This is a genomic window from Amycolatopsis rifamycinica (genome assembly GCF_000695625.1).
In the GTDB taxonomy this organism is placed as follows: domain Bacteria; phylum Actinomycetota; class Actinomycetes; order Mycobacteriales; family Pseudonocardiaceae; genus Amycolatopsis; species Amycolatopsis rifamycinica.
Window position 1 is genome coordinate 1 of record NZ_JMQI01000057.1, and the last position, 56,516, is coordinate 56,516.

The following is a 56,516-nucleotide window of genomic DNA, read 5'->3' on the forward strand; positions in this document are numbered from 1 at the left end:
CCCGCCGATCTGCATCGGCGGGAGCGGCGAGAAGCGCACCCTGCGCACGGCGGCGAAGTACGCCCAGCACTGGAACTTCGTCGGCGGGACGCCCGCGGAGTTCGCCCGCAAGCGGGACGTCCTGCACCGGCACTGCGCGGACGTCGGCCGCGACCCGGCCGAGATCACGCTGTCCTCGCACGTGCGGCTCGACCCGGACCTCGACTACGCGAAGGTCGCCGCCGAAGCCGAGGCGCTCGGCGAAGCCGGCGTGGACCTGGCCATCGTGTACCTGCCGCCGCCGCACACCCCGGCCGTGCTGGAGCCGCTGGCGAAGGCGCTCGAGCCGCTGCGCTGAAACCGCGGCGTCAGGCCGGCGCACCCAGCGCGGCGACGGCCGCGGCGATGCCCGCCCGGTCGTAGCCGCCGGTCGGCAGGGTGGCGCTGTGCGCGTGGCGGACCACCCCCTCGGCGTCGACGAGGACGCTGCCGGACCGCTGCAGCGCGCCGAAGACGGCCCGGCCGAGCCCGACCAGCTCGTGCGGGGAGCCGCGGCGGCCGGTGAGGACCGGGAACGGGACCTCGTCCTTCGCCCGCCACGCGGCCGCCGTCGCGCGGTCCTCGGGGACGGCGATCAGCACCCGCACGCCGGCGGCCGCGAAGGCGGTGTCCCCGGCGAGGGCGCGGACGTGCCGTCGGCAGACCGGGCACGTCGTCGACCGCATGAAGTACAGCAGGACGGCGTGGCCCCGGTGGTCGGCGAGGCGGACGGTCCGCCCGTCGGTGTCTTCCAGTTCCAGTGGCGGGGCGGGCGAGCCGGCTTCGAGCACGGGGCACTTCCTTTCAGAGGGTGGGGGAGCCGTGCAACCGGGCCCGGACCGCGGTCCGGGCCCGGTGCAGGTGGGACTTCATCGCCGCGGTGCTCAGCCCGAGCGTGGCGGCGACCGTCCGGCCCGGCTGCCCGAGGACGTCGCGCATGACGAGCACGCGGCGCTGGACGTCGGGCAGGGCCCGGATGGCTTCGGCGACGCGCTCGGCTTCGAGCCGCCTGAGCACCTCGTCTTCGGCTGAAGCGGCGAAGCCGGGGTCGGCGGCGTCCTCGAGGAGACGCCGGGCGCGGCGCAGGCACTCGTGCCGGACGATCCGGAACATCCACGAGGCCAGTGCCGCCGAGGCCCGCAGGGTCCCGATCTTGCGGTAGAGGACGAGCAGGGCCTCCTGCGCCGCGTCCTCGGCGTCCTGCGGCGACGCGCAGAGGTGGTCGGCGAAGCGCCGCACGTGCGGGTGGGCTCCGTGCACGACCGCGGTGATCGACTCGAGGTCGCCACCCTGCGCCGCTTCGACGAGCTGCTCGCTGACCCAACCCATCGCTTCCCTTCCGGTCGAGGTGATCACCCCCATAAGAGGCGCCGGCTCCCCGAAAGGATTCACCGGCGGCGCAAGCCGCCGAACAGGGGATGACCGGGGCGCGGATCCCGTCGCTCAGCGTGTGCGGGCCCGGGCCGCTCCGGGGCCGCCACCCGCTCGCGGCGAGGTTCGCCGGCGTGCGCCGCCGCCCGGGCCCGTCGCGTCGTGGCCTTTCCCGCCGCGCGCCTGGGAACGCCGAACATCGAAATCGCCGGGTTCGTGATCAATGGACATGGTTACGTATTTCTGTTACGGCCCGAAATTTGTTTCACTCGATCGTGTGACGCTGAAATTCGGGCTCCGGCGCTGGTTGGGCGAAAGTAATGACGACGGTAAGGTCGTGCCGCGAAGAGCAACCCGAATGGTTGATTCTTCCGCCACTCGCCTCCCGCAATTCCGGAGCAGAAAGAAAGAGTCTTGGACTTCGAAGCACTGGCCGGCGAGCTGCGGAGCCTGCGGGAAACGGTCGCCGGGGTGACCGACACGGTGCTGGCCGCGGTCGACGGCATCCCCATCATCGCCGACGCCGCCGACGACATCGATCCGGCGAAGATCGCCGCGCTCGCCCCGGCCGATCTCGGGATCGCCCGGCAGGCCGCCGAAATCACCGGCAGGGGAACGCTCCACCAGACCGTGGTGTTCGGCAGCGAAGGGTACATGGCCGTCTACGCCATCGGACGGCTCGCGCTGATGGTCGTGCTGGGGGACAAGGGCCTGAACGTCGGGCGCCTGTTGTTCGAATCCCGGCCCGTCATCGAGCGGATCGGCTCGATCCTGGCCGCGTAGCCGACCGGCCGGCCACCCGTTCACCGAGAGGAAGCAGCACCATGATGAACATCGACACGGCACTCAAGGAAGCCATGGCCATCAGCGGCGCCGTCGGCGTCGCGCTGGTCGACTACGAAAGCGGCATGTCGCTCGGCACCAGCGGCGGTGGCGACTGGCTCGACCTGGAGGTCGCGGCGGCCGGGAACACCGAGGTCGTCCGGTCGAAACTGCGGGTCATGTCCTCGCTGGCGCTCAACGATTCCATCGAGGACATCCTGATCACGCTGCACCGCCAGTACCACCTGATCCGGCTGATGAATTCGGTCGGTTCCCGGAATTCGCTGTTCCTGTACCTGGTGCTGGACCGCGACCGGGCGAACCTGGCGCTGGCCCGGCACTACCTCAAACGCATCGAAACGGATCTGCAGGTGTAGCCGGGGATGACCGGAGGCGGCTCCCGCGCCGCACTCGTGATCGGCTCGGCGTTCGTGCACGACATCGGATCCCTGTTCCCCGTGACGATGAACCTCGCCGGAGACCAGCTGGCGTTCACGTTCGTGTCGTCCTGTCCGTCGCCCGACGCCGTCGAGGAGTGGGTCCGGCGGCGGTCGGGCACCGTCGTGGCCGGCCGGGTGCCGCGCTTCTTCGTCGACGCCAACGGGCGGCGCATCCGCGTCGAACTCGCCGGATCGGGGATCCGGGCCCTGGTCGTGCTCGCCGACGAGGTCACCGCCGCGCCGGCGTCCGTCCCGCGGCTCGGCCGCTGGCAGGACCAGATGCCCTGCCGCGTGCGGGGCGCGATGGACGAACTCGCGCGGATGCTGTCGCGCTGCCACCACCACGCGGGCGGCGCCGCACCGCTGATCGACCTGGAACTGGCCTACCGGCCCGACCGCGAGTACGAGACCCGGCTGGCCGGCGCGCACGAACGGGTGCGGGCGTACATCGCGCCGGTCCGCCCGGTGCTGGCGATGCGCTGGCGCGCGGCGACGGCGGCGCAGCGCAGGGCGTTCCTGTCGGAGATCCCGGACGGCGGCCCGGCCCGCGGCTGGCTCCGGCGGCGCCGGACCACGCGGATCATGGGAATGGAGGTGGAGGTGTCCCCGTGACCGGGGGCCGGAACGCGGTGTACCGCCGTCGGCCGGGCCGGCGCGCGGTCGGCGCGGACCAGCCGATCCGGTGACCGTGTCCGGCCGGGCGTCCTGCGAGACTGCTCCGGTACGGACGTCGACGGCCACCATCGGATCGAGGGAACCCGCATGAAGATCGCCCGGTTGTCCGGAGCCTTCCTGCTCGCGCTCTCCGGCGTGTTGCTGCTCGCCGGGCCCGCGTCGGCCCACACCGAGCTGAAGTCGAGTTCGCCCGCCGAAGGCGCGAGCCTCGCCGCCCCGCCGCGCGAGATCCAGCTCACCTTCGAGGAGCCGGTCACCCTGCAGCCGGACCCGATCTCGGTCACCGGCCCGGACGGGGCGAAGTGGACCGTGGGAACGCCGTCGGTCGTCGACGCGGTGATCACGGCCCCGGTGACCCCGTCCGGCCCGGCGGGTGCCTACACGCTGACGTACAAGGTGGTGTCGGACGACGGCGACAAGGTGACGGCCGCGGTGCACTTCACCCTCACCGCACCCGTCGCGGCCAGTTCTGCCGCGCCGGCTTCACCGGCCGATGCCGCGTCCGCGACGCCTACGCCGACGCCGGAACCGGCGGGCGGAATCGGCAGCAGCGTTCCGGCCTGGGTGTGGGTCGTCGCCGCCGTCGCGGTCGTGGTGGCCGCGGCCGCCGTCGCGCTGCGGCTGCTGCGGCGCAGGCCGTAGCGGCCGCGGCGGGTCACGACCAGCCGGCGCAGTCGCGGACTTCGAAACCACGGCCGGGGAAGACCCGTGTCGTGAAGAACTCGTGGACCGTGGGATCTTCGTCGGCGCAGCCGTCCGCCAGCACCGAAACGCGGTAACCGCGGTCGGCGGCGTCGTAGGCCGTGGCGGCGACCATCGCGCTCGTGGCCACCCCGGCGATCGTCACCTTGGCGACACCGCGGGCCCGGAGCACGAGGTCGAGGTCGGTGCCCGCGAAGGCGCTCGCCCGGCGCTTCCGCACGATCACGTCCTCGGGCAGCACCGGCAGGTCCGGCTCGATGCCGGGCGAGCCCTCGTGGAAGACCTCGCCCGCTTCGAAGAAGGCGGCGAACAGGGCGTCGTCCGGGGGCAGGTCCGCGCGGTTGACCCGGAACGCCGTCTGGACGTGCACGACGAGCGCACCCGCCGCCCGCACGCGCGGCAGCAGCGCGGTCACCGGGGCCAGCACCCGGCGGGTGAACGCGAACCGGCCGGTGATGCCCCGCTGCAGGTCACCGACGATCAGTGCTTCGCTCATGCCCCCAGTTTGCCGAAGAACTCCCGGACGTCCCGCACCAGCAGATCGGGTGCCTCCATCGCCGCGAAGTGGCCGCCGCGGTCGAACTCGGACCAGTGGACGATCGTGTGCTCGCGGTCGAGCGCGCCGCGGATCGAGACGTCCAGCGGGAACACCGCGACCCCGGTCGGCACCGGGGACCGCTCGCTCGCGCCCCACGCGCCGGCGTGCGCGGTCTCGTAGTAGCAGTTGGCCGCCGAACCGCCGGTGCCGGTCAGCCAGTAGAGCATCACGTTGGTGAGCAGCAGGTCCCGGTCCACCGCGTCCTCCGGCAGCTCGGCCGCCGGGTCGGTCCACTCCTTGAACTTCTCCACGATCCAGGCCAGCTGCGCCACCGGCGAATCGTGCAGCCCGTGCGCCAGCGTCTGCGGCCGGGTCGTCTGCATCGCCACGTACCCGGACTGCTCGGTCCGCAGGTGTTCGAAGTGCCGCAGCCGCGCCTGCTCGGCCTCGGTCAGCTCGGCGCCCTCGTCCGGCCCGCCGAACGCGGCGAGCCCGTTGGCGTGCACGCCGACGACCTGGTCCGGGTTGAGCCGGCCGAGTCCCGGGCCGACGACCGCGCCGGTGTCGCCGCCCTGAGCGCCGTAGCGGTCGTAGCCGAGCCGGTGCATCAGCTCGGCGAACGCCCGGGTGATCCGGCCGGTGTCCCAGCCCGCCTCGCGGGTCGGCCCGGAGAAGGCGGTGCCGGGGATCGAAGGGATCACCAGGTGGAACGCCCGCGCGGGGCCGGCGCCGTGGGCACGCGGATCGGTCAGCGGGCCGATGACGTTCAGGAACTCCACGATCGACCCGGGCCAGCCGTGGATCAGGATCAGCGGCAGGGCGGCCGGCTCGGGGGAGCGGACGTGCAGGAAGTGGATGTCCTGGCCGTCGATCTCGGTGACGAACTGCGGGAACTCGTTCAGCTTCCGCTCGTGGGCGCGCCAGTCGTAGCCGTCGCGCCAGTACCCGGCCAGCTCCTCGAGGTAGCTCACCGGCACCCCGCGGCTCCAGCCCACCCCGGGCAGGTCCGCCCCCCAGCGGGTGCGCGCGAGCCGGTCGCGCAGGTCGTCCAGGCCGGCCTGCGGGACGTCGATGGTGAAGGGCCGGATTTCTTCGTTGTTCTGCATGTTCCCCACCGTAGGAACCGGTTAGGCCAGATTCGGTCCTAGCCGACGGGCAGACTGAACCGCATGCGGGAAACCTCGGCACGGCTGCTGCGTCTGCTCTCGCTCCTGCAGACCCGCCGCGACTGGTCCGGGGCGGAACTGGCCGAGCGCCTCGACGTCACCCCGCGGACGGTGCGCCGCGACATTGAGCGGCTGCGCGCGCTCGGCTACCCGGTGCTGGCCACCGCGGGCATCGCCGGCTACCGGCTGGGCGCCGGCGCGGACCTGCCGCCGCTGCTGCTCGACGACGACGAGGCCGTCGCCGTCGCGATGGGGCTGCGCACGGCGGCCGGCGGCTCGATCACCGGCATCGAGGAGACGTCGGTGCGCGCGCTGGCCAAGCTCGAGCAGGTGCTGCCGTCGCGGCTGCGGCACCGGATCAACGCCCTGCGGTCGGCGACGGTGCCGCTGGCCAACACCGGCCCCACCGCCGACCCGGACACCCTCACCGCCATCGCCGCCGCCGTCCGCGACTCCGTGCGGCTGCGCTTCGGCTACCGGGCCCACGACGGGACCGAAAGCTTCCGCACCACCGAGCCGCACCGGCTGGTGCACACCGGACGGCGCTGGTACCTCGTCGGCTGGGACGTCGACCGCGCGGACTGGCGCACCTACCGCGTCGACCGCCTCGATCCCCGCACGCCCACCGGGCCGCGGTTCACCCCGCGCACCCCGCCGGACCCCGACCTCGGCGGCTACACCTCACGGGCGATCTCGACGTCGGCCTACCGCTACCAGGGCCGGTTCACCCTGTACGTCAGCGCCGAGACCGCGGCCGAGCGCATCGCCCCCACGACCGCGGCGCTGGAGTCGATCGACGAGCACAGCTGCACTCTGCGCGCCGGCGCCGACTCGCTCGACGAGCTGGCGATCTACGTGGCAGGCAAGGGGTTCGGCTTCCGCGTGCACGAGCCGCCGGAGCTCGTCGACCACGTCCGGACGCTGGCGGCCCGGCTGGGCGGGGCGGTGGACTGAGGGACACCGATTCCTCCGGGGGCCGAGCGGAGTCCATGTCTTCGGAAGCGGCGCGGACGCCGGTCACCGGAGGCAAGGAGAACAGAGTGCGCACCAGGACTTCACCCACGCCGGTGGCCCCGGACGCGGGGCCGGCCCGGCGAAGATGGGTGCTGGTCACCACGTCGGTCGCGTCGATGATGGTCGTCCTCGACGCGCTGGTCGTGGCGACGGCGCTGACGGCGATCAGAAGCGACCTCGGCGCGTCGGTCGCCGAGCTCGAATGGACGGTCAACGCCTACGGCCTCAGCTTCGCCGTCCTGCTCATGACGGCGGCGGCGGCCGGTGACCGCTGGGGACGGCGCCGGGTCTTCGCGGCCGGGGTGACCCTGTTCGCGGCGGCGTCGCTGATCTGCGCGATCGCGCCCGGCGTCGAGGTCCTGATCGCCGGGCGGGTGCTGCAGGGCGCCGGGGCCGCGTTCGTCATGCCGCTCGCGCTCGCCCTGCTCGGGGCCGCCTTCCCGGCGGAGCTGCGGGCGAAGGCCCTCGGTGTCTTCGCGAGCGTCAGCGGCCTGGCGGTGGCTCTCGGGCCGCTGCTCGGCGGCGCGGTCGTCGAAGGCATCTCGTGGCCGTGGATCTTCTGGATCAACGTCCCGATCGGGGTGGCGCTGGCGTACTTCGCGCTGACCCGGATCGAGGAGAGCCACGGCCCGGACCCGGCGCTGGACGTCCCGGGCCTGGTGCTGGCCGGTGCCGGCTCGTTCGGGGTGGTGTGGGGCCTGGTCCAGGGCAACTCGGCCGGCTGGACCAGCCTCGCGGTGCTCGGGCCGATCGTGGCCGGCCTGGTGGCGCTCGGCGCGTTCGTGGCCTGGCAGCGGCGAGCCGCCCACCCGATGCTGCCCCTGCACCTGTTCCGCTCCCGCCGGTTCGCCGCCGGCAACGCGGTGATCTTCTTCCACTGGGCTTCCGCGCTGGGGGCGGTGTTCTTCATGGCGCAGTTCCTGCAGGAAGGGCTGGGCTTCGGGCCGCTGGCCGCGGGGCTCGGGCTGGCGCCGTGGGGCCTGACGACGATGGTCGTCCCGCAGCTGGCCGGCCGGCTGGTGGGCCGGTTCGGCGAACGGCCGTTCATCGTGCTGGGACTGGGGTCGCACGCCCTCGCCATGCTCTGGATCGCGCTGGTCGCCGAGCCGGCGACCGGCTACTGGGTGATCGCCGTGCCGCTCGTGCTGTCCGGCACGGGGATCGCGATGTGCCTGCCCGCGGCGCAGAGCGCGGTGCTGACGTCGGTCGCGCCGCAGTTCATCGGCAAGGCCTCCGGCGCCTTCAGCTCGATGCGGCAGCTCGGCGGCGCGTTCGGCGTCGCGATCCTGGTGGCCGGCTTCTCGCTGGCCGGCAGCTACGCGTCGAGCACGGCGTTCTCCGCCGGGTTCCGGGCCGCCGCCGTGGTCAGCGCCGTCCTCGCCGCGGTGGGGGCGCTGGCCGGTTCTCTCATTCCCCGCCGTGTGGTGAAGGAGTCCGGTGATGTCTGAGGCGAAGGCCCGTTCGCTGCGCGAGCTGCACCAGGGGAAGCTGCTGGTGCTGCCGAACGCGTGGGACGAGGCGAGCGCGGAACTCGTGGTCGAGGCGGGGTTCCCGGTCGTGGCGACGTCGAGTGCCGCGGTCGCGGACGCGCTCGGCCACGAGGACGGCGAACGGGCGCCGTGGCGGGAGATGTTCGCGGTGGTGGCGCGGATCGCCCGCGCGGTGCCGGTGCCCGTGACGGTGGACGCGGAGGCGGGCTACGGCCTGGCGCCGGACCGGCTCGTGGCCGAGCTGCTGGCCACCGGGGCCGTGGGCTGCAACATCGAGGACACCGACCACCGGGCCGGGGGACTGGTGCCCGCGGCGGCCCACGCGGACCGGCTGGCCGCGATCCGCGCGGCCGCCGACGCGGCTGGGGTCCCGGTGGCGCTCAACGCGCGGATCGACACTTTCCTGCCGCACAGCGGGTTTTCGGGGGCGGAGCGGACGGACGAGGCGATCCGGCGTGGCCGGCTCTACCGCGACGCCGGCGCGGACTGCGTGTACCCGATCGGGATTTCGAGCGCGGCCGACCTCGGGAAGGTGATCACCGGCGTGGGCGGGCCGGTCAACGGGAACACGGGCCCCGAGCTGGACTTGGACACCCTGGCGTCGCTGGGGGTCGCCAGGGTGTCCTTCGGACCGCGGTTCTACCGCGCGGGGCCGGCGGCGATGCGGGACGGGCTCGAGGAACTGCGCCGTGCGGCGGGGATGGGGGGACCGGGTGCCCGGGCAGCCGGCCGATGAGGTGCTGCTCGCCGCCGCGCTGGACCACGCCGTCGCGTCGGCGGCCGAGGTCGGTCTCGCCGACCTCGGCCGCCCCTCGGCCTGCGACGGCTGGACCGTCGCCGACGCGCTCGCCCACCTCACGCGATCCCTCCAGTGCGTGGCCACTTCACTGGTCTCCGGCGCCGTTCCGCCCGACGCGCCGCCGCGGGACGGGCCGGCCACCGCCCGGTCCCTCCGGCGCGACCTCGGCCGGGCCGCGGCCGCGCTCACGGCCGCGGCCCGGGATCTCCGCGGCCGGCGCGCGGTCGCCGTCGACGGGCTGCCGCTGCCGTGTCACCAGCTGATGGTCGTGGGCGCCATCGAAGCCGCCGTGCACGGCTGGGACGCCAACCCGGCCCGGCCGATCCCCGGCGAGCTCGCCACCCGGTTGCTCGCCGAGCTGCCGTCGGTGCTCGACCGCGGCACCCGCCGGGGCGTGTTCGCCGACCCCGTCGTCCTGCCGCCGGGCCACCCGCCCGGCGTCCGCCTGCTCGCCGCCCTCGGGAGGGATGATCGACGATGTCCATGACGAACGAGGAGAGTGTGGTGTCTTCCGAGGAGCGGCTGCGCGACGAGTTCGGCTCGCTGCGCCCGGCGCTGGTCGCGCACTGTTACCGGATGACCGGGTCCTACCAGGACGCCGAAGACGTCGTCCAGGAGACCTACCTCAAGGCCGCCCGGGGTGTGGACGCCTTCGAAGGGCGGTCCTCCCTCAAGACGTGGCTCTACCGGATCGCCACCAACACCTGCCTCACCGAGCTGAACCACCGCAGCCGGCGCGTGCTGCCGTCCGGGCTCGGGGCGCCGTCGGACGATCCCGGCGCGCACGCCTTCGCCGACGAATCGGTCGCGTGGCTCGGGCCGCTGCCCGACGCCGTGCTCGGCGACCCGGGGGAGGTCGTCGTGCGGCGCGAGTCGGTCCGGCTCGCACTGGTCGCCGCGCTGCAGCACCTGCCGGCGCGGCAGCGGGCCGCGTTCCTGCTCCGCGAAGTCCTTTCGTGGTCGGCCGCCGAGATCGCCGACGTCCTCGGCCTCAGCGTGCCCGCCGTGAAGAGCCTCCTGCAGCGGGCCCGCGTCCGCCTCGACGAACTGGACCTGGACGGCTCGCCAGAGCCGCTCGGCCCGGAGGACGAGCGCGCGCTGCTCGACCGCTACATCGCGGCGTTCGAAGCCGAGGACACCGCGGCGCTGCGGGCCGTCATCCAGGACGACTTCAGCCTCGAAGCCGTGCCGCACCCGACGTGGTTCCGCGGCGTGGCCGTGTGCCTGCCGTTCATGGAACGCACGTTCGCCGTCCGGGGCGGCGCCGTGCGGCTGCTGCCCACCCGGGCCAACGGCCAGCCCGCCGCGGCCAGCTACCACGCCGGCGCCGACGGCGTCCCGCGGGCCGACGGGCTGTGGGTGTTCACGGTGACCGACGGCCGCTTCTCCCGGGCGGTGAAGTTCCACGACGTGGGGCTGGTGACGGCGGCCGGGCTGCCGGACCGGCTTTAGCGGGGTGCGTCGCGTCGCTTGCGTCCCCGGACGCGGCGGACCACGAACAGGCCGGCGGCGACGGCGATCGCGGCGAACACGACGTACTGGAAGAGCGACGCGTACCGCTCGACGACCGGCCAGTGCTCGCCGAGCAGGTAGCCGGCGACGACGAACCCGGTGTTCCAGACCAGGCTCCCGGCCGTGGTGTAGAGCAGGAACCGCCCGAACGGCATGCGTTCGACGCCGGCGGGCAGCGAGACGAGGCTGCGGAAGACGGGGATCATGCGCCCGAAGAAGACGGCCTTCCCGCCGTGCCGGCCGAACCACGCGGCGGTCCGGTCGAAATCGGCGGTCTTGACGAGCGGGACCCGGCCCACCAGCCGCCGCGCGCGGTCGTGCCCGAGCCACCGGCCGAGCAGGAAGACGACGACGGCACCGGCGACGGAGCCGAGGGTGGTCCAGAACAGGGCGCCCCCGAGGCTGAAGGCACCCCGCCCGGCGGCGAACCCGGCGAGCGGGAGGACGAGTTCGCTGGGCAGGGGAGGGAAGAGGTTGTCGAGCCCGACGACGAGGGCGGCCCCGGGGCCGCCGAGGGATTCCATGAGCCCCACGGCCCACCCGGCCACCCCGCTCAGCTCCTCGCCGGCGGCGGTGGGGGTGGTGGCTGTGGTCATGGGGGCTCCTGGGGTGGGGTGTCGCGTGCGGCGGGGTCGCCGGGGTGGCGGGCGGTGCCGGCGCGGCTTTGGGCGGGGGTGGCGGGCAGGGGTGGCTTGCCGGGGAGTTCGCGGGTGCTCGTGAGGCCGGCCCTTGCCCGCCGAGCCCGGCCGTGCCGCGAGCCCGGCCGGGCCATGGCTTACCCGGCGCCGGGCCGGGACTCACCCGGCATGGCCGGGCGGAGGCGCTCCCGGGCGGGCGCGGGAGCGGTCCCGGCGGGAACTCACCGGAATAGCCGGAGCCGGGGCCCACCCGATGGCCAGGCGAGGCTTGCCCGGCCGGGCCGGGCTCATCCGGCGCAGGCCTTGGTCAGCGTCGCCACCTGGTCCGCCTTCTTCTGGACCCACTCCGCCGGCCGCTTCACCAGGTCGTCGGGTGTTGTCTCGCGCAGGGTCGTCGCCAGGCCGTTGATCGCGTCGGCTGCCGTGGTGTTCGCCGCGCGGGAGGCCAGGCCGGTCAGCTCGTCCGCGGCCGCGTGGGCTCGGTCGGCCGCCGCCTGGGGGTTGGTCAGGTCCGGGTTGGCCGTGGCTATGCGGACCGCGTCCGCGCAGACCGCGGCCGTCGAGGCCGCGTTGCTCACCTGGCCCGCCGTCTCGGCTGCCGCGCCGCAGCCGGTCAGGGTCAGCAGGAGGCCTCCGGCGAGGACCGTGTTGATCAAGCGCATGTCATTCCTTCCGAGCGAGGGCTGTGGTGCGGGTCCGGAGCAGGCTGGCGGTGACCGCCGTCGCGAGGATCGCGGCGACCACGCCCAGCGACAGCGCCGTGGGGATCTTCCAGACGTCCAGCAGCAGCATCTTCACGCCGACCCAGACCAGGACCAGCGCCAAGCCGATCTTCAAGTACACGAACCGGTGCATCACGTCGGCGAGCAGGAAGTACATCGCCCGCAGGCCGAGGACCGCGAAGGCGTTCGACGTGAACACCAGGAACGGTTCCTGGGTGACCGCGAAGATCGCCGGGATCGAGTCGACCGCGAAAACGATGTCCGTGACCTCGATCAGCACCAGGACCGCCAGCAACGGCGTCGCCACCCAGCGGCCCGCCCGCCGGACCAGGAACTTGCCGCCGTGGTCGCCGTCGGTGGACGGGACGACCTTGCGGAACGCCCGCAGCACGACGTTCTGCTCGTAGTCGACCGTCTCGTCCTTGTGCAGCGCCATCCGGACGCCGGTGATGACCAGGAACGCGCCGAACACGTAGAGGATCCAGGCGAAGCTCGCGATCAGCACCGAGCCCGCGGCGATGAACACCGCCCGGAACACCAGGGCACCGACGACGCCGTAGAACAGGATGCGGTGCTGGTACTCGCGGGGGACCGCGAAGTAGCCGAAGATGATCGCGAACACGAAGACGTTGTCGACCGCCAGCGACTTCTCGATGACGTAGCCGGCGAAGTACTGGCCCGCGAACTCCGCGCCCCAGACCCACCAGACCACGGCGCCGAAGGCGAGGCCGAGCACCACCCACGCGCCGGACCACGCCAGCGCCGACCGGACGCCGACGACGGGCGACTTGCGGTGGGCGGCCAGGTCGATCGCGAGCATGGCCAGGATCACGCCGAGCACGGCGGCCCAGGCCCAGAAGGGGACGGTCACGACACACTCCTCCGGTTCGGTGACGAACCGGAGGTCTCCCCGGTCACCTGACGGTGACGCCGGCACCGGGCTGCTCAGGGGCAGCCGGATTGACGATGCCGGACCGGGCGGGTACTCCCCTCCGCTACGACCAGAATGACGAACTCCACTTCGTCTGTCAAGTTCGGACGTCTACTGTGGCCGGTATGGCTTCGTGGACGTTCCTCAGCAACCACGCGCACGTCCTGCTGTGCGTGGCCGCGGATCCCGACCGGACGCTGCACGACATCGCCGAGCGGGTGGGGATCACCGAACGCGGCGTGCAGCTCATCCTTGCCGACCTGATCGCGGAGGGCTACGTCGAGCGCGAGCGCGTCGGCCGCCGCAACCACTACAAGATCCACCCGGAAGGCCGGTTGCGCCACCCGCTGGAGGCGCACCACCGGGTGGCGGACCTGGTCACGGCGCTCGGCGTGGAACCCGCGACCCCGGCGTGACCCACCGCCCGGACCTCAGGACGCCGCCGACACCAGCCAGACCGCGGAATCGCCCGCGACCCGAGCGGACCCGTCGCTGCCGAGCACGACCTCGCCCCAGGCGCCCGGCGCCGGGAACGGCGTGCTCCCCGTGTTGACCACGCACACCAGCCGGCCACGCCGGAAGGCGAGCACCGCGTCGTCCCCGGTTTCGAGCCACTCCACCGGGCCCGGCTCGCCGAGGCGCAGCTCCCGCCGCGCCCGGACGGCGCGGCGGTACAGTCGCAGGGTCGAGGTCTCGTCCTTCTCCTGCACGTCGACCGCGTACCGGGCGAACCAGTCCGGCTGCGGCAGCCACGGCACCCCCGCGCCGAACCCGAACGCCGGCGCGTCCGCGGCCCACGGCAGCGGGACCCGGCAGCCGTCGCGGCCCTTCTCGAGGCCTCCCGTGCGGTGGAACACCGGGTCCTCGCGGGCCTCGTCGGGCAGGTCCTGGACCTCCGGCAAGCCGAGTTCTTCGCCCTGGTAAAGGAAGACCGAGCCGGGGAGGGCCAGCAGCAGGAGCAGCGCCGCGCGGGCCCGCCGCTCGCCGAGCCGGGTGTCGACTACGCCGCGGGGGCGCATCAGGGCCGCGAACGCGTCGTTGCTGGCCGGGGCGGGGTCGGGGCGGACGATGCCGTAGCGCGTCACCGCCCGGTGGACGTCGTGGTTGGCCAGCGTCCACGCCGCCGGGGCGCCGTGGACCGCCGTGCGGGCCGTGGCGCGCTCGATGGCCCCGCGCAGCGCCCGCGCCTCCCACGGCTGGACGAGCAGGTCGAACGAGAACGCCTGGTGCAGCTCGTCCGGGCGCAGGTAGCGGTCGAGGTCGGCCGGGTCCGGCACCCAGACCTCGCCGACCAGCAGCAGGTCGCGGTCCGGGCCGTAGCCGTCGGCGAGCGCGTGCCACCGCCGGAAGATGTCGTGCACCTCCGGCTGGTTCCAGCTGTGGGCGTTGTAGCCGCCGTCGGCCGGGTCCCAGTCGCGCAGCGCCGCGTCCTTGATCAGGCCGTGGCAGACGTCGATGCGGAAGCCGTCCACCCCGCGGTCGAACCAGAACCGCAGGACGTCGTCGAAGTACGCGAGGACTTCCGGGTTGCGCCAGTCGAAGTCCGGCTGCTCGCGGGTGAACAGGTGCAGGTACCACTGCCCGGGCGTGCCGTCGGCTTCGGTGACCCGGGTCCAGGCCGGGCCGCCGAAGACCGACTGCCAGTTGTTGGGCGGCTCGTCGCCCCGGCCGTCGCGGAAGACGAACCGCGCGCGCTCGGGGGAGCCGGGGCCGGCGGCCAGTGCGGCGGTGAACCAGGGGTGGCGCTCCGAGCAGTGGTTGGGCACCAGGTCCATCAGGATCCGCAGGCCGCGGGCGTGTGCCTCGGCGACGAGCCGGTCGAACGTCTCGAGGCTGCCGTAGTCGGGGTTGACGCCGTGGTAGTCGGCGATGTCGTAGCCGTGGTCCGCCTGCGGCGAGGGGTAGCAGGGGTTGAGCCAGATCGCGTCGGCGCCGAGCCCGGCGATGTGCCCGAGCCGCCGGATCACCCCGCCGAGGTCACCGACGCCGTCGCCGTCGCTGTCGGCGAACGAACGGACGTAGAGCTGGTACACGACTGCGTCGTCCCAGAACGAGCGCGGGCGGAAGGTGGTCGGCGGCACCCGGCGATCTTCGCATGCGAGCCCGGCGCGGGTGGTTGACTGGGGCCATGTCGGTGGATACGCACGGGGTCGAGGTGTTCGAGGCGGCCAGGGCGCGGCTGGAGGCCATCGCCTACCGGCTGCTGGGGTCGGCGAGCGATGCCGAGGACGCGGTGCAGGACACGTTCCTGCGCTGGCAGTCCGCCGACCGGGAGCACGTCGGGACACCCGAGGCGTGGCTGACGAAGGTGCTCACCAACCTCTGCCTCAACCGGCTCACCTCGGCGCGGGCCCGGCGGGAGACCTACGTCGGCCAGTGGCTGCCCGAGCCGGTCTTCGCCGGGGACCGGATGCTCGGGCCGTCCGACACGGTCGAGCAGCGGGAATCGGTCTCGATCGCGATGCTCACGCTGATGGAACGGCTGACGGCCAAGGAACGCGTCGTCTACGTGCTGCGCGAGGCGTTCGGGTACGCGCACGCCGAGATCGCCGAGGTGCTCGACCTCACCGAGTCCCACTGCCAGCAGATCCACCGCCGGGCCAAGCAGCACCTGGCCGCCGACCGGCGCCGTGTCGAGGTCGACGCGGCCGCGGCCCGCAAGATCGTCGAGGAGTTCCTCGCCGCGGCGCTCAGCGGCCGGACCGACTCGCTGGTGAAGATGCTGGCCGATGACGCCGTCAGCATCGGCGACGGCGGCGGCGCGGTCTTCTCGGTGCCGCGGCCGGTCACCGGGGCGCTGCGGGTGGCGAGGTTCCTGCGCACGCTGTTCACGCCCAGCGAAGCCAAGTGGGAGATGGTCGGCGGCCGTCCCGACCTGCACGCCGCGGTCACCAACGGGATGCCCGCGCTGGTCATGGTGGTCGGCGAGCGGGTCGCCGGCGTGGTCACGCTGGACGTGACGGCCGACGGCATCGCGGCCGTCCACGCCCAGGCGAACCCCGCCAAGCTCGAGCGCGCGACGCGCCGGTGGGGCACCGCCGAGCACGGGGAGCCGCTCGCCGGGAACTGGTGACCACGGTCACACCCGGCTCCTGTCAGGTTTCGCGCCGCTGTCCGGTTCAGGGAGCACACACCGACCGGACAGGAGCAGAACCATGAAGCACCGCATCGTCGTCCTCGGGGCCGGATACGCCGGAGCCAACGCCGCCGGCCGGCTCGCGAAGCGGCTGCACCCCGCCGACACCGAGATCACCCTCGTCAACGCCGACCCCGAGTTCGTCGAGCGCGTCCGCATGCACCAGCTGGCGACCGGCCAGGACCTCAAGCCCCGCCCGCTGGCCGACGTCTTCGCGGGCACCGGGGTGCGGGTGCGGATCGCGCGGGTCACCGCCGTCGACGCCGAACGCAAGCGCGTCGCCCTCGCCGACGGCGGCGAAATCGCCTACGACACGCTCGTCTACGCCCTCGGCAGCACGGCCGCCGCCGTTCCGGAGCACGCCCACAGCATCGCGGGCCGGGAATCCGCGCGGCGGCTGCGCGAGCGGCTGGCCGGTCTCGCCGCGGGCGGGTCCGTGCTCGTCGTCGGTGGTGGCCTCACCGGCATCGAAGCCGCCACGGAGATCGCGGAAGCCCGGCCGGACCTCGAGATCGCCCTCGCCGCCCGCGGCGGCCTCGGCGACTGGCTGAGCGAGAAGGCCCGCGACCACCTGCGGAAGGCGTTCGACCGGCTCGGCATCACCGTGCACGAAAACACCGCGGTCACGGACGTCGAGCCGGCCACCGCGGTCACCGCGGACGGCCGCACGATCCCGGCCCAGGTGACTGTCTGGACGGCCGGGTTCGCGGTCCACCCCCTCGCCGCGGCCACGACCCTGGAGGTCGCCGAGACGGGCCAGATCGTCGTCGACGACACGATGCGGTCGGTCTCGCACCCGGACGTCTACGCCGTCGGGGACGCCGCGTACGCCCGGGGCGCGAACGGCACGCCGCTGCGGATGTCCTGCGCTTCGGGGATCCCGACGGCACAGCTGGCGGCCGACGTCATCGCCGCCCGCCTGACCGGGCGCCCGGTGCCCGGGAACAAGATCGGCTACTCGGTCCAGTGCGTGAGCCTCGGCCGCCACGACGCGGTCATCCAGCCCGTGACCCCGGACGACCAGGTCAAGCCCTCCGCGGTGACCGGGCGGACGGCCGCCCGGATCAAGGAGCTGATCTGCCGGTCCGCGGCCTGGAGCGTCGCCCACCCGACGATGCTGGTGCCGTCTCGCCGCCGGCACACCGTCCCGGCCGGGGAACCGGTGGCGACGGCCGCCTGAGCTCGCGGAGGAGCCGCGCCGCGGCGGCCGGCCGGCGGTGCGGCTCCTCCGCCCGCGCGATCCCGGGTCAGCCGCCCGCGGGCAGGCCGGTCAGCGCCTCGGTCAAGCTCAGCGGGCGCATCGTCAGGGTGTACCCGTACGTCGTGTCCGCCGCCACCTGGCTCTTCTCCCGCACCGGGTTCGGGGTGTCGCCCACGCCGGTGGCCGCGTGGTCGGCGTGCAGCGTGAACCAGCCCGGGTTGCGCCGCAGCTGGAACGGGTAGGCCGCCCGGTCCAGGTCGTCGTACGGCGTGACGCTGACGTCCGTTGCCCCGCTCACCAGCAGCCCCGACCGGCGGCCGTCGGTCAGCAACGCCCAGCGCGTGTCGGTGTGGTTGCCGTGGTCCTGCGGGCGGTGGTAGTCCGTGTACTGCTCGTCCACAGTGGACCTGTTGACCGCGATCGGCGTGCCGTCCCTGCGGTCGACGTAGCTCTCGGCGGTCCGGCCGTACCAGCTGAACCGCGTGAAGCTGTCCGGGACGCCCAGTGACAGCCCGATGCGCGGCAGGTAGTTCAGCGTGCGCAGCGCGCCCTGCGGCGTCACCTCGTGGCCCAGGCGCAGCACGCCCGCCGAGTCCACCGTGTACGTCATCGTCTGGTCGAACCAGGCGCCCGTCACGTCCGGTGCGGCCACCCGGCTGTCGACCACGACGCTGACGCTGCCGCCCGCGCGCTCGACCCGCACGCCGGCGACCGTCGTCCGCAGGCGGTCGAGGCCGAGCTTGCGCCAGTCCTCGCCCTCGGCCCGGCCCCAGGCGAACGTCTCGTTGCTGATCGGGGCGCGCCACGCGTCGAGCTTCGGCCCGCTCGCCAGCAGTTCCCGGCCCCACGACTTCATCGACGACAGCGTCCCGCTGCGCTTGTCCACCTCGTAGCCGACCGGGCCGGCCTGGACGGCGACCGCGTTCCCGGTCTCCCGCGCCGTCACCCGGCCCCAGCCGGGCGGGGCCTGGTCGAGGCCGGGCACCCGCGTGCCGCCGAGCGGGAACTGGTCGTGCGCCAGGACGTGACCCGCGGGCAGCAGCGGCCGCGGGGCCTTGACGACCGCCTCGACGGTGAGGAAGGTTTCGCGGTCGCCGGCGGTGACCGGCAGGGGAATCCGGCCGGTGGTCCCCGCCGCGACGCGCAGGGGCTGCTCGCCGCTCTTGACCGTCTTCGAGCCTTCGGTGACGCGCCACCGGAGACCGACGTCGGAGGTGTCGCTGAACTGGCGTTCGTTGGTCACCGACAGCACGCCGCCGGCGTAGGCGAACCGCAGCGGCTGGTGCGCCCACGCCAGCTGCGCGGTTTCCGGCTGGGGCCTGCGGTCCGAGCCGATCAGACCGTCCACTCCGGACAGACTGGAGCCGTAGGACAGGTACGTGCCCCGCTCGGTCACGCTGTCGAAGTCGAGGGCCAGCAGCGCGCCCGGCGCCGGCTCCGGTCCCGCGAGCTCGGCCGCGGTGAGCGCGCGGTCGTGGATCCGGACGTCGTCCACCACCCCCCGGGCCAGCCAGCCGATGTTCGAGGGGTCGTTCCACGACGTCTCGAAGTCGCGCCCGATGTTCACCTCGGCGGAGGAGGAGTCGATCGGGCCGCTGAACGCCTTCTGCCCGATTTCGCGGCCGTCGAGGTACAGCCGCAGCGCGGTGCCGTCGTAGGTGCCGCTGACGCGGTGCCAGTTGCCGTAGAAGTCCGCCGGCACCGGGGCCTGGACGGCGATCCACGTGCCGCTGTGGATGAAGAACTCCAGCGTCGTCTCGTTCTTCAGCTTCAGCGTGTACTGGTGGTCGCCCTTGGCGATGATCGGGAACTGGCCGGTCCACTTGCCCGGCTTGACCCAGGCGTCCAGGGTCAGCGCGGTGCCGGTGAGGTCCAGCCGGCGGTCGCGGTAGACCTCGGCGAAGTCGTCCAAACCGGACAGTTCCAGTGCCTTCCCGCGGTGGCCGTCGACGAGCTTCGCCGCGCCGGAAAGGTGGGTGGAGATGCCGTGCCCGGAGACGTCGGGGACGAGGCGGACCGGCTGCCGGATGTTCTGCTCGGCCCAGTCCCAGACGAACCCGCCCTGCGTTTGCGGGTGCGCGCGGATGATGTCCCAGAACTCGCGGAAGTTGCCGAGGCTGTTGCCCATCGCGTGCGCGTACTCGCCGAAGATCAGCGGTTTCGTGGTGTTCTTCGCCTGCTCGGCGAACTTCTCCGGCGACGGGTACCGCGGGCCCCAGACGTCGGCGAAGGGCGCGTCGCCGTCGGGGTTGTTGGACTGGTGGTAGATCGGGCGGGTCGGGTCGTTGGCCCGCAGCCAGTCCGCCATCGCGTGGTGGTGGGCGCCGAGGCCGGCTTCGTTGCCGGTGTCCCACAGGAAGACGCTGGGGTGGTTCTTGTCGCGTTCCACCATGCCGATCAGCCGGTCGAGGAACGCGTCCCGCCACTCGGGCTGGTTCGCCTGGCACCAGTTCGCGCAGTTTTCGTGGTTGTGCGTCTCGATGTCGACCTCGTCGTCGATCCAGAGGCCGTGCTCGTCCGCCAGCCGGTAGAAGTACGGGTCGGACGGGTAGTGCGACGTGCGGACGGCGTTGACGTTGAGCTGCTCCATCAGCGCCACATCGCGTTCCTGCGCCCGGCGCGGCACGTGCCGGCCGTGGTCCGGGTCGGTCTCGGCGCGGTTGACGCCCTTGAAGAGCACGCGCTTGCCGTTGACCAGCAGCTGCCGGTCGCGGATCTCGATCTCGCGGAAGCCGGTGGTTTCGCGGGTGATGTGGGTGGTCCGGCCGTCCGGGCCGGCGAGGGTCAGCACGGTCGTGTAGAGGTTCGGCGTCTCGTCGGTCCACTTGGCCGGGTTCCGCACTCCCACGGTGAGGGTGACCGCGGCGCCGGCGTCCCCGACCTCGACGTCCCGGGCGGTGGCGCCGACCTCCTTGCCGTCCGCGTCGCGGAGGCTGAGCCCGACGGTGTGCTTCCCCGTGGTGCCGCCCGGTCCGCGGGCGATCTCGACGGCGGCGGAGAGGACGGCGTCGGTGTACGCCGCGTCGAGATCGGTCCGCAGCGTGACGTCCTGGACGTGGGTGGCGGGCGTGGAGGTGAGCGTCACCGACCGGAAGATGCCCGCGTACCGCCACTGGTCGTAGTCCTCGAGGTAGGCGCCCGCGCTCCAGCGGTGCACCTGGACGGCGAGCCGGTTGGGGCCGGGCCGCAGGGCGGCGGAGACGTCGAACTCCGCCGGGGTGTAGCCGCCCTGGTCGTAGCCGATGTACTGGCCGTTGACCCACACGAAGTACGCCGACGTCACGCCGTCGAAGCGCAGGGCCGTGCGCCGCTGCGCCCAGCCGGCGGGCAGGTCGAAGTCGCGGGTGTAGGCGGCGGTGGGGTTGACGTCCCGGGGGACCCTGGGCGGGGCGTCCGGCTGGATCTCGGTGGCGATGTTGCGGAAGACGGGGTGGTCGAGGCCGTCGGTCTGCCAGGTGTGCGGCACGGAGACCTCGCGCCAGGCGGACGTGTCGTACCCGTCGGCGTGGAAGCCGGCGGGCACCTGGGCGGGGTTGTCCGCCATGGCGATCCGCCACTTCCCGTCGAGCGTCTTCGTGAACGGCGTCTGTTCCCGCCCCCGGACGGCGGACTCGACGTCGGCGTGCGGAGCGAGGAACGCGTGCGGCGGCTCCTGGCCTTCACCGACCTTCCGCGGGTCTTCGAGGTAGGAGTAGACGTCGGCCGGCGGTGCGGCCGCCGCGTGGCCGGGGCCGGCGGGCACCAGGGTGCCCGCGAGAGCCAACAGAACCACACCCAGAGTGCGCAGCCGCACGGCAGGAACCTCCATGTTCCGACAAGGTTCGGACAGAACCCAACAAAATGGAACAGGATGGGGCGGGACGCGGTCAATAGGACATTCGGTGCGGAACCGGGCTCTCAGGACGCGGCCGCGGGCAGGGCGGCTTCCGCGGTGACACCGTCGGGCCACGTCAAGGTGACGCGGTGACCGCCGTGGCCGTCCTCGGCGATCGCCAGGGACGGATCGGGTTCGTCCGGGCCACCGCGGTCCAGGACCACGATCGCGGCGAGCACCGCTCCCGGCGGCCCTTCGGTGGCGACGTACGGGATCGCGGTCCACTCGCCCAAGGGGGAAGTGCCGGTTTCGACGGCCACGTCCGCCGTGGTGAAGCCGCGCAGCGGACGCACCCGCGACCGCAGCTGCGGTGTCCGCGCGGCGGCCACCCCCGGCTCGGTCACCGGTCGGGTCGCGTGCGAGACCGGCCAGCCGCTCAGCCGCACCGGCCCGGCGGGAGCGCCGTCGAGCCGCGCGAGCCGGACCTCGACGCCCCACCGCACCACGGACGCCACCGTCAGCACCGGCCCCGGCACCACCGGCCCGCTGCGGCCCGAGCCGTGGTCGGGGGAGTCGTCCCCGGCCGTGTCGACCCAGCGGACCCGGCCCTGGGACGCCGCCGCCAGCACGCCGCCCGGCAGTTCGGTCGCGTAGCACGTCGAGAACCCCGCCCGGTGGCTCGCCCGGCCCCCGGCGTCCAGCACGACCACCGTGTTGTCCGGGACGAAACCCCGCGGCGGCACCGTCGCCGTCGAATAGCCGAGGCGGGCGTAGAGCGGCGCGTCGGCGCGCGGGTCGCCCGGGCGCGCGTGGTCCGTGCCGTGGTTGACCACCAGCGCGATCCCGTCGCGGCGCCGTCCCGAAACCAGCCAGCCGGGCGCGGTGACGACGCGGGCGACGTCGCCGGTCTCGATCGGCAGCGGCTCCTCGACGTCCGTCCACACGGGATGGTGCGCCGGCAGGGCCAGCCCCAGCAGGCCTTTGGCCGCCCAGTACGGCGAGCCGGGCCCGGAGTACGCCTGGCGCATCGCCGGCCAGGCGTGGTGCCAGCCCAGGCTGAGCAGATCGCCGGGCGCGCCGAAGTGCCGGACCATCCCACCCGCCACCCGGCGCGTCAGACCGGGGGACAGGTGCGAAGTCCCGGTCAGCGCGCCGGCCCAGAACGGCGCCGCGGCGGCGAAGCGGTAGACCAGGCTGCGGCCCTGCAGCAGCGGCGAGCCGTCGCTGCCCACCAGCCGCACGGCGTCGTCGAGGTACTCCCGCAGGTCCGCGCCCCACCGGTGCCGCAGCGAACCGGGGCACAGCGTGCCGGTGACGTCGAACAAGTGCGTCCACAGCAGGGGGTACAGGTGCAGCGCCCATCCCGTGTAGTGGTCGTAGGCGCGCTCGTCGCCGTCGCTGAGCCAGCCGCCGGGCCGCCGCAGCGACGCGTGCACGGCGAGGTCCTCCTCGATGTCCGCCGCCGACCACGGGCCGCCCGCCTCGCGCAGGAACGACTCCACGACGATCCGGAACCACACCCAGTTGATCGGCGGGTACGGCTGCCCGATCACCGTCGCGAGCCAGGCGACGACCCGCTCGCGGACGACGTCGTCCAGGCGGTCCCACAGCCACGGCCGGGTCAGCTGCAGCACCAGCGCGATCGACGCGGCCTCCACTTTGGCCTGGCCCAGCTCGTCGGGCCGCGGCCACGCCTCGGGGCTGGCCGGATCGGTGCCGGCGGCCAGCCCGCGCGCGTAGTGCTCGAGGACCCCGCCCGGGTCCGCGCCGCCCTCCCCGGCGACGCGGAACCCGGCGATCAGGAACGTCCGGGCGAACCCCTCCAGCCCGTCCGAGACGCGGCCGTTGCGGCTGGCCGGGCCGGGCAGGTCGATCCGGGCGCCCGCCGGGGAGCGGTGGCGGCCGGCCGCCGCGAGCAGCCGGTCCGCCAGCGCCGCGTAGTGCTCGCGGGTCCAGCCGGTGTACGGCGACAGCCGGCGGTCTTCGACGGCCGTCATGCCTGCACCGCCAGGGAATGCCGGGTCACCGGGGCCCGGGGCGGCAGGCCGGCGGCGTAGCGCTCGAGCTCCCCGAGCGCCTCGGCGCTCATCCGGCGGGTCTCCGAGCCCAGCGAGCCCGCGATGTGCGGGGTGAGCACCACGTTCGGCAGGTCGTAGAGCGGGGAGCCGGCGGGCAGCGGCTCCGGCTCGGTGACGTCGAGGACGGCGTGCAGGCCGTCGGCGACGCAGGCGTGTTCGAGGGCCGCGGTGTCGACGAGCGCCCCCCGCGCGGTGTTGACCAGCACCGCGCCGGACGGCAGGGCGGCCAGTTCGGCGGCGCCGATCATGTGCCGCGTCTCGGGCAGCGAAGGCGCGTGCAGGCTCAGCACGTCCGCCCGCGGCAGCGCGTCCGCCAGGGACGCGGGCTCGGCGCCGGCCGCCCGGATCTCGCCCGCGTCGGCCACCGGGTCGACGACGAGCACCCGGGCCAGGTCCAGCAGCCGCAGCAGCGCGGCGACCCGGCGCCCGACCCGGGAAAACCCGACGAGCACCACCGTGCGGTCCCGGCCGGACAGCTCGCCCCGCTGGTCGCGGTAGCCCCAGTCGTCCCGGAACTTCCGGGCGTCGGCGGCCAGGAACGGCACCTTCTTGAACGCCCACAGGATCGCGCCAAGGGTGTACTGGGCGACCGGCTCGGCGTTGGCGTCGGCGGCCGTGGTGACCAGCAGGCCGCGGTCGAACACCGCCGCGCCGACGTGGTCGCGGACGCTGCCGGCCGCGTGCAGCACCGCCCGCAGGCGCGGCGCGGCCCGCAGGACGGCGTCGTCGAGCGGGGGACAGCCCCACGAGGTGATCAGCACCTCCACCTCGGCCAGCCGCGCGCGCACCGGCGCCGAGGCGAGTTCGTCGGCGCACAGCGGCTCGCCCAGCCGCGCGGTGGCGCGCAGCCGGGCCAGTTCCGCTTCGCCGAACTGCAGGGCCGCCGTGTCCCGCGCCATCACCAGCAGGGTCTCCGGGCGGCGCGTCACTTGACGCTGCCCGCGGCCAGCCCGGACCGCCATTGCCGGTGCAGCAGGACGAACGCCACCACCAGCGGCAGCACGGCCAGCAGGGAGCCGGTGATGACGAGCGGGTTGTACTGCGGGAACTGGGTCACGCGCGTGCTCCACTGGTACAGGCCGAGGCTCATCGGGAACAGCTTGGGATCGGTCAGCATCACCAGCGGCAGGAAGAAGTTGTTCCAGATCCCCACAAACTGGAACAGGAAGATCGTCACCAGGCCCGGCCGCATCATCGGCAGCCCGATGGTGAAGAACGTCCGCAGTTCGCCGGCGCCGTCGGTGCGGGCGGCTTCGAGCACCTCGCCCGGCACCGCGGCCTCGGCGTAGACGCGGGCGAGGTAGACGCCGAAGGGGTTGGTGAGCAAGGGGATGAACACCGCCCAGAACGTGCCGACGACCTCCAGCTGCGCCGCCAGCAGGTACAGCGGCAGGGCCAGCGCGGTGGTCGGCACGAGGACCCCGGTCAGCGTCACCGCGAACAGCGCGCGGCGGCCCGGGAAGTCGAGCTTCGCGATCGCGTACCCGCAGGCGGCGCAGATCAGCGAGCCGAGCACCGCGCCGAGGCCGGCGTAGAGCAGCGAATTGCGGACCCAGGCGAGGAAGACGCCGTTCTCCTGCGTGAACAACGCGCTGAGGTTCGCGCCCAAGGTGAACTGCCCGAATTCGAAAGCGCCGGTCGTGGAGAAGTCGCCGACGGACTTGGTGGCCGAGGTGACCAGCCAGACCAGCGGGAGGACCGCGTACAGCGCGGCCAGCACCAGCAGGACGTGCACGACCGTGCGGGACGTCCACCGCGAACCTGCGGGGGAGAGGGTCACCGGGACCTCCGGGCGGACAGGCGCATGACCAGCGCCGAGAGCAGGGCGGAAACCAGCGCGAGCAGTACCGACGCGGCGGCGGCGCGGCCGTAGTCGTTGGCGATGAAGGCGGCTTCGTACACATAAAGGCTCGGGGACCAGGTGCTCGTCACCGAACCGGTGAACCCGCGCAGCACCAGGGGTTCGGTGAACAGCTGCAGGGACCCGATGACGGTGAACACGAGGGCGACGAACGCGGTCGGGCGGATCATCGGGACCTTGACCGACCAGGCCGTCCGGAACCCGCCGGCGCCGTCGGCCCGCGCGGCCTCGAGGACGTCGCGCGGGACGGCCTGCAGCGCCGTGTAGAAGATGATCATGTTGTAGCCGACCCACTGCCAGGTCGCGATGGTGACGATCGACGGCAGGATGCCGGTCTTGCCCAGCGGGTCGAACGGCAGGAGCGCGGTCAGCCCGGAGCCCGGGCTGTAGAGGTAGGCCCAGATGAGCCCGGTGATCACGGTCGGCACCGCGTAGGGCAGGAAGACCGCCAGTGACCACACCCGCTTGAGCCGCACGACGGCGGAATCGACGAGCAGGGCCAGCAGCAGCGCCAGGCCGAGCATGATCGGGATGTGGACCAGGACGAACAGCGCCACATTGCCGAGGCTCGCGTGGAAGGCGCTGTCGGTGAGCACGTCGACGTAGTTGCCGAGGGCGACGAAGGCCGGGGTCGGGCCGGAAAAACCCAAGCCGGACAGGCGATCGGTGAACAGGCTGAGGTAGAGCGCGTACCCGATCGGGACGAGCACGGTGGCGGTCAGCAGGATCGCGAACGGCGCGGCCAGCACGAGGCCGGCGCGGCCGCGGCCACGGCGGTCGCGCGCCGGGGCGCCGGGACGGGCCGGCGCCGCGCTCGCGGCCCGCTCGGGGGTGAGGACGGTCATCAGGCTTTCCCTTCCAGCACGGTCAATCCCCGTTCGCGCAGGGCGGCGACGGCGTCGGACTGCGTCCGGCGGACGGCGGTGGCCAGGGTCGTGCCGCCCGTCTTCACCCCGCTCATGCGGTCGACGACGGTGGAGAAGATCCGCAGGGCGTTGGGGCCCCACGTCCAGTCCGGGACGCGCCGGGCGGCTTCGTCGAGCACGTCGTAGACCGGGGCGCCGAGGAAGTAGCCGCCCTGGTAGGCCTTCCGGGCGACGTCCCGGCTCGGCAGGTAGCCGGGGAACGGCGTCGTGAACGTGGTGCCGATCTTCGCGACGGCCGGGTCGGTGCTCAGCCAGCGCAGGAACGTCACGGCCGCGTCCGCCACCTCGCTTTCGGCCGAGACGGCGAACGCGCTGCCGCCCTGCACGCCGTTGGCGGGGACGCCGTCCCAGGTCGGCATGGTGGTGACCGCCCACCGGTTCCTGTCCCGCGGGATGGACTTCGCCAGCGAGCCGACGCTCCAGGACGCGCCGAGCAGGCCCCACAGCCGGCCGGTGTGCATGGCGCCGATCCACTCCTGGTCGCCGGTCGGCGCCGTGGCGACCAGGCCGTCGCGGATCATGCCCTGCCAGTAGTCCGCGGTGCGCAGGGTGCCTTCGCCGCTGATGTCCACCCGCCACGAGCCGCCGTCGATCCGCCACCACGGATCGCCCGCCTGCCAGCACATCCCGGCGAAGAACGAGCCGTCGTTGAGCGGGAACGTCGTCACGCGCGCCGCCGGGTCGGCCTTCTTCACCGCCCGCGCGGCGGTCCGGAACTCGTCCCACGTGCGCGGCACCGCGATGCCGTGCCGGTCGAAGAGGTCCTTGCGGTAGTAGAAGACCATCGGGGCGACGTCCATCGGGACCGCCCACGTGCGGCCGCCGGGCCGCACGCCCTGCCAGGCCGCGGGGGAGTAGCCGTGTTCCAGGTCCGCGACGTCGCCGGTGAGGTCCCGCAGCCCGCCCGTGGTGAGCAGCTGCGGCAGGCCCTGGTACTCCGCGTGCAGGATGTCGGGGGCGTTGTGGGCGCGCAGCGCGTTGGTCTGCTGGGCGTAACCGCCCTTGAGCCCGCTCGCGATCACGTTGAGCTCCACCGCAATGCCCGGGTGCGCGGCGTTGAACCCGGCGACGTACTTGTCCATGCCGGTGAGCCACGACCAGACGCGCACGCGGGTGGCACCGGACGCCGTGGTCGACGACGCGCAGCCGCCGAGCAGCCCGCCGGCGGCGAGCCCGGCCGTGGCCGAGAGGAACCTCCGGCGGTTCAGCCCCGCCGATTCCCGAAGCGTCATTGCTCCTCCGTCGAAGTGATGGCTGTCACTGTCGGGGTGTGCCATAGTGCGAGTCAACAATTCAGGTCAAAAGCGATCACAACCGATCAGGATCGAAGGGGACCCTGGTGTTGCGTGCGCTCTTCGACGACCTTCCCGTGCGCAGGCCCGCGTTGGAGTGGCTCGACCTGCCGGCCGTCGCGACCGGTGCCGACGCGCGGGACCTGCCCGTGCCGGCCCCGCTGGTCCGCTTCCCGCACCGGATCCACCTGGGCGGCGACGCCTACGTCAACGCCAGGGACGCGCCGGCCCGGCTGTCACCGGCCCAGCCGTGGCACGTCCTGCACCGGTGGGGGAAGCGCCTCGGCGACGCCGACGTCCGGGCGCACGCGGTGAGCCGGGCGCGCGCGGGCGGGCGGACGGCGCCGGCGGCGGAACCCGAGCCGACCTGGCCGGCCCGGGAGGAATGGCTGCCGCGGGTGCCGGTGCTCGTCGCCCGGGAACGCGCCGGTTCCTCCCGCGGGCTGACGATGGCGGTCAAGGCCGGGCACAACGGGGAGCGGCACAACCACCTCGACGTCGGGTCCTACTGGGTGGCGGTCGACGTCGTGGCCCACGCGGGCCAGCCGACCTACACCGCGAGCAGCTTCGGGCCGGACCGCTACCGGGCCTGGCCGTTGCGCGGCGAGTGGCACAACGTCCCCGAGCCGGGCGTCACGCAGGAACCGGGCGCGGCCTCCCGCGCGCGAGACGTCCGGTTCGAGCCCACCGCGGCTGGGGCCGCGCTGTCCGCGGACCTCGCCGGGGCGTACCCGGGCGTGCCGCGCTGGATCCGTTCGGTGCGGCTGGAGCGGGTCCGGTGATGCTCGCCTCCGAGCGGCACCAGCTGATCCTGTCGCTGGTGCGCGAACACGGCGCGGTCCGGCTGACCGAGCTGGTCGAGCGGCTGGGCGTCACCGCGGTCACCGTGCGCCGGGACGTCACCGAGCTGGCCGACCGCGGCCTGCTGACCCGCGTGCACGGCGGTGTCACGCTGACCCGGCCCCGCGGCGGCCACCCCGAGCCCGGGCGCGCCGCGTCGGTGTTCGGCCCGGCCGCCCCCGGTGCGCTGGTCGGCATGGTCGCCCCGTCGGTGGAGTACTACTGGCCCACGGTCGTCCAAGGTGCACAGTCCACAGTGGCCACCGCGGGCGGGCGGCTCGTGTTGCGCGCGTCCAGCTACGACGCGGCCGAGGACCGCCGCCAGATCACGAAGCTCCTCGAACGCGGTGTGCAGACGCTGCTGGTCGCGCCGGCCACCAGCGGCCGCGGCGCGCTGGACCTGCTGCGCTGGCTGGGCTCGCTGAGCGTCCCGGTCGTTCTCGTCGAGCGCGTGCCGCCCCCGGAGCTGCCCACCCTCGCCCTGGACGCGGCCACGACGGCCCACGCGCTCGGCGCGGGACTCGCCGTCCGGCACCTGGTGTCCCTCGGCCACCGCGGGGTCGGGCTCGTCGCGTCGCGGTCCAGCCCGCACAGCCCGGCCGTGCGCACCGGCTGGCGCGAGACGATCGCCTCCCTGGGCCTGGACGCGGCCACGGCGCTGGACCTCGACGTCCCGGCCTACGGCTCCGCGGGCTGGGCACGCGAGTACGACGCCCTGCTGGAGCGCTGCCGCCGGGCGGGCGTCCGTGCCCTGCTCGTGCACGCCGACCGGGAGGCGATCGGCCTGATCGAACGGGCCAGGGACGGCGGCATCGCGGTGCCCGGTGAGCTCGCGGTGGTTTCCTACGACGACGAGGTCGCGGCGGCGTCCGACCCGCCGCTGACCGCGGTGTGCCCGCAGAAGCACCGGCTCGGCGCGGTGGCCGCCGAGCTCGCGCTGGCCCGGCTCGCCGACACGACCGAGCGGCCCGTGCACCGGCTGCAGCTGTGGCCGACGCTCGTGGTGCGCGAATCCTGCGGGAGCGCGGCGGAAACCGCGCCGCGGTGAACCCGCCGGCGGTTCTTCCGGCTGGGCTTCCTTCGGCTGCGGACGGAACGCCGATCCGCGTCGAACGGGGCAGCCGGGTGGCAGCCGTCCGACGGGCGACGTCACCCGTGCCGGACGGCGGGGGCGGCCGCGGTGCTCTCGCCGGTGACGAACGCGGGGACCACGGTGCCGGGTTCGGCGGCAGGCCCGCCGTCGAGCTGGCGCACCGCGCGCCGGACCGACAGCACCCCCAGCTCGGCCGCCGGGAGCACCACCGCCGTGGGCCGGATGCGCTGCCGGGCCGCCACGGTGTCCGAGCAGACCGCGACGACGGAGACGTCGCCGGGTACCTGCCGCCCGCGCTGCCGGAGGGTGCCCATGACCAAGGGCAGGGCGGCTTCGTCGTGCACGACCAGCGCCGTCGGGCCGCCGTCGGCGAGCAGCTCGTCCAGGCAGCGGGCGACGTCTCCGGCCGTCGGCGCGGACAGCGGGGCCCGGGGTTCCGCCGCCCGGGCCTCCGGGGGAAGGGGGCGGGAAATCGCTTTCACGCCGCGTTCGCCGGCGGCGGCGTGGAAGCTCTCCACGAAGCCCCGCAGCGACCGGAGCCGGGGGCCGGGCGGCGTGGCCGGCGGCCCGAGGTGGGCGACCGACCGGTGCCCCAGGTCGGCGAGGTGGGTGAGGCAGGCCCGGCCGGCCGGCGCGAAGTCGACCGTCACCGACGCCAGCCCGTGGTGTTCCCCCGGCGCGCCGACCAGCACGGCGGGACGGCCGGAGGCGAGCAGGACGGGCACGCGCGGGTCGTCGTCGCCGGCGTCCAGCACGATCACCGCGTCGGCCAGCGCGGCCGACGTCACCCGGTGCAGGCCCGAGGTGCCCTCGTCGTCGGTGACCAGGAGCAGGTCGAACCCGAGTTCGCGGGCCGCGCCCGCGGCCGCGGAGAAGAACTCCATCTCCATGCCCAGCTGCCGGTCGCCCAGCGGTGGCACCGCCACCGCGAGGACACCGGCGCGGGGCGACGGCGAGCCGCCGCGGCGCCGGTAGCCGAGGGCGCGGATGGTTTCCTCGACCCGGCGCCGGGTGGCCGGGGAGATCGTCCGCTTCCCGGTGATCACGTAGGACACGGTGCTCGCCGAGACGCCGGCCGCGTTCGCCACGTCGGTGATCGTCACCGCGCCGCGGCCGCCGCCGGCCGGCCCGTCCGCCACGTCGCGGAAGTTCGTCATTTGGTGAGGACTTTCTCGAGACCCATTGTCCGATCCGTTGTCCGGCCGGAAGTTAGCGCTAACACGAAGGGGTGGGTGCCGACCTTAATGCCGGTCAACGCGGCCGGTCAAGACACCATCGTCGGGTGATCGAAAACGCCTCGAGGGCCGATTCATTGCCCGGGACGGCAGTCGGTCACCGGCATCCCGCGGTGGCCGCCGCGGGACAGGGCGACGAAGCCGAAGGTGGTCGATTCGCCCGGCTTCAGCACCGCATTCCACTCGGCGTTCGCGACGGCCGAGGAGGCACCGGTCCGCACCAGCCTGCCGTTCCAGAGGTCGTCGATGCTCGTCCCGGCCGGGGTCGGCCAGCTGACCGTCCACCCGGTGACCTCGGCTCGCCCGCTGTTGCGGACGGTCACCAGCCCCTGGAAACCCCCGTTCCACGACTTCACCACCTGGTAGCGCGCGGCGCAGCCGGGCGGCCCCGCCGACGGCGACGCCGGCGGGGTCGTGGCCGCGGTGGCGGACGGCGCCGACGCGAGCTGGGCCGCCGCGCTCGCGGGCTCCCGGCCGGGCGGGATCGACGCCGCCGCGGTCACGACGGCGGCCGCCGCCAGCACCAGCGCCGTCCCGGCGAAGGCCGCCCGGGAGCGGCGACGGCGGGCCGGTGCGGGCGCGCTGTCCACCGGGGCCGCCACCGGGACCACGCCAGGGGCGGTGGCGCGGGTCAGCAGCCGGGCCGCCCCGGCCATCGGGGGGCGCCCGGAAGGGTCGCGGTGGAGCAGCCGGAGGACGGCGTCGGTGACCGGCCCGCTGGTGGCGGGCGGGGTGATCGCACCGGCGCCGACGCGCTTGAGCAGGGCCAGCTGGTTCTCGTCGGTGCCGAACGGCGGCCGCCCTTCGAGCGCGGTGTAGAGCGTCGCGCCGAGCGAGTAGACGTCGGCGGGGAAGCCGGGTTCGGCGCCGTCCGCGACCTCCGGGGCGAGGTAGGCCGGCGTGCCGACGACCAGCCCGCGGCCGGTGGCGGTGCCTTCCCCGCGCGCGTGGGCCACCCCGAAGTCGGTGATCTTCGCCGAGCCGTCGGGGGTGACCAGGACGTTGTTCGGGCTGATGTCGCGGTGCACCACGCCTTCCGCGTGCGCCGCGGCCAGCGCCGAGGCGAGCTGGACACCCAGTTCGGCCACGTACGCCGGCGCCAGCGGCCCCTGCTCCTCGATCAAGGCGGTCAGCGTGCGCGCCGGCAGGTACTCCATCGTGATGTAGGCGGCGGTGCCCTGCTCGACGACGTCGTACACGACGACCGCGTGCGGGTGGCGCAACCGGGCGGTGACCCGGGCCTCCCGCAGCGTCCGCTCGCGCGTGCGTTCCGCGGCCGCCGGATCGGCGGGGGAGTCCGGGAACAGCTGCTTGATCGCGACGAGGCGGTCGAGCCGCTCGTCCTTCGCCCGCCACACGGCTCCCATCGCGCCGTGACCCGCCCGGCCGAGCACGCGGTACCGGCCGGCGATCACTGCCCCTTCGCGCACGGGCACGCTCCCCTCTGTCGCTTCCGTCGACAGGGGACACGGGCGGTTCCGGCGCGCAGTTCGGCTCGTCGGCCGCATTCACTCACCTGGGTGGGGCAGGAAAAGGCGTTCGATGAATTCGTTCCGGATACCGGAAACGAAACCGGCCGCTACGGAAGAATCGGCGATCCGGTTGTGTCGGAACGATAACGAATCAGTTGGTCCGGCAGCTGAGGACCGGAACGGCGGGGCCGCCTGCCGTGATGTCCTGGTTCAACCCGAAGGAAGCCGAGCCGTCCGGCTCGACCAGGGCGTTCCAGCCCGCGTCGGAGACGGTGACCGACGAGCCGGTCTGGCTCAGGGTGCCGTTCCACAGGTCCCGGATGCCGGCCCCGCCGGGCTGCACCCACGTCACCGTCCACCCGGTCAGCCGCGTCGGCCGGTCGTTGTGCACGGTGACCTGCGCCTGGGCGCCGCCCGGCCAGGCGTTCGTCACCTCGTAGCGCGCGGTGCAGCCGCCCGGCGCGGGCGGGGTGGTGCGCTCCGCCGGCTCGTCGGAGGCGCGGGCCGGCGCGGGGGCGGTGGTGGTGCTGTGGACGGTGTGGTCGGCGGTGATCGTCGTCGGCGGCTGTCCGACGGTCACCGCGGTGGTCCCGGGCCGGTCGGCGAGGGCGAGACCGGCCGCCACGCTCACCGACGCCAGGCCAGCGACGGCCGCGGTCACGGCGGCGCGGCGGAGCCGGGACCGGCGGGGCGCGGTGGCCGCGACCGGCTTGCCGACGGCCGCGAGCAGTTCCACCGCCTCCTGCATCGACGGGCGGGCGGCCGGATCCCGTTCGAGCATCCGCATCAGCACGGCGGTCAGCGGGCCGCCGTGCGGCGGCGGGGTCAGCTGGTTCTCGGTGATCCGCCGGAGCAGCGTGATCGGGTCGTCGCTGGTCCCGAACGGCGGCGTGCCCTCCAGGGCGGTGTAGAGGGTGGCGCCGAGCGAATAGACGTCGGACGGCAGGCCGGCCTCGCCACCCCGGGCGACCTCCGGGGCCAGGTACGGGAGCGTGCCGACGACGACGCCTTCGTCGGCGGCGGGGTGCTCGCCGAGCGACCGGGACACGCCGAAGTCGGTGATCCGGGCGGTGCCGTCGCCGGTGACGAGCACGTTGTTGGGCGTGACGTCCCGGTGCAGGATCCAGTCGCTGTGCGCGGCGGCCAGCGCCGCGCCGATCTGCCGCCCGAGCCGCAGCACGTCGCACCGGGGCAACGGCCCGCGTTCGACCAGGACGTCGGTCAGCGAACGGGCGGCCACGTACTCCATGACCAGGTACATCGAGCCGGCGTCCTCGAACACGTCGTAAACCGCGACGGCGTGCGGGTGCCGCAGCCGCGAAGCCAGCCGCGCCTCGCGGATCGCCCGCTCGCAGACGTCGCCGCCCTTGCCCGGCTCGTGCAGGAACTGCTTGACGGCCACCACCCGGTCCAGCCGCTCGTCCCTGGCCCGCCACACCAGGCTCATCGCGCCGCGGCCGAGGTGCCCCAAGAGCCGGTACCGCCCGTTGACGAGCTGTTCCTCGAAAGCCACCCATACCCCTGCGTCGGTCGGCCAAACGATGCACTTTTAGCAGAGAACCGGCCTTCGTGGGGCTTCGGCGCCGAGTGGATCGGGAACCGTTATCCGGCTCGGCGGAGACGCATTCCGGGAATTCGCCGCGTTCGACGGTTTCGGTGGTGGAGCGGAAGTCGCGGCCGGAGAGGCGTACGGTGTGGGCATCGCGGTTCAACCGGCAGCCGCCCGCCGGCTCCCCCTGCGCGTTCCGTCCCGTGGGTGGACCGGGAGGCGGGGCCGCCTCCCGGCCGTCCCTCGCTTCGAGGAGGCTGTGTGCTCGACCAGATCGCCGCTCCGCAGTTTCGCGTCGACGTCCCGTCCGCGATGACCCTGTCGGTGACCGCGACGGCGGAGGCGACGACCGTCGCCATCCGCGGCGAAATAGACCTGCCGGTGCTGAGCAGGCTCCGGACCCGGCTGGGCGAGGAGATCGACCTCGCCCCGCGGGCCCTGGTGCTGGAGCTGTCCGGGGTGTCGTTCTGCGGCGCGGGCGGGATCACGGAACTGCTGGTGGCGGCCTCGGAGGCGCACGTGAGCGGGGTGCCGTTCGCGATCGCGGCGGCGGGCCGGGCGGTGCGGCGGCCGATCCGGGTGCTCGGCTTGGAGCAGCTGCTCCCGGTCCACCGGAGCGCCGAGGCGGCGTTGGACTGGCTGTCCGTGCTCCCCCGGTTGCGGGGGAGCGAACGAGGCTGACCACGGGGTGTCCATAGTGGACTGAACGTGGCTCGGCCGGCTTCAGTGCGACGGCGACGGCGTCGCTGTTCGCAGTCACGCGGTGGACCGGGCCTACCTCGCCGGTTCCGCACCGCCGGCGGCGGCTCCGAGCTGTTCGCCGACCACCACCCGGCCGGCCCGGTCCCGCTCGGCGGCTCGCTCGGCCGGACGTGCGGTTCCGCGGTCAGGACCGTCCCGCGCGCTGCCGCTGCGGTACGACGACGTACTTGGGGTCCTTTGTGGACTCCACGCCCGCCTCGAAGACGCCGAACCGCTGCAGCGCGCTCCCGGCGAACAGGGCCGCCCCGGCCGCCACGGAGACCGGGCGGCTGCGGTGCCCGACCAGCGTCCCGAGCAGGCCCGCCGCCGTCAGGCGCTCCGACCAGCGCCGCAGCCGGTGCGCCTTGCCGGTCGTGTACGCCTCCGCCGTGAGGCCGAGCCGCTTCTCCAGCACCTTGGAGGCCGCCAGCTCCATCGCCGCGCCGAAGGCCGCCAGTGCCCGGGCCGGGCCCGCCTCCTCGACCGGGACCAGCGCCATCGCGAAGCCACCCGAACTCGCCGCCGCCGAGCCGGTGAACACGAACGGCAGCTGGGCGTGGGCCGCGTGCCAGGCGGGGACCGCCGTCTGCGACAGCAGCACCGCCGTGTACGACGCGACGGCCGGCGCCACGACCGCCGACGACAGGCCCGCGGGCCGCGCCGCGGCGCGCAGCAGCCGCCCGGGCAGCGAGCGGCGCAGGCCGGCGGGCAGCACCTCGGCGGCCGCGGCCAGGCCCATCCCCGGCCCGAACGCGCTGAGGACCCAGGTGCCCACGCTCATCGGCGACGTCGGTTTCGCGACCCGCAGCATGTGGTGGAACCGCGCCGGCCGTCCGAGGTCGGCGACCAGCAGGTAGACGCTGGCCAGCAGGGCGGCCAGCGACCCGGTCCGGCCCACCCGCCGCAGCACCGGCCGCCCGGTCAGATCCGCCCCGGCGGCCAGCAGCGACGTACCCGCGGCGAGCCCGCCGGTGAAGAGGTAGGCGGGAACCTTCCACTCCCACACCGGCGGCTTGAGCACCGGCCGCCCGTAGTACGACCGGAACTCGGCGGGGGGCACCATCAGTTCTTCGCGCGCGCCGCCACGTTTGCGCCGGCCGAACACCCGCGCGCCCTTGTCGGCGGTTCCGGTGTCGCGGTGGTGGTCGCGGCGACCGCCGAGCACCCGCGCGCTCTTGTCGGCGGTTTCGGTGTCGCTGTGGTGGTCACGGTCGCCGCCGCGGCGGCCGAACACCCCCGCACCCTTGTCGGCGGCCCCGGCGTCGCTGCGCGGTTCACGGGCGGTCACCGGCGCCTCCTCCCGAACGACGCCACCGCGGCGGCGAGCAGCGCCGATGCCGCCATCCCGGCGTACTTCCACATCGCGGGCAGCTCGCGGGTCGGCACCACCGGATCCGGCGGCAGCCCGTAGACCTCGGGTTCGTCCAGCAGCAGGAAGAACGCGCCGTTGCCGCCGACGCCGTCGGCCGGGTCGTGGCCGTAGAGCCGGGCTTCGGGCACTCCGCGCTCGTGTAGCTGCTCGACCCGGCGGGCCGCCCGTTCGCGCAGCTCGTCGAGCTCGCCGAACTGGATCGAGTCGGTCGGGCAGGCCTTCGCGCACGCCGGTTCGAGGCCGTCGCGGAGGCGGTCGTAGCAGAGGGTGCACTTCTGCGCCCGTCCGTCGCCCGGGCGGCGGTCGATGACGCCGTACGGGCAGCCCGAAACGCAGTAGCCGCAGCCGTTGCAGATGTCCTGCTGCACCACCACCGTGCCGAACTCGGTGCGGAACAGCGCGCCGGTCGGGCAGACGTCGAGGCAGCCCGCGTGGGTGCAGTGCTTGCACACGTCCGACGCCATCAGCCAGCGGAAGTCCGTCCGGCCCTCGGTGCCGGTCCGCGCGCCGGGCAGGTCGAACGAGGGCATGCCGAGGTCTTCCGGCGCACGGGGCAGGCCGGAGGTGCCCAGCTCGCCGCCGCCGCGGGGTGCCTCACGCAGCTCGTCGGCGACGAACGCCGTCGTCACGTCGATCGCGGACGGGCCGGTCGGCAGCCCGTCGAGGCCCGGCGACTGGGCGCCGAGCGGGCGTTGCTGCTCGATGAAGGCCACGTGCCGCCACGAGTTCGCGCCGAGCGCGCCGGTGTTGTCGAACGACATCCCGAGCAGGTCGAGGCCGTCTTCGGGGACGTTGTTCCACTCCTTGCAGGCGACTTCGCACGCCTTGCAGCCGATGCACACCGACGTGTCGGTGAAGAACCCGACGCGCGGCGGGTGCCCGGTGTGCCCGGCCTCGCCCGCGACGTCCGGCAGCGGCCCGGACAACCGGTTCTCCGTCGTCATGATCCGTCCTCCGTGGCGTGGCCGGGTTCGACGTGCTCGGTGTCGTGCACGGTGGCCACCCGGGTACCCGTTTCCGGCGTGATGCCCGCCCGCGTGCGGTACTCCGCGAGCAACGCGAGCAGTTCGGCCCCGCGCGGCCGCCGCCCGGGCCGGACGTCGCAGGTGGCGACCTTGCTCTCCTGGATGAACACGTTCGGGTCCACCACCACGCCGAACAGGTCGTTGACGACGTCGCGGGAGACCAGCCCGGAGCCGCCCCAGTGGTAGGGCATCCACACCTGGTGCACGACCCGGTCCTGCACCCGCAGCGGCGCCATCCGGTCGGTCACGAACACCCGCGCCTCGACGGCCGCCCGCGCCGTGACGACGTGGGCCCAGCCCAGGTGCGCGAGCCCGCGCAGCTCGGCCAGCTCGGGGGAGACCTCGACGAACAGGTCCGGCTGCAGCTCCGACAGGTACGGCAGCGTCCGGCTCATCCCGCCCGCGGTGTGGTGCTCGGTCAGCCGCGCGGCGGTGAACACGAACGGGAACACCTCGCCCCCGGCTTCGGGCGGCGACGGGTGCGACGGGTTGTCCCGGCGGCCGTAGACCTTCCGCGCCGGGTTGCCCTGCTGGCCGTAGAACGGGTTGCGGAACGGCGACTCGTGCGGCTCGTAGTGCGCCGGCAGCGGGCCGTCGGCCAGTCCCGACGGCGCGAACAGCCACGCCTTCCCGTCCGACTGCATGATGAACGGGTCGTCGCCGCGCAGCGCGGCCGGTCCGACGGCGTCCGGCGGCGGGACGTGGTCCGGCGGCTTGGTCTTCTCGAAGTCGGGGACGTCGTGGCCGGTCCATTCGCCGCGCTCGGCGTCCCACCACACCAGGGCCTTGCGCTCGCTCCACGGCCGCCCGGCCGGGTCGGCGGACGCGCGGTTGTAGAGCACCCGCCGGTTCAGCGGCCAGACCCAGCCCCATTCCCGCGCGTACAGGTCCTGCTCGAAGCGGGACTTGCGGCGGGCGGCCTGGTTGACGCCGTCGGCGTAGACGCCGCTGTAGATCCAGCAGCCGCAGGAGGTGCTGCCGTCGGCCTTGAGGTCGAGGTAGCCGCCGACCTCCCGGCCCGTGGTCAGGTCCTGGCCGCTGATCCGCCGCAGCACGTCCTCGGCGGACGGCTCGTCGCCGTGCACCGCGTGGTCCCAGGCGAGGTCCAGCACCGGCCGGTCGCGCTCGTCGGTGGAACCGGCCAGCCGCTCCCGGACCAGCCGGCCGAGGTGGTGGAAGAACCACAGCTCGGACCGCTGGTCTTCGGCGGGCTCGACGGCTTTCTCGCGCCACTGCAGCATGCGCTGGGTCTGGGTGAAGGTCCCTTCCTTCTCGACGTGCGAGGCGGCCGGGAAGAAGAACACCTCGGTGCGGCACTGCTCCGGCACGATCTCGCCGGTCTCGACCTCCGGCGCGTCCTTCCAGAAGGTCGCGCTCTCGATCATCGTCAGGTCCCGGACGACCAGCCAGTCGAGGTTGGCCATGCCGAGCCGCTGCAGCCGGCCGTGCGCGGACCCGACGGCGGGGTTCTGCCCGAGCAGGAAGTAGCCGGACACCTTGCCGTCGACCATGTCCATGACCGTGCGGTAGGTGCCGTGGTCGCCGTTGATGCGCGGCAGGTAGCCGAAGCAGAAGTCGTTGTCCGGGGTGGCTTTGTCGCCCCAGTACTCCTTGAGCAGCGAGACGGTGTAGGCGTCGGCGTTGCGCCAGAAGCCCTTCTGCTTGTCGCCGCGGACGCTGCCGAGGTAGTCCTCCAGCGTGGCCTGCTCGGGCGTCGGCATGGGCAGGTAGCCGGGCAGCAGGTTGAACAGCGTCGGGATGTCGGTCGAGCCCTGGATGCTGGCGTGCCCGCGCAGCGCGAACACCCCGCCGCCGGGCCGCCCGATGTTGCCGAGCAGCAGCTGGATGATCGAGCCGGCCCGGATGTACTGGGCGCCGACGCTGTGCTGCGTCCAGCCGACGCTGTAGACGAGCGCGGCGGTGCGTTCCCGGCCCGAGTTGCGCGTCCAGGCGTCACAGACCCGCCGGAAGAGCTCTTTCGGCGTCCCGCAGGTCGCTTCGACCATTTCCGGCGTGTAGCGGGCGAAGTGGCGCTTCAGGATCTGGAACACGCAGCGCGGGTGCTGCAGCGTCGGGTCGGCGGCGATCTCCTCGCTGCCGCCTTCGAGCACCGGGCCGCCCGAGCCGTGCTGGTAGGACGACGACGTCTCCTTGCCGTGGCCGCCGTCTTCGTCCTGCCGGAGGCTCTCGTAGTGCCAGGTCGACGGGTCGTAGGCGGCCTTGGCCTCGTCGTAGCCGCTGAACAGGCCGTCGAGGTCCTCGGTGTCGCGGTAGTCCTCGGACACCAGGAAGGAGGCGTTGGTGTAGGCGACCACGTACTCGCGGAAGTCCAGGTCGTTGCTCAGGATGTGGTTGATCACCCCGCCGAGGAACGCGATGTCGGTGCCGGCCCGCAGCGGGACGTGGGCGTCGGCCAGCGCGCTCGTCCGGGTGAAGCGCGGGTCGATGTGCAGCACCTCGGCCCCGCGGGCCTTCGCCTCCATCACCCACTGGAACCCCACCGGGTGCGCCTCGGCCATGTTCGAGCCCATGATCACGACGCAGTCGGAGTTCTGCAGGTCCTGCTGGTAGTCCGTCGCGCCACCGCGACCGAAGGAAGTCCCCAGACCGGGAACCGTGGCGGAGTGTCAAATACGGGCCTGGTTCTCGATCTGGATCGCGCCCAGCGCCGTGAAGAGCTTCTTGATCAGGTAGTTCTCTTCGTTGTCCAGCGTGGCCCCGCCGAGGCTGGCCAGCCCCATGGTGCGGCGCAGCGGTCGTCCGTGCTCATCGGTGTCCTGCCAGCCCTTCCGGCGGGCGTCGAGCACGCGGTCGGCGACCATCTCCATGGCCGTGCCGAGGTCCAGTTCGGTCCACTCGGTGGCGTAGGGCGCGCGGTAGCGGACCTTCCGTTCGCGCTGCGGGCCGGTGACCAGCTGCTTGCTCGCCGAGCCCTTGGGGCAGAGCCGGCCGCGGGAGATCGGGCTGTGCGGGTCGCCTTCGATCTGCACGACCCGCTCGTCCTTGACGAAGACCTGCTGCCCGCAGCCGACGGCGCAGTAGGGGCAGACCGACCTGGCCACCCGGTCGGCGCTCGCGGTGCGCGGGGCCAGGGCCTCCGAGCGCGGCGATTCGGCGGCCTTGCCGCGGCCGAGGGGGTCGGTGCCGGTGAGCTGGCGGTAGACGGGCCAGGACTCGAGCCACTGCCGTGGTCCCATGTCACCTCCCGCTCGCGTCAGCGCCCGGCTACCCGGGCGACGCCGGGTCTAAACCGGCGCGTGGTCAGGGCCGGGGCCGGTCCCGGGTCCACCGCCGCCGCCCGGGGCGGTCGCCGGCGGCGGCGGAGCACCGGTGACAGAGGACGATCCGCTCGGCGGTGGTGTCGGCCAGCCACCGCGCGTCGATCCACAGCACGTGCGGGAAGCGCTCCAGGCCGGCCTTGTGCAGGGGGATCCCGCAAAGCGTCTGGTTGGTCCCCGGCCGCCAGGCGTGCACCGACCCGCCCGGCGCGCGGACGCCGTCCTCGTCCACCCACCGGCCGGAGGCGGCCACCGCCGGTTCGAACCGCTTGCCCATCGCCCCGGTCGCCGCCCGTCAGGTCGAGAACGGCGACGAGGCGCCCTCGGCGCGGGTCCGCCCGCGACGGCCCGCGGCCGCCAGTGGCTCGGCGATGTCCTCCAGCGACTTGCCCTCCGCGTCCACCGCCAGGAACCGGGCGACCAGGCCGCCCGCGATCATCACGGCCGCGCCCAGCAGGTAGCCGACGAACAGGCGGACGGGGTGCTCGCCCGTGCCGATCAGGGCGCCGTAGATCACCGGCCCCAGTGCGCCGAAGCACTGCGCGATCGCGAAGAACACCGCGATCGCCTTGGCCCGGACCTCCAGGGGGAAGATCTCGCTCACCGTCAGGTAGCCCGCGCTCGCGCCGGCGGAGGCGAAGAAGAAGATGACGCACCACGCGATCGTCTGGGTGACCGCGTTGAGCGCGCCCGCGTAGAACAGCACCGCCGTCACCGCCAGCAGGACCCCCGACACCACGTACGTGCCCGAGATCATCTTGCGGCGGCCGAGGGTGTCGAACAGGTGCCCGATCGTGAACGGGCCGACGAGGTTGCCCACCGCGAACGCGATCAGGTAGATCGGCGTCGCCTCGGACGACACCCCGTAGAACTTGCCGAGCACCAGCGTGTAGGTGAAGAAGATCGCGTTGTAGAGGAACGACTGGCTGATCATCAGCGACGCGCCCAGCACGGCCCTCGACGGGTAGTCGCGGAACAGCACCCTGGCCAGGGCCACGTACCCGATCCGCTCGGCGGGCGTCACGTGGATGGCCTTCTTCTCGTCGACCGGCGGCAGGCTGCGGCCGCCGTGCTCGACTTCCCGCTCGATCTGGGCGATCGACTCCTCGGCGGCGTCGGCCTTGCCGTGCATGATCTGCCACCGCGGGCTCTCCGGCAGGTGCCGCCGCACCAGCAGGATCACCAGCCCGAGCACCGGCCCGATGAGGAAGCCCAGCCGCCAGCCCAGTGACAGGTCCATCCGGTTGAGCAGGATGTACGTCCCGATCGTGCCCAGCACGGCCCCGGCCCAGTACGTGCCGTTCACCGCGATGTCCACCCGGCCCCGGTAGCGCGCCGGGATCAGCTCGTCGATCGCCGAGTTGATGGCCGCGTACTCGCCGCCGATCCCCATCCCCGCCACGAACCGGGTGGCGTAGAGGAAGATCACCCAGCCCACGCCGTTGCCGAGGGTCAGCGCGGTCAGGCCGCTGCCCACGAGGTAGACGGCCAGGGTCAGCATGAACAGGTTCCGCCGGCCGAGTTTGTCGGAGAGGCTGCCGAAGAACAACGCCCCGACCACTTCGCCGGCGAGGTAGATCGTGGCCAGCAGCCCGACGGCCGCCGACGACATGTTCAGTGTCTCGGGCTTGGTGAGGGTGTCGGCGACCGCGCTGGCCACCGTGATCTCCAGGCCGTCGAGGATCCAGGCCACGCCGAGGGCGACGACCATCCGGGTGTGGAACGGGGACCAGGGCAACCGGTCGATGCGTGCCGGGATGAGCGTGCGCACCCCGGCGGACGCCGGATCGGGTGTTGCCGCCATGACAACCTCCTTGAGAGCGAACCGCTCCGCGGGACTTCCCCCGTCGTCCCCCGGTGAAACACGATCGGGTCGACTCGCGGGATGACGGCTTGTGACCGGCCGGAGTCCGTCATTACCGTGGCGCGCGAGCGGGTGGTGCCGGTCCTCTCCGAAAATGGGGTGTTTTCGCGTGACGTCCTCCGGTGCCCCGACGGGGCGGCTGCGGGTTTCGTGCTCGCGCGGCGAGCCGGGGCTGCTGGTGTTGACCGGCGAGCTCGACGCCGGCACGGTGCTCGTCGTCGTGGGAGCGGTGGCCGCCGCGCTGGCCGGGACCCCGCGACCGCGGGTGATCGTGCTGGACCTCGGCGGCCTGCACTTCCTCGGGGCGGCGGGGGTCCGCGCGCTGGGCGCGGTGACCGGCCACGCCGCCGACCGGAACGCCCGCCTCCGCGTCGTCACCGGCGGCAACACGGTGGTGAGCCGGGCACTGCGCCTGACCGGCGCGGACCGGGTGCTGGACGTCTACCCCGACCGCCGTGCCGCACTCGACGCCGGCGACGGCGGCGAGTTCCTCCGGCTGACCGCCCGGATGTGGAACAGCTGAGTGTCCCGGCCGGACGGCCCGCGCCCGGAGCATCCACTGTGGACCAAGTCGTCCGGTCGCCGGCCGGACAGCGGTGTCCTCACCGGCGAAAGACCACGGCGATCCGCGCGGCGGTCCACGGCGGACCGCCGCGCGGAGGCTCAGGGCCGGACCTTGGCCGCCGCGAAGTAGGCGTTCGACGGGCCCGCGTACGACAGCGCCACACCGATCACCGCCGCCAGCACCGCCACGTAGCCGGCGATCGTGCTCTGCCCGATCAGCACCGAGAGCAGCTGCAGCGCGGTGAGCACGGTCAGCACGATGCGCGCCCAGTTGCGGCCGGCGCGCAGCTTGAACGCGAACAGCAGGTACAACGCCGCGATGATCACCGCGATCACCACCGCGGTGATCATCGTGAAGTTCACCGCCTGGTCGATCTGCGCGTCGGTGAGGTTGCCGCCGCGTTGCCGGTTCGAATCGCGCGCGGCCGAGGCGATCGAGTCGCGGTTGCCGAAGATCAGCAGGCCGCCGACCAGACTGATCACCGTGGCGGCGAGGAACGCCCAGAAAGCGCCTTCGACCGTGCCCGGCCGGGGCGGGGCGGCGGCTTGGCTCGGCGGAGCGGACGACTGCGGGTAGTTCGGTGATTCACTCATAAAGGATCAAATAGCACTCCATCGGGCGACTCGCAGAGCGAACGGGCGCGGCCACCTCGGCCGCACCTCACCCCCGTCCGGCCCGTTCGCTGGAATCCCGCTTCCGGTCGCCGTTCCACAGTGGATTCGTCAGCGAATGTCCGGCCGGTAGCCGAAAATCCGCAAGATACGGGTGGCGGCGATCAAGGTGGCGACCGTGGCGCCGGCGGCGGGGTGCGGGACCGGTACCGCCGCGACGCCCACTGGTGCGCCAAGGCTTCGCGACGCAGCCGTCCGCGCGTCACCCGGTCTCTCGTGGCGGACATCGGGACCGTCCACAGCGGGCGGCCGAGGCCGGACCGCACCGGTCAGCGGCCGGTGCTGCCGTCGATCAGTTCGCGCAGGATGTCGGCGTGCCCGGCGTGGCGGCCGGTCTCCTCGATCAGGTGGACCAGCGCCCAGCGCATCGACGGCGCGCCGCGGCCGGGCCGGGCCACCGGCTGCGTCAGGTCGGTGCAGGCGTCGATGACCGCGTTCGCCCGCGCGCACGCGGCGCGGTAGTCCGCCACGACCGAGGCGACGGTCTCCTCCGGGCGCGGCCGGAACGTGCCGGGCCAGTCGGCGACGGCTTCGCCGAGGAAGGTGAAGCGTTCGACGTGCGCCAGGTGCCGGACCAGGCCCAGCAGCGACGTGCCCGACGGGACGCCGGGCGTGCGGACCTGGGGTTCCGGGACGTCCTCCGCCTTGGCGGCCACGGCGGCCCGCAGGTGGTCGAGGAAGCCGCGCAGCACGTCCTTTTCGGCCGGTCCGGTGCGCGGGGGCGGGGTGTCCCGCCGCCGGGTTCGGGGCATGGCGGGTCCTCTCAGCGGGTGCGGCGGACGAGCAGCAGGTGGTCGACGACTTCGGCGGTCCGCCCGCCGGGGCCGGTGGCCTGCCGGGGGAGGGCGTCGGCGCGCTCGACCGTCCACCCGGCCGGATCGAGCGACGGCACCCGCGGCTCGGCGGGGTAGGCGGCCGGGTCCTGGTTCCACGACCACGGCGCGACGGACCCGTGCTCGACGACCAGCAGCAGGCCGCCGGGGGAGAGCGCCTCGGCGGCCCGCCGCAGCACGTGGTCGCGGGGCAGCGGGAAGGTCGTGTGCAGGTAGTGGGCCGAGACGAGGTCGAACGGGCCCGCCGGGAACGTCGCGGCCAGGTCGTGGCGCTCGGTGGTGATCCGGTCCGCGAGCCCGAGGTCCCGGGCGCGGCGGGCGAGGTGGCCGAGCGCGACGGCGGAGATGTCGGCCGCGGTCACGCGCCAGCCGCGGCGGGCCAGCCACAGCGCGTCCCCGCCGGCGCCGGAACCGAGGTCGAGCGCCCGGCCGGGGGACAGCGGGGTGACGGTTTCGACGAGCCGGACGTTGGCGCGCGGCTCGTCGGCCGGGAGGTGGGCCGTGTAGTGACCGTCCCAGAACCGGGACGCTTCGGTGGTCGATGTCATGGGCCCACCTTCACCCGGTCCTGGCGGTTCCGGCACGCTTTCTTGCGGTTCCGGCAAGATGGCCGGGTGAGCGACGACTTCGAAGACGTGCTGCAGGCGGTCGGCCCCCGGCTGCGGGCGCTGCGCCGGCACCGCGGGATGACCCTGGCCGCCGTCGCGGCCGCCACCGGGGTGTCGGAGAGCACCCTGTCGCGGCTGGAAAGCGGCCAGCGGCGGGCCAGCCTGGAACTGCTGCTGCCGCTGGCCCGCGCCTACGGCGTCCCGCTCGACGACCTCGTCGGCGCGCCGCGCACCGGCGACCCCCGCATCCACCTGACCCCGATCCACCGCTACGGCATGACGTTCGTGCCGCTGTCCCGGCGGCCCGGCGGCATGCAGGCCTACAAGATGCTCATCCCGGGCACGGACCGGCCGCCGGTTCCGGACCACCAGACCCACGAGGGCCACGAGTGGCTGTACGTGCTCCACGGGAACCTGCGGCTGGTCCTCGGCGAGCACGACCTGGTCCTGCCCCCGGGCGAGGCGGCGGAGTTCGACACCACGATCCCGCACTGGCTCGGCACTTCCGATGGCAAGCCGGTCGAGCTGCTGATCCTGTTCGGCCGCCACGGGGAACGAGCGCACCTGCGCGCCCGCGCGCACTGACGAAAGCTTGGGGGCTTTCGTCCGGTTGGTGCACGACGGGGAATTTGCCGGAAAGAATGTCCGGTGGTGCCGGGTGGTCTGCCGTGTCCGGCGGCGCGAGCGTCAGCGGCAGAAGGCCGTGTCCACCGCGGACACCACCGCCTGCGCCGCCCGGTCCGGATCGCCGAACGTCCCCGGGAGCGCCGTCACCGCCAGGCCGACCGCGCGCCCGTCGTCGGTGGCGCCGCCGCGGGTTTCGAATCCGTGGATGTCGCCGCCGTGGCCCCAGTACACGCCGCCGCAGCTGAGGGGGACGCTGAACACGCCGAGGCCGTAGCGCCAGCCCGGCAGCAACGGTGCCTCCACCGTCTTGCGCATCTCCGCCAGCTCCGGCGCCGGCAGCAATCGGCCGCCCAGCAGTGCGCGGGCGAACTTCGCCAGGTCGCCCGGGGTCGAGATCAGCTGGCCCGCCGCCCAGCCCCACGACGGGTCCAGTTCGGTCACGTCGATCACCGCATCGCCCGCTCGCGCGTACCCCTGCGGGTGCGGGCCCCGGATGGTCTCGTCGCCGACGGCCGGCCAGTACGTGTTCCGCAGGTCCGCTTTCCCGATCACGCGCGAGGTGATCTGCTCCGCCACCGGGCGCCCCGTCACCCGCTCGATCAGCAGGCCCGCCAGCACGTAGTTCGTGTTGCTGTACTCCCACTTCGTGCCGGGAGCGAACTTCGCGGGGTGGGCCAGCGCGGCCGCGAGCAGATCGTGCGGCTGGAAGTACCGGTGCCGCAGCTTCGCGAAGTCCTCCAGCCCGAGGTACTCGGTGTAGTTCGGGAGCCCGCTGGTGTGCTGCAGCAGCTGCCGGACGGTGATCGCCCGCCCGCCGGGCACCAGGCCGGGCAGGTACCGCTCGATCGGCGCGTCGAGCGCCACCTTGCCCTCGGCCACCAGTTGCAGCACGACGACCGCGGTGAACGTCTTCGTGTTGCTGCCCGCCCGCACCCGCCCGTCGACCGGCACCGGGACGCGGCCGCCGAGCCGCGCGGAGCCCGCGACCAGCGACTCCGTGCGGCCCCCGCGGCTCACCGAGGCGAGCGCGGCCGGGAAGGGCCCCACCAGGCCGTCGAGCTCCTTCTGCAGGACCGCGTGGCGGGAGGGCCCCGCCTCGGCCGCCGTGACCGTCGCGCCCAGCAGCCCCGCCATCGCCAGCACCACCATGCCTTTTCGCACCATCGAACGACTCCTCTTCCGACCGGATGGACATCGCTCACGATGCCGGGATCCGGCCCGGAGATCAGGAGTGCGGACCACCGGATCAGGGGTAGCGCCTGCGCTACCCCCGCGGGGCCGGTTACGGCTGCCGAAGGATCGGCAGCGTCGAGGCCAGGGCCCCGGTGGCGACTCCCGCGCCGACTCCGGCCCACGCCAGCGGGCCGAGCGGGGTGCAGCCGAAGAACTGGCTCACCCCCGGCGTCTGCACGATGGCCGCCAGCGCCAGCGCGGAACCGACCGCCGTGCCCACCACCAGTGGACTGCCGCGGCGGCCGCGCAGGGTCTGGGCGAGCTGGGTGCCGACCAGGCCGCACAGGGCCATCGTGCTCGTGCGGCGCACCGTGCCCGGCGTGAACCGGCCGATCAGCCACGCCGTCGTCGCGCCGACGCCCGTCGTCACGCCGCGGCTGGTGATCGCGCGGGTCAGGCCTTCACCGAGGCCGCCACCGGAACCGTCGTCGTCGTCCGGGCGGGTGACCGCCACCGCCATCGCCGGGAACAGGTCGGTCAGCAGGTTGACCAGCAGCAGCTGGCGAGTGCCCAGCGGCGAATCGCCCGACAGCAGCGTGCCCAGCACCGAGAAGCCGATTTCGCCCGCGTTGCCGCCGACCAGGATCACCACGGCGTCGGACACGCTCCGCCACAGCGCGCGGCCCTCCGCGACCGCCTCCAGCAGCACGGTCAGGTCCTCGTCGGTCAGGGCGACGTCGGCCGCGGTGCGGGCGGCGGTCGACGCCCGGGCGCGCACGCCGATGCCGACGTCGGCGGCGCGGATGGCCGCCGCGTCGTTCGCGCCGTCGCCGACCATCGCCGTCACCCGCCCGGCCTCGCGCAGCGCCTCGACGACCTGCAGCTTCTGCTCCGGCGCGACGCGGGCGATCACGCCGGCACCGGCGAGCAGCCGGGCGCGGCCCGCGCGGTCCAGCGCGGCCAGTTCGTCCCCGGTGACGACCGGGGCGTCGGACGGCCAGCCGAGCGACGTCGCGATGGCCCGCGCGGTGTTCGGGTGGTCGCCGGTGAGCATCACCGGCGACACGCCGGCCGCGCGCAGCCCGCCGATCAGCGGCCCGGCCGTCGGCCGGAGCGTGTCCGCCAGCCCGAGGAAGCCGAGGAACTCCAGGTCCGCCAGCACTTCCTCGTCGTCGCCCTCGAGCGACGCCCCGGCGTTCCGCGACGCCACGGCCAGTACCCGCAACCCCTTGTCCGCCAGCGCTTCCGCCGCGCGGGCCAGCTCGTCCCCGCCGGCGCAGGCGGGCAGGACGATCTCCGGGGCGCCCTTGACGACCAGCGTCACCTCGCCGTCGCCGTCCTGGCCCACGGTCGCCGAGTAGCCCCGGTTCGCCTCGAACGGCTGCCCGGCGAGCTCGGTCCAGCCGTCGTCCGGGCCCGCGGCGTCCAGGACGGCGTGGTCGGTGGCGTGGGCGCGCACGTGGGGGTCGTCGAGCGTGCCGGGGCAGGCTCGGGCGGCGGCCCGCAGCACGACGTCGCCAGGTTCCGGCTCGCGTGCTTCGCCGTCGGGCCCGGTGGTCGTCACCACGCGCAGCCGGTTCTCGGTCAGCGTGCCCGTCTTGTCGAAGCACACGACGTCCAGGCGGCCCAGCGCCTCCAGCGCCCGCGGCGCGCGGACGAGGATGCCGCGCGCGGACAGGCGCCGGGCGGCGGCCCGCTGGGCCACGGTGGCCACCAGCGGCAGCCCTTCGGGCACCGCGGCGACGGCGATCGCCACGCCGCCGGCCAGTGCCCGGCGCATCGGACGGCCGCGGATCGCCGAAAGCCCGGTGACGAGCGCGCCGCCGAGCATGGTCAGCGGCAGGGCCCGGCGGGTGAGGTCCTGCAGCCGCGCCTGGATGCCCACCGCGGCGGCGGTCCGGGTGGCCAGCTCGACGGCCCGGCCGGCCACGGTTTCCGAGCCGACCGCCACGACCACCGCGGTGCCTTCGCCGCTGACCACCGTGGTGCCGGCGAACACCAGGCAGCTGCGTTCGGCCATCGGCGCGCCCGGCACCGGGTCGAGCTGCTTGGCGACCGGGAGCGACTCGCCGGTCAGCGCGGATTCGTCGGCTTCGAGGTCGTTGGCGGTCAGCAGCCGGGCGTCGGCCGGGACGACGTCGCCGACCCGCAGCTCGATCCGGTCGCCCGGCTCCAGCGTCCGCGCGTCGACGACCCGGCCGCCTTCGCGGCGGGCCCGCTGCCGTTCGCCGTCCCGCAGCTTCGCCAGCGCGCGGCGGCCGCGGAACTGCTGGGCCCCGCCGACGACGGCGTTGAGGCCCATCGCCGCGGCCACCAGCAGCGCGTCCACCGGCGAGCCGACCACCGCGGACGCGACCGCGCCGAGGGCCAGCACCGGGGTCAGCGGGTCGTTCAGCTCGGCGACGACGTCGGCGGCGAGCCCGGTCCCGAACCGGACCGGCGCCGCGGCCGGGTGCCGGGCCACCGCGTCGGCCACCGCCCGCACCCGCCGGGTCGTCAGCTCCCAGTGCGTCGGTGCGGTTTCCGCGGCCGCCAGCCGACGGAGGACTTCCTCGCCGGTCAGCTCGTGCCAGGCGATCCGGGTCCGGCCGGCCGGCGGCCGGGCGGCGGCCACCCGCACGGCGGCGAGCGTGCCCATCGCCAGCCCGGTCAGCCCGCCGAGCAGCACCGGGTCCAGCCGGGGCACGGCCGGGACCAGGGTCCGGCGGCGGCGTGACATGAGCAGCAGGCCGCCGATCAGGCCGCCGGCGGTGGCCACCCGGGTGGCGCGCTTGCTGTTCACCCGCGCGGCGCCCGCGGCCCGCAGCACCCGCCACACGCCGGTCAGCCCCGGCCGGACGATCAGGTCGGCACCCCACAGCACCGGCGCGTTCCGGTCGGCGAGGGCGACGCACAGGTCGCCGGCGAGCAGGCCGGTCACTTCGTCGCAGTTCGGCGCGCACCGGGCCGGCGGGCGCCCGACGGTGAGCACGACCCGGCCTTCGTCCTGCAACCGCGTCACCAGCCCGAAGAAGGCTTCCTCCGCGACGTCGTCGGCGAGCGTGGCGAACTCGCCGAGCCGCTCGCGGGCGCCGTCCCCGGCGATGACCACCCGCGCCTCGGCCCGGCGGGCCGCGTCCAGCACGGCTTCGGCGTGCGGGTCGAGGCCGTCTTCGCCGTGCAGCGCGTCGACGTGCAGCACGACGGTGTCCACAGTGTCCAGTGCCTTGAGCCGGTCCGGGTCGCGGACGAGCACGCCTTCGCGGGCGAACGCGGTGCCGATCGCGGTGTGGAAGGCGGTGTCGGCGTACCGGGCGGGCATCGGCGACGCGGCGAGGAACGCTTCGGCGGCTTCGCGGGGGTTGCGGCGCACGAGCAGGTCGGCGAGCGCGGCGAGCAGGCCGCCGCCGACGGCGTTGCGCGCGTAGTCCTCCATGGGGATCCGGACCCGGCGCTCCGCCGGCGTCACGCCGAGGCTGGGCCGCTCCGGCGAGCAGAGGTCGTCGTGGCCGGCGTCGAACGCGGTGAGCCGGGCGATCGCCTCGGTGAGCTGCCCGGCGCGCAGCAGGGCGTCCAGCACCAGTTCGAGGGGGTCCTGGCTGAGCCCGCGCACCGCGGCGGACACGCCGGAGCGCGCCAGTTCGGCCGTGTACCAGCCGAACTGTTCGTCGAGCGCGGCGCGGACGGCCGGGTGTTCCCGTGCCGCGGACACGGCCGCGCGCACGGTCGCGTGCACCCGCCCGGAGCGCACCGCGCGCGTGCCGACCGAAACGGCCAGGCCGGCGACGTCCATCGCCAGTGCGAGCGCGGCGGTCCGCACCCCGTAGGTGTCGCCCGGGTGGGCCGGGGCGGAGTCACCCGGCTCGGCGTGCGTCAGCCCGTGCCGCCCGCAGCGGTCGGCGATCCAGCCGAGGACGCGGTCGGCCGCGGCCTCTTCGGCCAGGTAGAGGACGACGCTGCCGAGCCCGCCGTCCCAGTAGGCCCCGGCGACGTCGGCGTGCCCGGCCAGCTCGGCGGCGAAGGCGGAGCCGTCGGGGCGGTCGGCGTCTTCGGTGGGCCGCAGCGGCACGTGCAGCCGCCGTCCCGCCCGCCACACGGCGGACCGCGGGCCGGCGGCGTTGCGCACGACGCGCACGGCCCGCACGGCGGTGCGGCTGCTGGTCCGGGCCGCTTCCGCGGTCGTTCCGGACACCCCCGCGGTGAGTTCCCCGACGAGCGGGCTCACCGCCGAGACCGCCTTCTTCGCTTGCCGCGTCACGAGGACCGGGCCGGCCAAGGCCAGCGTCATCCCCGCCTTGGTCACCGCGAACAACCCACCGAGCACTCCGACCTCCGCCTGCCGATCCCCTCCGCCCGGCGTTCCCCGGTGGCCGGAGGCCAAACCCCCGGCGGCCCGATCGCGTGGTGGCCGGACCGCCGCCGGCCGGGATCGCCGGTTGCCTTGACGCCCGCGTCAACGGCTAGCTTCGCGGGCGTGAAGTTCGGAATCAGCTACAGCACCCCCTTCTTCGGAGCCGACCCGGAAACGATCGCCGGGTTCGCCAGGGACGCGGAGGAGTGCGGCTTCGAGTCGTTGTACCTGCCGGAACACATCGCCCTGTACCCGGGCGCGAAGATCGGCCCGGTGGCGCTGCCACCGTCCCTGCCGTACGCCGATCCCCTGGAGTGCCTCGGTTTCGTCGCCGCCGTGACGAGCCGCATCCTGCTGGGGACCGGTGTCCTGCTGCTGCCCTACCACCACCCGGTGGTGCTGGCCAAGCGGCTGACGACCGTCGACGTGCTGTCCGGCGGGCGCATGCGGCTGCTCACGATCGGGGTCGGCGCCCTGCCCGGCGAGGCACGGGCGGCCGGCGTCGACTTCGCCACCCGAGGCAGGCGGGCGGACGAAGCCATCGACGTCCTGCGGCTGCTGTGGGCGGGCGGCGAGGAGGGCGTCGGCTTCGACGGCGAGTTCTTCTCCTTCGACGGGATCTGCAGCTTCCCGAAACCCGTGGGGGTGAGCGAACTGCCGATCCACGTCGGTGGTTCGAGCGCGGCCGCGGCGCGCCGGGCGGGCCGCCGCGGAGATGGCTACTTCGCCGGTGGCTCGCTCGGTGAGGACGAGCGGCGCCGCCAGTTCGACCTGGTCCGCGGGGCGGCCGCCGAAGCCGGCCGTGACCCGGACGGCGTGCAGTACACGCGGTGGGGCACGCTCGACATGTCCACAGAGGACGTCGAGAGGCTCGCCCGGCAAGGGGTGACGCGGGTGGTCGTGACGCCCGGCACGGCGGAACCCGGGCGACGGCGGGACGAGCTGGCCGCGTTCGCCGGGCGGTTCGGCCTCAGCTGAGGGCGCCGTCGGCCACCAGGGACTCGATGCCCGGCGGCAGGCTCGCCCGCCGGGCCGGGTCGGCCACGAAACCCGCGATCGCCGACCGCAGCGCGCGCACCGCGCGGGTGGGTTCCACGTCCGCGCGGTGGGCCAGCTGCACCACGCGGGTCATCCCCGCCTCGGGCGTGAACCGGGTCATCCGGAACCGGCCGCCCGCCACCGTGCTCGGCACCACCGCCGCGCCGACGCCCGCGCGCACCAGTTCCAGCACCGCGTCCATCTCGCCGCCCTCGATCGCGAACGTCGGCTCGAACCCGGCGGCGCGGCAGGCGTTGACCGTCGCTTCCCGGACGTCGTAGCCGCGGCGGAACATCACCAGCGGGACGTCGGCGAGTTCGCCGATGCCCAGGCGGTCACCCGCGACCGGCGCCTCCGGCGACGAGATCAGCACCAGCTCCTCGAGCAGCAGCGGGGTCGCCGCCAGGCCCGCGTCGGCCGTCGTCCGGGCGCCGGCCAGCAGCGCGAGGTCCAGCGCGCCCTCGGCCAGCCGCTGCCGCAGATCGCCCGACCCGCTTTCGTGCAGCTCCAGCCGGATGCCCGGGTACCGGCGGCGGAACGCGGCGAGCGTCGCGGGCAGCAGGCCCGTGCACAGGCTCGGCGGCGCGCCCAGCCGGACGCGGCCGCGGTCGAGCTCGTCCAGTTCCCGGATGGCCAGCCGGGCCGTTTCGGTGTCGGCGAGGATCCGCCGCGCGATCGGCAGCAGCGTCTCGCCGGCCTCGGTGAGGGAGACGTTGCCGCGGATCCGGTGGAACAGCGGGGCGCCCAGGTCGTGTTCGAGCGCGCGGATCTGCTGGGACAGCGACGGCTGGGCCACCCGCACCTGTTCGGCGGCGCGGGTGAAGTGCCGGTGCTCGGCGACGGCGACGAAGTAGGCGAGCTGCTGGAACTGCATCCTCCGACGATAGCCGACGCCTATGGGCAACAGAGTCATCATGTCTTTGACCTCTGGTCGACCGGCTCCTACCGTCGATCGGGTGGTGAACGACCTCGCAACCAGGCCCCCGGCGGGGCGACGCTCGGCCGTCCGGCGCTTCTGGGCTTCGACGATCGGCAAGAAGGCCGTCATGGCGGTGAGCGGCCTGCTCCTGCTCGCCTTCGTGGTCGCGCACATGGTCGGCAACCTCAAGACGTTCCTCGGAGCCGGCGACCTGAACCACTACGCCGAGTGGCTCCGCACGATCGGCGAACCGGTGCTGGGCCGCGAGTGGTTCCTGTGGCTCCAGCGGGCGGTGCTGCTCGCCGCGCTGGTCCTGCACGTCACCGCGGCGGTGCAGCTGGCCCGGCGCGACCGCCGCGCCCGGCCGGTCCGGTACGTCCACCGGCCGCCGGCGCGCGCGACCTTCGCGGTGCGGACCATGCGCTGGGGCGGGGCGACGCTCGCGGTGTTCGTCGTCTGGCACCTGCTCGACTTCACGGTCGGCGCGGTGCACCGCGACTTCGTCCCCGGCGACCCATACCACAACCTGGTCGCGGACTTCCGGGTCTGGTGGGTCAACCTCGTCTACCTCGCCGCCCTGGCCATGCTGGGCCTGCACGTCCACCACGGCTTCGCCGGCGCGGCGCGCACGCTCGGCGTCACCCGCCCTCGGCGGGAACGGGCGATCAAGATCCTCGGCAGCACGACGGCGGTCGTGGTCGCGGGCGGCTACGCCCTCGTCCCGGTCGCGATCATGACGGGACTGGTGCACTGAAAATGACTGCGGCACGCAGCGCCTCCGTCGAGGGCGGTGGCGGGGAAGAGGGTCGGGTGGACGGCTACCGCGTGGGCGACCCGATCGCCGACACGAAGGCACCACGCGTTCCGCTGGAACAGCGCTGGGACGAGCGGAAGTTCGCCGCGAAGCTGGTGAACCCGGCGAACCGGCGACGCCACCGGGTGATCGTGGTCGGCACCGGGCTGGCCGGCGGCTCGGCCGGGGCGACCCTGGCCGAGCAGGGCTACCACGTCGTGCAGTTCTGCTTCCAGGACTCGCCGCGGCGCGCGCACTCCGTCGCGGCCCAAGGCGGCATCAACGCGGCGAGAACTACCGCAACGACGGCGATTCGGTGTACCGGCTCTTCCACGACACGGTCAAGGGCGGCGACTTCCGGTCCCGTGAGTCCAATGTGTACCGGCTGGCCCAGGTGTCGGCGCAGATCATCGACCAGGCCGTGGCCCAGGGGGTGCCGTTCGCCCGCGAGTACGGCGGCCTGCTGGACACCCGGTCCTTCGGCGGCGTGCAGGTGCAGCGCACGTTCTACGCCCGCGGCCATACGGGCCAGCAGCTGCTGATCGGCGCGTACCAGGCGCTGTCCCGGCAGATCGACGCCGGGAACGTCGAACTGCACGCGCGCACGGAGATGCTCGACCTGGTGGTCGCCGGTGGCCGGGCCCGCGGCATCGTCGCGCGCGACCTGGTCACCGGGGAGATCACCACGCACCTGGCGGACGCGGTCGTGCTCGCGACCGGCGGGTACGGCAACGTCTTCTCCCTCTCGACCAACGCGAAGGGCTCCAATGCCACCGCGATCTGGCGGGCGCACAAACGCGGTGCCTACTTCGCGAACCCGTGCTTCACCCAGATCCACCCGACGTGCATCCCGCGGTCCGGCGAGCACCAGTCGAAGCTGACGCTGATGAGCGAGTCGCTGCGCAACGACGGCCGCATCTGGGTCCCGAAGCGCCAAGGCGACACGCGGCCGCCGGCGGAGATCCCCGAGGCGGAGCGCGACTACTACCTCGAACGCCGGTACCCGAGCTTCGGCAACCTCGTGCCGCGCGACATCGCCTCGCGGGCGGCGAAGAACGTGTGCGACGCCGAGTTCGGTGTCGGTCCCGGCGGTCTCGGCGTCTACCTCGACTTCGCCGACGCGATCGCCCGCCTCGGCCGCCGCGCGATCGAAGCCCGCTACGGCAACCTCTTCGACATGTACCAGCGCATCACCGCGGAAGACCCGTACGCGGTGCCGATGCGGATCTACCCGGCCATCCACTACACGATGGGCGGGCTCTGGGTGGACTACGACCTGCAGAGCACGATCCCCGGGCTGTTCGTGATCGGCGAGGCGAACTTCTCCGACCACGGCGCCAACCGGCTCGGCGCGTCGGCGCTCATGCAGGGCCTCGCCGACGGCTACTTCGTGCTGCCGGCGACGGTGAACGACTACCTCGGCGGCACGCGGCTCGACGACGTCTCCGAAGGCGTGGTCCGGCAGGTGGAAACCGAAGTGCGCGAACGGATCTCCCGGCTATTGGCCGTGCGGGGGACGCGGTCGGTGGACTCGTTCCACCGCGAGCTGGGCCTGCTGATGTGGGACCACTGCGGGATGTCCCGCACCCGCGAAGGGCTGCGCAAGGCCCTGGAGCGGGTGCCCGGACTGCGGGCGGAGTTCTGGCGTGCGGTCCGCGTCCCCGGCGGTGGCGCGGAGTTCAACCAGGAGCTGGAGAAGGCCGGCCGCGTCGCCGACTTCCTGGAGCTGGCCGAGCTGATGCTCGTCGACGCCCTCGCGCGCGAGGAATCCTGCGGCGGTCACTTCCGCGAGGAACACCGGACCGCGGAGGGGGAAGCCCGGCGGGACGACGAGAACTTCGCTCACGTCGCCGCGTGGGAGTACGGCCCCGAGCCGGTGCTGCACCGCGAAGAACTGGTTTTCGAGCACGTCCACCCGACCCAGCGGAGCTACTCGTGAAACTCACCGTCCGCGTGTGGCGGCAGGCCGGCCCGGCCGCGGCAGGCCGGCTGGTCGCCTACCCGGTCGACGGGATCAGCCCGGACATGTCCTTCCTGGAAATGCTCGACGTGCTGAACCAGCGGCTGATCGAAGCCGGCGACGAGCCGGTGGCGTTCGACCACGACTGCCGCGAGGGCATCTGCGGCTCGTGCGGGGTGGTGATCGACGGCCGGGCCCACGGTCCCGAGCGCACGACGTCGTGCCAGCTGCACATGCGTTCCTTCGCCGACGGCGACGTCATCGACGTGGAACCGTGGCGCGCCCAGGGCTTCCCGATCATCAAGGACCTGGTCGTGGACCGCTCGGCGCTGGACCGGATCGTCCAGGCCGGCGGCTACGTCAGCGCGCCGACGGGCAGCGCACCGGACGCGCACGCGACCCCGGTTCCCAAGCCGGACGCGGACCTGGCGTTCGACAACGCGACGTGCATCGGCTGCGGCGCCTGCGTGGCGGCCTGCCCGAACGGCTCGGCCACGCTGTTCACCGCGGCGAAGGTGACCCACCTGAGCCTGCTGCCGCAGGGCGGCCCCGAACGCGCGGGCCGGGTGCTCGACATGGTGGACGCGATGGACGCCGAAGGGTTCGGCGGCTGCACGAACACCGGCGAGTGCGTGGCGTCGTGCCCGAAGGGGATCCCGTTCACGAGCATCGCGACGCTCAACCGCGAGTACCTGGCCGCGACCCGCGCCGGACGCCGCTGACGGCCGGTCAGAAGCCGGGCAGCAGGGCGCCGAACCGGCGGCGGCCGCGCGGGGTGATGAGCAGCTCGCGGTCCCCCGTGCCCCGCCGGACCAGGCCGTCGGCCAGGAACGCCGCCAGCACCCGCTGACCGAGGACGCCGCCGAGGTGGGGGACGCGGTGGGTCCGGTCCAGGCACGCGGTGGCCGGCCGCCGCCGGCCCGGATCCACTTCCGCCGGCGAGACGCCGAGGTCGTGGAACGCCGACAGGTCGTCGCCCAGGGCGACCTCGGGCGCCGAACCGTCCGGGGGCCGCAGCGCGCCCCGCGCGACGAGCAGGGCGAACACCGCCACGCCGAGGCGTCCCGCCGCGTGGTCGTAACACGTGTGTGCGAGGTCCCCGCCCGACCCGGCGCGGTCCGGCGCGGTGATGCCGTCCTTGCCGGCATAGCGCGCCAGGGCGGTCAGCACGGCCAAGAGGTCTTCGCGGCCGACGCGGTACAGCGCGTGCCGTCCGGTGTGTTCGACCGTCACGAGCCCCGCGGTGCGCAGCCGGGCGAGGTGGTTGCCCAGCCGGGGGGCGGTGACGCCGAGCGCGTCGGCCAGCTGCACCATCGTGTGCGGGCCCTCGGCGGCCAGCACCTGCAACGCCGTGAGCCGCACCGGATCGGCCAGTTCGCGCGTC

Annotated in this window: 49 protein-coding genes and 2 pseudogenes (1 of these 51 running past the window's edge); 22 read left to right on the forward strand and 29 right to left on the reverse strand. The window is 73.9% G+C overall.

The annotated features are described in order from the left end of the window. A pseudogene (locus DV20_RS26640) lies at window positions 1-337 on the forward strand (LLM class F420-dependent oxidoreductase); the annotation flags it as partial. 10 nt (window positions 338-347) lie between these two features. On the opposite strand, the gene DV20_RS26645 reads toward DV20_RS26640, so the two are convergent. Both DV20_RS26645 and DV20_RS26650 read right to left on the reverse strand, forming a co-directional pair. Then, window positions 348-809 (reverse strand): peroxiredoxin family protein, encoded by a 462-nt coding sequence (locus DV20_RS26645; RefSeq protein WP_043784920.1) that lies wholly within the window; start codon window positions 807-809, stop codon window positions 348-350. A gap of 13 nt (window positions 810-822) precedes the next feature. Further along, on the reverse strand, window positions 823-1,347 hold the full coding sequence (locus DV20_RS26650) for an RNA polymerase sigma factor (protein WP_043785035.1): 525 nt from the start codon (window positions 1,345-1,347) through the stop codon (window positions 823-825). A 456-nt stretch (window positions 1,348-1,803) separates the two neighbouring features. On the opposite strand from DV20_RS26650, the gene DV20_RS26655 reads away from it, so the two are divergent. The 4 genes from DV20_RS26655 (at window position 1,804) to DV20_RS26670 (ending at window position 3,968) form a co-directional block, all read left to right on the forward strand. After that, complete coding sequence (locus DV20_RS26655; RefSeq protein WP_043784924.1) at window positions 1,804-2,172, forward strand: roadblock/LC7 domain-containing protein; 369 nt, start codon at window positions 1,804-1,806, stop codon at window positions 2,170-2,172. A gap of 44 nt (window positions 2,173-2,216) precedes the next feature. Continuing rightward, window positions 2,217-2,588 (forward strand): hypothetical protein, encoded by a 372-nt coding sequence (locus DV20_RS26660; protein WP_043785036.1) that lies wholly within the window; start codon window positions 2,217-2,219, stop codon window positions 2,586-2,588. Between the two features lie 6 nt (window positions 2,589-2,594). Beyond that, complete coding sequence (locus DV20_RS26665; protein ID WP_043784927.1) at window positions 2,595-3,263, forward strand: hypothetical protein; 669 nt, start codon at window positions 2,595-2,597, stop codon at window positions 3,261-3,263. A gap of 150 nt (window positions 3,264-3,413) precedes the next feature. Then, on the forward strand, window positions 3,414-3,968 hold the full coding sequence (locus DV20_RS26670; RefSeq protein ID WP_043784930.1) for a copper resistance CopC family protein: 555 nt from the start codon (window positions 3,414-3,416) through the stop codon (window positions 3,966-3,968). A gap of 13 nt (window positions 3,969-3,981) precedes the next feature. On the opposite strand, the gene DV20_RS26675 is transcribed toward DV20_RS26670, so the two are convergent. Together DV20_RS26675 and DV20_RS26680 are read right to left on the reverse strand one after the other, a co-directional pair. Continuing rightward, complete coding sequence (locus DV20_RS26675; RefSeq protein ID WP_043784932.1) at window positions 3,982-4,524, reverse strand: cysteine hydrolase family protein; 543 nt, start codon at window positions 4,522-4,524, stop codon at window positions 3,982-3,984. After that, entirely contained in the window at window positions 4,521-5,672 is a 1,152-nt protein-coding gene (locus tag DV20_RS26680) for an epoxide hydrolase family protein (RefSeq protein WP_043784934.1), read from the reverse strand. Before DV20_RS26680 ends, DV20_RS26675 begins: the two co-directional genes overlap by 4 nt. 63 nt (window positions 5,673-5,735) lie before the next feature. Between DV20_RS26680 and DV20_RS26685 the strand changes: the two genes are divergently transcribed. The 5 genes from DV20_RS26685 to DV20_RS26705 all read left to right on the forward strand — a co-directional run bounded on the left by DV20_RS26685 (window position 5,736) and on the right by DV20_RS26705 (window position 10,487). Then, entirely contained in the window at window positions 5,736-6,686 is a 951-nt protein-coding gene (locus DV20_RS26685; RefSeq protein WP_043784936.1) for a helix-turn-helix transcriptional regulator, read from the forward strand. Between the two features lie 86 nt (window positions 6,687-6,772). Continuing rightward, window positions 6,773-8,194, forward strand: coding sequence for a DHA2 family efflux MFS transporter permease subunit (locus DV20_RS26690; protein ID WP_235190965.1), 1,422 nt, complete (start codon window positions 6,773-6,775; stop codon window positions 8,192-8,194). Next, window positions 8,187-8,972 carry an isocitrate lyase/PEP mutase family protein gene (locus DV20_RS26695; protein ID WP_043784940.1) on the forward strand — a complete coding sequence of 262 codons (786 nt, stop codon included), beginning with the start codon at window positions 8,187-8,189 and terminating at the stop codon, window positions 8,970-8,972. Before DV20_RS26690 ends, DV20_RS26695 begins: the two co-directional genes overlap by 8 nt. Beyond that, window positions 8,950-9,522, forward strand: coding sequence for a maleylpyruvate isomerase family mycothiol-dependent enzyme (locus DV20_RS26700; RefSeq protein WP_043784942.1), 573 nt, complete (start codon window positions 8,950-8,952; stop codon window positions 9,520-9,522). Before DV20_RS26695 ends, DV20_RS26700 begins: the two co-directional genes overlap by 23 nt. Next, window positions 9,519-10,487 (forward strand): RNA polymerase subunit sigma-70, encoded by a 969-nt coding sequence (locus DV20_RS26705; protein ID WP_043784944.1) that lies wholly within the window; start codon window positions 9,519-9,521, stop codon window positions 10,485-10,487. Before DV20_RS26700 ends, DV20_RS26705 begins: the two co-directional genes overlap by 4 nt. Here the strand turns inward: DV20_RS26705 and DV20_RS43180 are convergent. From DV20_RS43180 to DV20_RS26720, 3 genes are all read right to left on the reverse strand, one after another. After that, window positions 10,484-11,143, reverse strand: coding sequence for a DedA family protein (locus tag DV20_RS43180; RefSeq protein ID WP_051736133.1), 660 nt, complete (start codon window positions 11,141-11,143; stop codon window positions 10,484-10,486). The genes DV20_RS26705 and DV20_RS43180 overlap by 4 nt on opposite strands. Before the next feature lie 329 nt (window positions 11,144-11,472). After that, window positions 11,473-11,847: a bacteriophage spanin2 family protein gene (locus DV20_RS26715; RefSeq protein WP_043784945.1), complete on the reverse strand. Its 375-nt coding sequence runs from the start codon at window positions 11,845-11,847 to the stop codon at window positions 11,473-11,475. 1 nt (window position 11,848) lies between these two features. Continuing rightward, window positions 11,849-12,778, reverse strand: a complete 930-nt coding sequence (locus DV20_RS26720; RefSeq protein ID WP_043784947.1) for a TerC family protein — start codon at window positions 12,776-12,778, stop codon at window positions 11,849-11,851. A 185-nt stretch (window positions 12,779-12,963) separates the two neighbouring features. Here DV20_RS26720 and DV20_RS26725 point away from each other — a divergent pair, with 185 nt between their 5' ends. Then, complete coding sequence (locus DV20_RS26725) at window positions 12,964-13,254, forward strand: helix-turn-helix transcriptional regulator (protein WP_043784949.1); 291 nt, start codon at window positions 12,964-12,966, stop codon at window positions 13,252-13,254. A 15-nt stretch (window positions 13,255-13,269) separates the two neighbouring features. Here the strand turns inward: DV20_RS26725 and DV20_RS26730 are convergent, their stop codons facing one another. Then, a complete protein-coding gene (locus DV20_RS26730; RefSeq protein WP_043784950.1) occupies window positions 13,270-14,919 on the reverse strand; it encodes a glycoside hydrolase family 13 protein in 1,650 nt (549 codons plus the stop codon). Between the two features lie 47 nt (window positions 14,920-14,966). On the opposite strand from DV20_RS26730, the gene DV20_RS26735 reads away from it, so the two are divergent. Further along, the gene (locus DV20_RS26735) at window positions 14,967-15,911 is read left to right on the forward strand and encodes an RNA polymerase sigma-70 factor (protein ID WP_043784952.1); all 945 of its coding nucleotides are present in this window, start codon (window positions 14,967-14,969) and stop codon (window positions 15,909-15,911) included. Between the two features lie 82 nt (window positions 15,912-15,993). Beyond that, window positions 15,994-17,154: an NAD(P)/FAD-dependent oxidoreductase gene (locus DV20_RS26740; RefSeq protein WP_043784954.1), complete on the forward strand. Its 1,161-nt coding sequence runs from the start codon at window positions 15,994-15,996 to the stop codon at window positions 17,152-17,154. Between the two features lie 67 nt (window positions 17,155-17,221). Here DV20_RS26740 and DV20_RS26745 read toward each other — a convergent pair whose 3' ends face one another. The 6 genes from DV20_RS26745 to DV20_RS26770 form a co-directional block, all read right to left on the reverse strand. Further along, on the reverse strand, window positions 17,222-20,947 hold the full coding sequence (locus DV20_RS26745; protein WP_235190967.1) for a glycoside hydrolase family 2 TIM barrel-domain containing protein: 3,726 nt from the start codon (window positions 20,945-20,947) through the stop codon (window positions 17,222-17,224). Between the two features lie 125 nt (window positions 20,948-21,072). Beyond that, a complete protein-coding gene (locus DV20_RS26750) occupies window positions 21,073-22,986 on the reverse strand; it encodes a DUF2264 domain-containing protein (protein WP_043784957.1) in 1,914 nt (637 codons plus the stop codon). Beyond that, window positions 22,983-23,996 (reverse strand): hydroxyacid dehydrogenase, encoded by a 1,014-nt coding sequence (locus DV20_RS26755; RefSeq protein WP_043784959.1) that lies wholly within the window; start codon window positions 23,994-23,996, stop codon window positions 22,983-22,985. Before DV20_RS26755 ends, DV20_RS26750 begins: the two co-directional genes overlap by 4 nt. Further along, window positions 23,993-24,802 carry a carbohydrate ABC transporter permease gene (locus DV20_RS26760; protein WP_084093684.1) on the reverse strand — a complete coding sequence of 270 codons (810 nt, stop codon included), beginning with the start codon at window positions 24,800-24,802 and terminating at the stop codon, window positions 23,993-23,995. Before DV20_RS26760 ends, DV20_RS26755 begins: the two co-directional genes overlap by 4 nt. A 41-nt stretch (window positions 24,803-24,843) precedes the next feature. After that, window positions 24,844-25,773, reverse strand: coding sequence for a carbohydrate ABC transporter permease (locus DV20_RS26765; RefSeq protein WP_043784963.1), 930 nt, complete (start codon window positions 25,771-25,773; stop codon window positions 24,844-24,846). Continuing rightward, a complete protein-coding gene (locus DV20_RS26770) occupies window positions 25,773-27,086 on the reverse strand; it encodes an ABC transporter substrate-binding protein (protein WP_043784965.1) in 1,314 nt (437 codons plus the stop codon). Before DV20_RS26770 ends, DV20_RS26765 begins: the two co-directional genes overlap by 1 nt. 107 nt (window positions 27,087-27,193) lie before the next feature. On the opposite strand from DV20_RS26770, the gene DV20_RS26775 reads away from it, so the two are divergent. Together DV20_RS26775 and DV20_RS26780 are read left to right on the forward strand one after the other, a co-directional pair. Further along, the gene (locus DV20_RS26775; RefSeq protein ID WP_235190968.1) at window positions 27,194-27,928 is read left to right on the forward strand and encodes a hypothetical protein; all 735 of its coding nucleotides are present in this window, start codon (window positions 27,194-27,196) and stop codon (window positions 27,926-27,928) included. Beyond that, window positions 27,928-29,034, forward strand: coding sequence for a substrate-binding domain-containing protein (locus tag DV20_RS26780; RefSeq protein WP_235190969.1), 1,107 nt, complete (start codon window positions 27,928-27,930; stop codon window positions 29,032-29,034). Before DV20_RS26775 ends, DV20_RS26780 begins: the two co-directional genes overlap by 1 nt. A 101-nt stretch (window positions 29,035-29,135) precedes the next feature. Here DV20_RS26780 and DV20_RS26785 read toward each other — a convergent pair whose 3' ends face one another. From DV20_RS26785 to DV20_RS26795, 3 genes are all read right to left on the reverse strand, one after another. Further along, window positions 29,136-30,236 carry a LacI family DNA-binding transcriptional regulator gene (locus DV20_RS26785; RefSeq protein ID WP_051736135.1) on the reverse strand — a complete coding sequence of 367 codons (1,101 nt, stop codon included), beginning with the start codon at window positions 30,234-30,236 and terminating at the stop codon, window positions 29,136-29,138. A 152-nt stretch (window positions 30,237-30,388) separates the two neighbouring features. Continuing rightward, window positions 30,389-31,744: a serine/threonine-protein kinase gene (locus DV20_RS26790; RefSeq protein ID WP_043785041.1), complete on the reverse strand. Its 1,356-nt coding sequence runs from the start codon at window positions 31,742-31,744 to the stop codon at window positions 30,389-30,391. A 193-nt stretch (window positions 31,745-31,937) separates the two neighbouring features. After that, the gene (locus DV20_RS26795) at window positions 31,938-33,299 is read right to left on the reverse strand and encodes a serine/threonine-protein kinase (RefSeq protein ID WP_043784969.1); all 1,362 of its coding nucleotides are present in this window, start codon (window positions 33,297-33,299) and stop codon (window positions 31,938-31,940) included. A 297-nt stretch (window positions 33,300-33,596) separates the two neighbouring features. On the opposite strand from DV20_RS26795, the gene DV20_RS26800 reads away from it, so the two are divergent. After that, window positions 33,597-34,016, forward strand: coding sequence for an STAS domain-containing protein (locus tag DV20_RS26800; protein WP_043784971.1), 420 nt, complete (start codon window positions 33,597-33,599; stop codon window positions 34,014-34,016). 205 nt (window positions 34,017-34,221) lie between these two features. Here DV20_RS26800 and nrfD read toward each other — a convergent pair whose 3' ends face one another. The 5 genes from nrfD to DV20_RS26830 all read right to left on the reverse strand — a co-directional run bounded on the left by nrfD (window position 34,222) and on the right by DV20_RS26830 (window position 41,555). Then, window positions 34,222-35,139 (reverse strand): NrfD/PsrC family molybdoenzyme membrane anchor subunit, encoded by a 918-nt coding sequence (nrfD, locus tag DV20_RS26805; RefSeq protein ID WP_043785043.1) that lies wholly within the window; start codon window positions 35,137-35,139, stop codon window positions 34,222-34,224. Window positions 35,140-35,360: 221 nt separating this feature from the next. Beyond that, complete coding sequence (locus tag DV20_RS26810) at window positions 35,361-36,392, reverse strand: 4Fe-4S dicluster domain-containing protein (RefSeq protein WP_043784972.1); 1,032 nt, start codon at window positions 36,390-36,392, stop codon at window positions 35,361-35,363. Then, a complete protein-coding gene (gene fdh / locus DV20_RS26815; RefSeq protein WP_084093681.1) occupies window positions 36,389-39,670 on the reverse strand; it encodes a formate dehydrogenase in 3,282 nt (1,093 codons plus the stop codon). The genes DV20_RS26810 and fdh overlap by 4 nt, the downstream gene beginning before the upstream one ends. Before the next feature lie 64 nt (window positions 39,671-39,734). Then, complete coding sequence (locus tag DV20_RS26825; protein WP_043784980.1) at window positions 39,735-40,028, reverse strand: hypothetical protein; 294 nt, start codon at window positions 40,026-40,028, stop codon at window positions 39,735-39,737. An 18-nt stretch (window positions 40,029-40,046) separates the two neighbouring features. Further along, window positions 40,047-41,555 (reverse strand): MFS transporter, encoded by a 1,509-nt coding sequence (locus tag DV20_RS26830; protein ID WP_043784982.1) that lies wholly within the window; start codon window positions 41,553-41,555, stop codon window positions 40,047-40,049. Window positions 41,556-41,724: 169 nt separating this feature from the next. On the opposite strand from DV20_RS26830, the gene DV20_RS26835 reads away from it, so the two are divergent. Further along, complete coding sequence (locus DV20_RS26835; protein WP_235190970.1) at window positions 41,725-42,138, forward strand: STAS domain-containing protein; 414 nt, start codon at window positions 41,725-41,727, stop codon at window positions 42,136-42,138. A 140-nt stretch (window positions 42,139-42,278) separates the two neighbouring features. On the opposite strand, the gene DV20_RS26840 is transcribed toward DV20_RS26835, so the two are convergent. The 3 genes from DV20_RS26840 to DV20_RS26850 form a co-directional block, all read right to left on the reverse strand. Continuing rightward, complete coding sequence (locus tag DV20_RS26840; RefSeq protein WP_043784984.1) at window positions 42,279-42,773, reverse strand: hypothetical protein; 495 nt, start codon at window positions 42,771-42,773, stop codon at window positions 42,279-42,281. A gap of 347 nt (window positions 42,774-43,120) precedes the next feature. Next, complete coding sequence (locus DV20_RS26845; RefSeq protein ID WP_043784987.1) at window positions 43,121-43,603, reverse strand: DinB family protein; 483 nt, start codon at window positions 43,601-43,603, stop codon at window positions 43,121-43,123. Window positions 43,604-43,614: 11 nt separating this feature from the next. After that, a complete protein-coding gene (locus tag DV20_RS26850; protein ID WP_043784989.1) occupies window positions 43,615-44,232 on the reverse strand; it encodes an SAM-dependent methyltransferase in 618 nt (205 codons plus the stop codon). A 66-nt stretch (window positions 44,233-44,298) separates the two neighbouring features. On the opposite strand from DV20_RS26850, the gene DV20_RS26855 reads away from it, so the two are divergent. Continuing rightward, window positions 44,299-44,877: a helix-turn-helix domain-containing protein gene (locus DV20_RS26855; protein ID WP_043784990.1), complete on the forward strand. Its 579-nt coding sequence runs from the start codon at window positions 44,299-44,301 to the stop codon at window positions 44,875-44,877. Between the two features lie 102 nt (window positions 44,878-44,979). On the opposite strand, the gene DV20_RS26860 is transcribed toward DV20_RS26855, so the two are convergent. Together DV20_RS26860 and DV20_RS26865 are read right to left on the reverse strand one after the other, a co-directional pair. Beyond that, a complete protein-coding gene (locus DV20_RS26860; RefSeq protein WP_043784993.1) occupies window positions 44,980-46,083 on the reverse strand; it encodes a serine hydrolase domain-containing protein in 1,104 nt (367 codons plus the stop codon). Between the two features lie 118 nt (window positions 46,084-46,201). Then, complete coding sequence (locus tag DV20_RS26865; RefSeq protein ID WP_043784995.1) at window positions 46,202-50,395, reverse strand: cation-translocating P-type ATPase; 4,194 nt, start codon at window positions 50,393-50,395, stop codon at window positions 46,202-46,204. 150 nt (window positions 50,396-50,545) lie between these two features. On the opposite strand from DV20_RS26865, the gene DV20_RS26870 reads away from it, so the two are divergent. Continuing rightward, window positions 50,546-51,400: a TIGR03619 family F420-dependent LLM class oxidoreductase gene (locus DV20_RS26870; RefSeq protein ID WP_043784997.1), complete on the forward strand. Its 855-nt coding sequence runs from the start codon at window positions 50,546-50,548 to the stop codon at window positions 51,398-51,400. Here the strand turns inward: DV20_RS26870 and DV20_RS26875 are convergent. Then, window positions 51,393-52,334: a LysR family transcriptional regulator gene (locus tag DV20_RS26875; protein WP_043784999.1), complete on the reverse strand. Its 942-nt coding sequence runs from the start codon at window positions 52,332-52,334 to the stop codon at window positions 51,393-51,395. The genes DV20_RS26870 and DV20_RS26875 overlap by 8 nt on opposite strands. 85 nt (window positions 52,335-52,419) lie before the next feature. Here DV20_RS26875 and DV20_RS26880 point away from each other — a divergent pair, with 85 nt between their 5' ends. The 3 genes and pseudogenes from DV20_RS26880 to DV20_RS26890 all read left to right on the forward strand — a co-directional run bounded on the left by DV20_RS26880 (window position 52,420) and on the right by DV20_RS26890 (window position 55,854). Next, window positions 52,420-53,133: a succinate dehydrogenase cytochrome b subunit gene (locus DV20_RS26880; RefSeq protein WP_152603761.1), complete on the forward strand. Its 714-nt coding sequence runs from the start codon at window positions 52,420-52,422 to the stop codon at window positions 53,131-53,133. Window positions 53,134-53,189: 56 nt separating this feature from the next. Beyond that, window positions 53,190-55,111, forward strand: a pseudogene (locus DV20_RS26885) (fumarate reductase/succinate dehydrogenase flavoprotein subunit). Beyond that, complete coding sequence (locus DV20_RS26890) at window positions 55,108-55,854, forward strand: succinate dehydrogenase/fumarate reductase iron-sulfur subunit (RefSeq protein ID WP_043785004.1); 747 nt, start codon at window positions 55,108-55,110, stop codon at window positions 55,852-55,854. The pseudogene DV20_RS26885 and the gene DV20_RS26890 overlap by 4 nt, the downstream one beginning before the upstream one ends. Before the next feature lie 7 nt (window positions 55,855-55,861). Here DV20_RS26890 and DV20_RS26895 read toward each other — a convergent pair whose 3' ends face one another. Then, on the reverse strand, window positions 55,862-56,516 hold the 3' portion of the coding sequence (locus DV20_RS26895; protein ID WP_043785006.1) for an ArsR/SmtB family transcription factor. It continues 53 nt past the right edge of the window; 655 of the gene's 708 nt are visible here — the last part of the coding sequence; the start codon falls outside the window, past its right edge — the gene reads right to left on this strand; the stop codon is at window positions 55,862-55,864.

Excerpts from the sequence above, each read along its gene's own strand:
- DV20_RS26650 (WP_043785035.1), bottom strand. The coding sequence starts at position 1,347 with ATGGGTTGGGTCAGCGAGCAGCTCGTCGAAGCGGCGCAGGGTGGCGAC.
- DV20_RS26660 (WP_043785036.1), top strand. The coding sequence starts at position 2,217 with ATGAACATCGACACGGCACTCAAGGAAGCCATGGCCATCAGCGGCGCC.
- DV20_RS26665 (WP_043784927.1), top strand. The coding sequence starts at position 2,595 with ATGACCGGAGGCGGCTCCCGCGCCGCACTCGTGATCGGCTCGGCGTTC.
- DV20_RS26670 (WP_043784930.1), top strand. The coding sequence starts at position 3,414 with ATGAAGATCGCCCGGTTGTCCGGAGCCTTCCTGCTCGCGCTCTCCGGC.
- DV20_RS26675 (WP_043784932.1), bottom strand. The coding sequence starts at position 4,524 with ATGAGCGAAGCACTGATCGTCGGTGACCTGCAGCGGGGCATCACCGGC.
- DV20_RS26680 (WP_043784934.1), bottom strand. The coding sequence starts at position 5,672 with ATGCAGAACAACGAAGAAATCCGGCCCTTCACCATCGACGTCCCGCAG.
- DV20_RS26685 (WP_043784936.1), top strand. The coding sequence starts at position 5,736 with ATGCGGGAAACCTCGGCACGGCTGCTGCGTCTGCTCTCGCTCCTGCAG.
- DV20_RS26695 (WP_043784940.1), top strand. The coding sequence starts at position 8,187 with ATGTCTGAGGCGAAGGCCCGTTCGCTGCGCGAGCTGCACCAGGGGAAG.
- DV20_RS26705 (WP_043784944.1), top strand. The coding sequence starts at position 9,519 with ATGACGAACGAGGAGAGTGTGGTGTCTTCCGAGGAGCGGCTGCGCGAC.
- DV20_RS43180 (WP_051736133.1), bottom strand. The coding sequence starts at position 11,143 with ATGACCACAGCCACCACCCCCACCGCCGCCGGCGAGGAGCTGAGCGGG.
- DV20_RS26715 (WP_043784945.1), bottom strand. The coding sequence starts at position 11,847 with ATGCGCTTGATCAACACGGTCCTCGCCGGAGGCCTCCTGCTGACCCTG.
- DV20_RS26725 (WP_043784949.1), top strand. The coding sequence starts at position 12,964 with ATGGCTTCGTGGACGTTCCTCAGCAACCACGCGCACGTCCTGCTGTGC.
- DV20_RS26735 (WP_043784952.1), top strand. The coding sequence starts at position 14,967 with ATGTCGGTGGATACGCACGGGGTCGAGGTGTTCGAGGCGGCCAGGGCG.
- DV20_RS26740 (WP_043784954.1), top strand. The coding sequence starts at position 15,994 with ATGAAGCACCGCATCGTCGTCCTCGGGGCCGGATACGCCGGAGCCAAC.
- DV20_RS26750 (WP_043784957.1), bottom strand. The coding sequence starts at position 22,986 with ATGACGGCCGTCGAAGACCGCCGGCTGTCGCCGTACACCGGCTGGACC.
- DV20_RS26765 (WP_043784963.1), bottom strand. The coding sequence starts at position 25,773 with ATGACCGTCCTCACCCCCGAGCGGGCCGCGAGCGCGGCGCCGGCCCGT.
- DV20_RS26770 (WP_043784965.1), bottom strand. The coding sequence starts at position 27,086 with ATGACGCTTCGGGAATCGGCGGGGCTGAACCGCCGGAGGTTCCTCTCG.
- DV20_RS26780 (WP_235190969.1), top strand. The coding sequence starts at position 27,928 with ATGCTCGCCTCCGAGCGGCACCAGCTGATCCTGTCGCTGGTGCGCGAA.
- DV20_RS26785 (WP_051736135.1), bottom strand. The coding sequence starts at position 30,236 with ATGACGAACTTCCGCGACGTGGCGGACGGGCCGGCCGGCGGCGGCCGC.
- nrfD (WP_043785043.1), bottom strand. The coding sequence starts at position 35,139 with ATGGTGCCCCCCGCCGAGTTCCGGTCGTACTACGGGCGGCCGGTGCTC.
- DV20_RS26810 (WP_043784972.1), bottom strand. The coding sequence starts at position 36,392 with ATGACGACGGAGAACCGGTTGTCCGGGCCGCTGCCGGACGTCGCGGGC.
- DV20_RS26825 (WP_043784980.1), bottom strand. The coding sequence starts at position 40,028 with ATGGGCAAGCGGTTCGAACCGGCGGTGGCCGCCTCCGGCCGGTGGGTG.
- DV20_RS26830 (WP_043784982.1), bottom strand. The coding sequence starts at position 41,555 with ATGGCGGCAACACCCGATCCGGCGTCCGCCGGGGTGCGCACGCTCATC.
- DV20_RS26840 (WP_043784984.1), bottom strand. The coding sequence starts at position 42,773 with ATGAGTGAATCACCGAACTACCCGCAGTCGTCCGCTCCGCCGAGCCAA.
- DV20_RS26845 (WP_043784987.1), bottom strand. The coding sequence starts at position 43,603 with ATGCCCCGAACCCGGCGGCGGGACACCCCGCCCCCGCGCACCGGACCG.
- DV20_RS26850 (WP_043784989.1), bottom strand. The coding sequence starts at position 44,232 with ATGACATCGACCACCGAAGCGTCCCGGTTCTGGGACGGTCACTACACG.
- DV20_RS26860 (WP_043784993.1), bottom strand. The coding sequence starts at position 46,083 with ATGGTGCGAAAAGGCATGGTGGTGCTGGCGATGGCGGGGCTGCTGGGC.
- DV20_RS26875 (WP_043784999.1), bottom strand. The coding sequence starts at position 52,334 with ATGCAGTTCCAGCAGCTCGCCTACTTCGTCGCCGTCGCCGAGCACCGG.